50 protein-coding genes (1 of these 50 cut by a window edge) are annotated in these 57,671 nt (G+C 60.9%); 28 read left to right on the forward strand and 22 right to left on the reverse strand.

Going from position 1 to position 57,671, the window contains the following annotated elements; all coding sequences use genetic code 11:
* From INT29_RS01805 to INT29_RS01820, 4 genes are all read left to right on the forward strand, one after another.
* Nucleotides 1-1,468, forward strand: partial view of an ATP-binding cassette domain-containing protein gene (locus INT29_RS01805; protein WP_193070543.1) — the 3' portion only. It extends 914 nt beyond the left edge of the window; the window shows 1,468 of its 2,382 coding nt (coding positions 915-2,382); its start codon lies off the left edge, out of view; the stop codon is at nt 1,466-1,468.
* 239 nt (nt 1,469-1,707) lie between these two features.
* On the forward strand, nt 1,708-2,154 hold the full coding sequence (locus INT29_RS01810) for a transglycosylase family protein (protein ID WP_319020817.1): 447 nt from the start codon (nt 1,708-1,710) through the stop codon (nt 2,152-2,154).
* A gap of 279 nt (nt 2,155-2,433) precedes the next feature.
* Nucleotides 2,434-2,955 (forward strand): hotdog fold domain-containing protein, encoded by a 522-nt coding sequence (locus INT29_RS01815; protein WP_193070545.1) that lies wholly within the window; start codon nt 2,434-2,436, stop codon nt 2,953-2,955.
* A gap of 188 nt (nt 2,956-3,143) precedes the next feature.
* The gene (locus INT29_RS01820; RefSeq protein ID WP_193070546.1) at nt 3,144-4,466 is read left to right on the forward strand and encodes an MFS transporter; all 1,323 of its coding nucleotides are present in this window, start codon (nt 3,144-3,146) and stop codon (nt 4,464-4,466) included.
* On the opposite strand, the gene INT29_RS01825 is transcribed toward INT29_RS01820, so the two are convergent.
* Nucleotides 4,460-5,071, reverse strand: a complete 612-nt coding sequence (locus INT29_RS01825; protein WP_193070547.1) for a maleylpyruvate isomerase N-terminal domain-containing protein — start codon at nt 5,069-5,071, stop codon at nt 4,460-4,462. The two genes, INT29_RS01820 and INT29_RS01825, sit on opposite strands and share 7 nt — an antisense overlap.
* Nucleotides 5,072-5,293: 222 nt before the next feature.
* On the opposite strand from INT29_RS01825, the gene INT29_RS01830 reads away from it, so the two are divergent.
* The 4 genes from INT29_RS01830 (at nt 5,294) to INT29_RS01845 (ending at nt 9,540) form a co-directional block, all read left to right on the forward strand.
* The gene (locus INT29_RS01830) at nt 5,294-6,040 is read left to right on the forward strand and encodes a DUF5058 family protein (protein WP_193070548.1); all 747 of its coding nucleotides are present in this window, start codon (nt 5,294-5,296) and stop codon (nt 6,038-6,040) included.
* 10 nt (nt 6,041-6,050) lie between these two features.
* A complete protein-coding gene (locus INT29_RS01835) occupies nt 6,051-6,785 on the forward strand; it encodes a hypothetical protein (RefSeq protein WP_193070549.1) in 735 nt (244 codons plus the stop codon).
* A 66-nt stretch (nt 6,786-6,851) separates the two neighbouring features.
* The gene (locus tag INT29_RS01840) at nt 6,852-8,084 is read left to right on the forward strand and encodes an amidohydrolase (protein WP_193070550.1); all 1,233 of its coding nucleotides are present in this window, start codon (nt 6,852-6,854) and stop codon (nt 8,082-8,084) included.
* A gap of 7 nt (nt 8,085-8,091) precedes the next feature.
* A complete protein-coding gene (locus INT29_RS01845) occupies nt 8,092-9,540 on the forward strand; it encodes an amidase (RefSeq protein ID WP_193070551.1) in 1,449 nt (482 codons plus the stop codon).
* On the opposite strand, the gene INT29_RS01850 is transcribed toward INT29_RS01845, so the two are convergent.
* Complete coding sequence (locus INT29_RS01850; protein WP_193070552.1) at nt 9,516-9,797, reverse strand: 4a-hydroxytetrahydrobiopterin dehydratase; 282 nt, start codon at nt 9,795-9,797, stop codon at nt 9,516-9,518. The genes INT29_RS01845 and INT29_RS01850 overlap by 25 nt on opposite strands.
* Nucleotides 9,798-10,010: 213 nt before the next feature.
* Between INT29_RS01850 and INT29_RS01855 the strand changes: the two genes are divergently transcribed.
* On the forward strand, nt 10,011-10,526 hold the full coding sequence (locus INT29_RS01855; RefSeq protein WP_193070603.1) for a ferritin: 516 nt from the start codon (nt 10,011-10,013) through the stop codon (nt 10,524-10,526).
* Between the two features lie 146 nt (nt 10,527-10,672).
* Here INT29_RS01855 and INT29_RS01860 read toward each other — a convergent pair whose 3' ends face one another.
* Nucleotides 10,673-11,608 carry an AEC family transporter gene (locus INT29_RS01860; protein WP_193070553.1) on the reverse strand — a complete coding sequence of 312 codons (936 nt, stop codon included), beginning with the start codon at nt 11,606-11,608 and terminating at the stop codon, nt 10,673-10,675.
* Between the two features lie 83 nt (nt 11,609-11,691).
* Here INT29_RS01860 and INT29_RS01865 point away from each other — a divergent pair, with 83 nt between their 5' ends.
* The gene (locus INT29_RS01865) at nt 11,692-12,159 is read left to right on the forward strand and encodes an Hsp20/alpha crystallin family protein (protein WP_193070554.1); all 468 of its coding nucleotides are present in this window, start codon (nt 11,692-11,694) and stop codon (nt 12,157-12,159) included.
* 141 nt (nt 12,160-12,300) lie between these two features.
* On the opposite strand, the gene INT29_RS01870 is transcribed toward INT29_RS01865, so the two are convergent.
* Nucleotides 12,301-13,050 (reverse strand): class I SAM-dependent methyltransferase, encoded by a 750-nt coding sequence (locus tag INT29_RS01870; protein ID WP_193070555.1) that lies wholly within the window; start codon nt 13,048-13,050, stop codon nt 12,301-12,303.
* 121 nt (nt 13,051-13,171) lie between these two features.
* Here INT29_RS01870 and INT29_RS01875 point away from each other — a divergent pair, with 121 nt between their 5' ends.
* Nucleotides 13,172-14,431: an aminotransferase class I/II-fold pyridoxal phosphate-dependent enzyme gene (locus tag INT29_RS01875; RefSeq protein WP_193070556.1), complete on the forward strand. Its 1,260-nt coding sequence runs from the start codon at nt 13,172-13,174 to the stop codon at nt 14,429-14,431.
* Between the two features lie 123 nt (nt 14,432-14,554).
* Here INT29_RS01875 and INT29_RS01880 read toward each other — a convergent pair whose 3' ends face one another.
* Genes INT29_RS01880 through INT29_RS01890 form a run of 3 tightly spaced genes read right to left on the reverse strand, consistent with a single transcriptional unit; the run spans nt 14,555 to nt 19,350 of the window.
* Nucleotides 14,555-15,409: a 3-hydroxybutyryl-CoA dehydrogenase gene (locus tag INT29_RS01880; RefSeq protein ID WP_193070557.1), complete on the reverse strand. Its 855-nt coding sequence runs from the start codon at nt 15,407-15,409 to the stop codon at nt 14,555-14,557.
* 40 nt (nt 15,410-15,449) lie between these two features.
* Nucleotides 15,450-15,956, reverse strand: a complete 507-nt coding sequence (locus tag INT29_RS01885; protein WP_193070558.1) for a peptide deformylase — start codon at nt 15,954-15,956, stop codon at nt 15,450-15,452.
* A complete protein-coding gene (locus INT29_RS01890; RefSeq protein ID WP_193070559.1) occupies nt 15,949-19,350 on the reverse strand; it encodes a pyruvate carboxylase in 3,402 nt (1,133 codons plus the stop codon). The genes INT29_RS01885 and INT29_RS01890 overlap by 8 nt, the downstream gene beginning before the upstream one ends.
* Nucleotides 19,351-19,525: 175 nt before the next feature.
* Here INT29_RS01890 and INT29_RS01895 point away from each other — a divergent pair, with 175 nt between their 5' ends.
* Nucleotides 19,526-20,341, forward strand: a complete 816-nt coding sequence (locus INT29_RS01895; RefSeq protein ID WP_193070560.1) for a ParA family protein — start codon at nt 19,526-19,528, stop codon at nt 20,339-20,341.
* Between the two features lie 215 nt (nt 20,342-20,556).
* Here INT29_RS01895 and INT29_RS01900 read toward each other — a convergent pair whose 3' ends face one another.
* Both INT29_RS01900 and INT29_RS01905 read right to left on the reverse strand, forming a co-directional pair.
* A complete protein-coding gene (locus INT29_RS01900) occupies nt 20,557-21,138 on the reverse strand; it encodes a MerR family transcriptional regulator (RefSeq protein WP_193070561.1) in 582 nt (193 codons plus the stop codon).
* Nucleotides 21,139-21,377: 239 nt separating this feature from the next.
* Complete coding sequence (locus INT29_RS01905; RefSeq protein ID WP_193070562.1) at nt 21,378-22,157, reverse strand: lysophospholipid acyltransferase family protein; 780 nt, start codon at nt 22,155-22,157, stop codon at nt 21,378-21,380.
* Nucleotides 22,158-22,243: 86 nt separating this feature from the next.
* On the opposite strand from INT29_RS01905, the gene INT29_RS01910 reads away from it, so the two are divergent.
* From INT29_RS01910 to INT29_RS01920, 3 genes are read left to right on the forward strand one after another with little or no spacing between them, the layout of a single operon-like run.
* Nucleotides 22,244-23,035, forward strand: a complete 792-nt coding sequence (locus INT29_RS01910; protein WP_193070563.1) for an alpha/beta hydrolase — start codon at nt 22,244-22,246, stop codon at nt 23,033-23,035.
* Nucleotides 23,036-23,064: 29 nt separating this feature from the next.
* Nucleotides 23,065-23,487, forward strand: a complete 423-nt coding sequence (locus tag INT29_RS01915; protein ID WP_193070564.1) for a hypothetical protein — start codon at nt 23,065-23,067, stop codon at nt 23,485-23,487.
* 59 nt (nt 23,488-23,546) lie between these two features.
* Nucleotides 23,547-25,292, forward strand: coding sequence for a DEDD exonuclease domain-containing protein (locus INT29_RS01920; protein ID WP_193070565.1), 1,746 nt, complete (start codon nt 23,547-23,549; stop codon nt 25,290-25,292).
* On the opposite strand, the gene trpD is transcribed toward INT29_RS01920, so the two are convergent.
* Nucleotides 25,260-26,381: an anthranilate phosphoribosyltransferase gene (gene trpD, locus INT29_RS01925; protein WP_101574397.1), complete on the reverse strand. Its 1,122-nt coding sequence runs from the start codon at nt 26,379-26,381 to the stop codon at nt 25,260-25,262. The two genes, INT29_RS01920 and trpD, sit on opposite strands and share 33 nt — an antisense overlap.
* 295 nt (nt 26,382-26,676) lie before the next feature.
* On the opposite strand from trpD, the gene INT29_RS01930 reads away from it, so the two are divergent.
* Genes INT29_RS01930 through INT29_RS01945 form a run of 4 tightly spaced genes read left to right on the forward strand, consistent with a single transcriptional unit; the run spans nt 26,677 to nt 30,804 of the window.
* The gene (locus INT29_RS01930; RefSeq protein WP_101574396.1) at nt 26,677-27,246 is read left to right on the forward strand and encodes a heme-copper oxidase subunit III; all 570 of its coding nucleotides are present in this window, start codon (nt 26,677-26,679) and stop codon (nt 27,244-27,246) included.
* A 57-nt stretch (nt 27,247-27,303) separates the two neighbouring features.
* The gene (locus INT29_RS01935; protein ID WP_101574395.1) at nt 27,304-28,089 is read left to right on the forward strand and encodes a c-type cytochrome; all 786 of its coding nucleotides are present in this window, start codon (nt 27,304-27,306) and stop codon (nt 28,087-28,089) included.
* 49 nt (nt 28,090-28,138) lie between these two features.
* Complete coding sequence (locus INT29_RS01940; protein ID WP_101574394.1) at nt 28,139-29,182, forward strand: ubiquinol-cytochrome c reductase iron-sulfur subunit; 1,044 nt, start codon at nt 28,139-28,141, stop codon at nt 29,180-29,182.
* Complete coding sequence (locus INT29_RS01945; RefSeq protein WP_101574393.1) at nt 29,179-30,804, forward strand: cytochrome b; 1,626 nt, start codon at nt 29,179-29,181, stop codon at nt 30,802-30,804. Before INT29_RS01940 ends, INT29_RS01945 begins: the two co-directional genes overlap by 4 nt.
* Before the next feature lie 1,529 nt (nt 30,805-32,333).
* Here INT29_RS01945 and INT29_RS01950 read toward each other — a convergent pair.
* The 6 genes from INT29_RS01950 to INT29_RS01975 all read right to left on the reverse strand — a co-directional run bounded on the left by INT29_RS01950 (nt 32,334) and on the right by INT29_RS01975 (nt 37,925).
* A complete protein-coding gene (locus INT29_RS01950) occupies nt 32,334-32,735 on the reverse strand; it encodes a cytochrome c oxidase subunit 4 (RefSeq protein ID WP_101574836.1) in 402 nt (133 codons plus the stop codon).
* Nucleotides 32,732-34,429 (reverse strand): cytochrome c oxidase subunit I, encoded by a 1,698-nt coding sequence (gene ctaD, locus INT29_RS01955; RefSeq protein ID WP_101574835.1) that lies wholly within the window; start codon nt 34,427-34,429, stop codon nt 32,732-32,734. Before ctaD ends, INT29_RS01950 begins: the two co-directional genes overlap by 4 nt.
* Complete coding sequence (coxB, locus tag INT29_RS01960) at nt 34,426-35,298, reverse strand: cytochrome c oxidase subunit II (protein ID WP_101574834.1); 873 nt, start codon at nt 35,296-35,298, stop codon at nt 34,426-34,428. Before coxB ends, ctaD begins: the two co-directional genes overlap by 4 nt.
* Nucleotides 35,299-35,407: 109 nt before the next feature.
* Entirely contained in the window at nt 35,408-36,076 is a 669-nt protein-coding gene (gene aat / locus INT29_RS01965) for a leucyl/phenylalanyl-tRNA--protein transferase (RefSeq protein ID WP_193070566.1), read from the reverse strand.
* Nucleotides 36,077-36,112: 36 nt separating this feature from the next.
* On the reverse strand, nt 36,113-36,466 hold the full coding sequence (locus INT29_RS01970; protein ID WP_101618722.1) for a HesB/IscA family protein: 354 nt from the start codon (nt 36,464-36,466) through the stop codon (nt 36,113-36,115).
* An 85-nt stretch (nt 36,467-36,551) separates the two neighbouring features.
* Complete coding sequence (locus tag INT29_RS01975; RefSeq protein ID WP_193070567.1) at nt 36,552-37,925, reverse strand: dipeptidase; 1,374 nt, start codon at nt 37,923-37,925, stop codon at nt 36,552-36,554.
* A gap of 77 nt (nt 37,926-38,002) precedes the next feature.
* Here INT29_RS01975 and INT29_RS01980 point away from each other — a divergent pair, with 77 nt between their 5' ends.
* Entirely contained in the window at nt 38,003-38,563 is a 561-nt protein-coding gene (locus tag INT29_RS01980; RefSeq protein ID WP_257930285.1) for a DUF3043 domain-containing protein, read from the forward strand.
* Here INT29_RS01980 and INT29_RS01985 read toward each other — a convergent pair.
* Nucleotides 38,538-39,644: a quinone-dependent dihydroorotate dehydrogenase gene (locus tag INT29_RS01985; RefSeq protein ID WP_193070568.1), complete on the reverse strand. Its 1,107-nt coding sequence runs from the start codon at nt 39,642-39,644 to the stop codon at nt 38,538-38,540. The genes INT29_RS01980 and INT29_RS01985 overlap by 26 nt on opposite strands.
* A 162-nt stretch (nt 39,645-39,806) precedes the next feature.
* Here INT29_RS01985 and INT29_RS01990 point away from each other — a divergent pair, with 162 nt between their 5' ends.
* From INT29_RS01990 to sucB, 3 genes are all read left to right on the forward strand, one after another.
* Nucleotides 39,807-41,297: a leucyl aminopeptidase gene (locus tag INT29_RS01990; RefSeq protein ID WP_193070569.1), complete on the forward strand. Its 1,491-nt coding sequence runs from the start codon at nt 39,807-39,809 to the stop codon at nt 41,295-41,297.
* 152 nt (nt 41,298-41,449) lie between these two features.
* Entirely contained in the window at nt 41,450-42,838 is a 1,389-nt protein-coding gene (gene lpdA, locus INT29_RS01995; RefSeq protein WP_193070570.1) for a dihydrolipoyl dehydrogenase, read from the forward strand.
* A gap of 20 nt (nt 42,839-42,858) precedes the next feature.
* The gene (sucB, locus tag INT29_RS02000) at nt 42,859-44,706 is read left to right on the forward strand and encodes a 2-oxoglutarate dehydrogenase, E2 component, dihydrolipoamide succinyltransferase (protein WP_193070571.1); all 1,848 of its coding nucleotides are present in this window, start codon (nt 42,859-42,861) and stop codon (nt 44,704-44,706) included.
* A gap of 52 nt (nt 44,707-44,758) precedes the next feature.
* Here the strand turns inward: sucB and INT29_RS02005 are convergent, their stop codons facing one another.
* The gene (locus tag INT29_RS02005) at nt 44,759-46,225 is read right to left on the reverse strand and encodes a hypothetical protein (RefSeq protein ID WP_193070572.1); all 1,467 of its coding nucleotides are present in this window, start codon (nt 46,223-46,225) and stop codon (nt 44,759-44,761) included.
* 178 nt (nt 46,226-46,403) lie between these two features.
* On the opposite strand from INT29_RS02005, the gene lipB reads away from it, so the two are divergent.
* From lipB to INT29_RS02020, 3 genes are read left to right on the forward strand one after another with little or no spacing between them, the layout of a single operon-like run.
* On the forward strand, nt 46,404-47,042 hold the full coding sequence (gene lipB, locus INT29_RS02010) for a lipoyl(octanoyl) transferase LipB (RefSeq protein ID WP_193070573.1): 639 nt from the start codon (nt 46,404-46,406) through the stop codon (nt 47,040-47,042).
* Nucleotides 47,043-47,052: 10 nt separating this feature from the next.
* Nucleotides 47,053-48,105: a lipoyl synthase gene (lipA, locus tag INT29_RS02015; protein WP_101574823.1), complete on the forward strand. Its 1,053-nt coding sequence runs from the start codon at nt 47,053-47,055 to the stop codon at nt 48,103-48,105.
* Between the two features lie 55 nt (nt 48,106-48,160).
* Entirely contained in the window at nt 48,161-48,892 is a 732-nt protein-coding gene (locus INT29_RS02020; protein WP_101574822.1) for a DUF4191 domain-containing protein, read from the forward strand.
* A 136-nt stretch (nt 48,893-49,028) separates the two neighbouring features.
* Here INT29_RS02020 and INT29_RS20515 read toward each other — a convergent pair whose 3' ends face one another.
* Entirely contained in the window at nt 49,029-49,469 is a 441-nt protein-coding gene (locus INT29_RS20515; protein WP_101574821.1) for an RDD family protein, read from the reverse strand.
* A 143-nt stretch (nt 49,470-49,612) separates the two neighbouring features.
* On the opposite strand from INT29_RS20515, the gene glnA (INT29_RS02030) reads away from it, so the two are divergent.
* Both glnA (INT29_RS02030) and INT29_RS02035 read left to right on the forward strand, forming a co-directional pair.
* Nucleotides 49,613-51,037, forward strand: a complete 1,425-nt coding sequence (gene glnA, locus INT29_RS02030; RefSeq protein WP_101574820.1) for a type I glutamate--ammonia ligase — start codon at nt 49,613-49,615, stop codon at nt 51,035-51,037.
* Between the two features lie 157 nt (nt 51,038-51,194).
* Nucleotides 51,195-52,664, forward strand: coding sequence for a mycothione reductase (locus INT29_RS02035; protein ID WP_193070574.1), 1,470 nt, complete (start codon nt 51,195-51,197; stop codon nt 52,662-52,664).
* A 9-nt stretch (nt 52,665-52,673) separates the two neighbouring features.
* On the opposite strand, the gene INT29_RS02040 is transcribed toward INT29_RS02035, so the two are convergent.
* Genes INT29_RS02040 through INT29_RS02050 form a run of 3 tightly spaced genes read right to left on the reverse strand, consistent with a single transcriptional unit; the run spans nt 52,674 to nt 57,285 of the window.
* A complete protein-coding gene (locus INT29_RS02040) occupies nt 52,674-55,715 on the reverse strand; it encodes a bifunctional [glutamine synthetase] adenylyltransferase/[glutamine synthetase]-adenylyl-L-tyrosine phosphorylase (protein ID WP_193070575.1) in 3,042 nt (1,013 codons plus the stop codon).
* A gap of 4 nt (nt 55,716-55,719) precedes the next feature.
* Complete coding sequence (gene glnA, locus INT29_RS02045; protein ID WP_101574817.1) at nt 55,720-57,078, reverse strand: type I glutamate--ammonia ligase; 1,359 nt, start codon at nt 57,076-57,078, stop codon at nt 55,720-55,722.
* A 3-nt stretch (nt 57,079-57,081) separates the two neighbouring features.
* A complete protein-coding gene (locus INT29_RS02050; RefSeq protein WP_096160701.1) occupies nt 57,082-57,285 on the reverse strand; it encodes a hypothetical protein in 204 nt (67 codons plus the stop codon).
* Between the last annotated feature and the right edge of the window lie 386 nt (nt 57,286-57,671).

A 57,671-nucleotide genomic window follows, 5' to 3' on the forward strand; every position in this document is an offset into this window, starting at 1 on the left:
GGCCGGCCAGTCCATCGCCGAGGTGTGTGCGATGCAGATCTCTGACCTCCTTGATTGGCTGGCGCAGATCGATGACGGGGGAGTCCGTCCCCTGGTGAGATCGCTGACCAATGATGTGCAGGCCTTCGTCGACATCGGGCTCGGGTATCTCTCCCTTGACCGTTCAGCCGGCTCTTTGTCCGGAGGAGAGGCGCAGCGCATTAAGTTGGTGCGTCACCTTGGGTCCTCATTGACCGATGTCACGTATATCTTCGACGAGCCCACAATCGGGCTGCATCCGCACGACATCGCAGCGATGAACGAGCTGCTCATCGCACTGCGAGACAAAGGCAACACCGTCCTCGTCGTCGAACACAAGCCCGAGACCATCAGGATCGCTGACCACGTCGTCGACCTGGGACCGGGGGCCGGCACGAACGGCGGGCACATCTGCTTCACCGGAACCGTCGACGAACTTACATCCAGCGATACTCTCACCGGCAGACATCTCAATGACCGCACCCAGGTGAAGACGACAACCCGCGAACCCGCCGGGAAACTTCAGATCAGGGGAGCGAAGGACCACAACCTGCGCGACGTCGATGTCGATGTGCCCCTCGGCGTGATCACCGCAATCACAGGTGTCGCCGGGTCGGGAAAGAGCACACTCATCGCAGGATCGCTGCGTCAGCGCGAAGGTGTGATCATGATCGATCAGGCACCGATCAAGGGTTCACGACGCAGCAACCCAGCGACCTACACCGGCATGCTCGAACCCATCCGCAAGGTCTTCGCCAAGGTCAACGGCGTCAAACCCGCCTTGTTCAGCGCCAACTCGGAAGGCGCCTGTCCGGTCTGCAACGGCGCCGGAATCATCTATTCCGACCTCGGAATGATGGCCGGAATGTCGGCACCGTGCGATGTGTGCGAAGGCAAGGGCTTCCAGGCAGAGGTCCTCGACTACACCCTGGGCGGCAAGAACATTCGTGAGTTGCTCGATCTGTCGGTGACGGCCGCCGTCGAGTATTTTGCCACAGGGGAGTCGCGGATACCTGCAGTCAGTAAAATCATCGGCCACCTCGCCGAGGTGGGGCTTGGGTACCTGAGCCTGGGGCAACCACTGACGACATTGTCAGGTGGCGAGCGGCAGCGCCTCAAGCTGGCCACGCACCTATCGGCCAAAGCTGCAGATTCTGCATCTGTCATCATCCTCGACGAACCGACAACGGGTCTGCACCTTGCAGATGTGGAGAATCTGCTTCACATGTTGGATCGCCTCGCGGATGCCGGGCGAACAGTCATCGTCATCGAACATCACCAGGCTGTTATGGCCCACTCCGATTGGATCATCGATCTGGGGCCTGGTGCGGGTCATGACGGTGGTCGAATCGTGTTCGAAGGCACCCCGGAGCAGCTGGTCGCCGCCGCTCCCGAGCCCGACGCACCGTTGACCGCGGTCCACCTGGCGGCCTATGTCACGGGTGCCTGAGCCAGTCCGCACATGCAAATGTCCCTGTCTGCAAGGGGAGTCGAGCACAGTCAGGGGAGTCGAATTCGGGTTCTATGCGTTCAGTTCGCGTTGTGACTTCTGTGAGTCGATTCTGAGCGCTGAGGCTTGAAATCAGGTTCACACCCGACCGTCGGTCCACTACCGTGTGTAACGGCTTGGTAACGATAGAGTGGCCAAGTTACAGAACCGAAATGCACTCGTATTACGGAGATGAAACAGTGAACCTCTTGAGCACAAGCTTCCGCAAAGTCGCCCTCGTCGCAGGAGCCGGCGCGGTCGCTGCCGCCGGAATGACCGGCATGAGCGGCCCGGCCCAGGCCTCCACAGGGGCTCAGTCTTCGAATGGCGTCTGGGACAAGGTCGCCGAGTGTGAGTCCGGCGGTGACTGGCACATCAACACCGGTAATGGCTACTACGGCGGACTGCAGTTCTCTAAGCAGACTTGGCAGGCCTTCGGCGGCGACGGCATGCCACATAAGGCAAGCAAGGCCGAGCAGATCGACGTTGCGCAGAAGGCTCTCAAGAAGCAGGGTCCCGGGGCTTGGCCGGAATGCGGTAAGAAGGCCGGCCTGACGAAATCCAACGGCGCTGCAGACGAAGGCGGCGGCTCCAAGAATGATGGTGGATCCAAGGACGACGGCAAGGTCGGACTCGGCGGCAGCTGAGTCAACCGCTGAAACACGCAGTCAGCTGACATATGTTGAGCACAGTGACGGCCGCGGATAGCTGAAGGGCTATCCGCGCCCGTCACGTTTTTGTACTCTGGTTTTGTAATCTAGTGACTGACCAGTAACTGCTATGGTCGACCAGAACTGATATCCGAAACGGGCGCTGTCTCGTGGCTCAGAGCAACCATGGGCATGACGCCGATAATATACATTATGTTAAGTAAACTGATTGACCGCCACTTCTGACGCGACCGGCCCATGGCCAAAGGAGAACCCATGACCACAGAAACAGCAGGCACAGCACAGGTCATAGACACCACAGACGCCTCGGGTGCGATCTACACGATCTGGCAGAAGCTGCAGAAGGTGCCGTTCGGCAATTGGCTCTTCACACGGGCTGTGTGCTTCAAGGCCCCGTACTTCCGTACCGTTCATCCACTGATCCGCGAACTGCGTCCCGGGCTCTGCGAAGTCAGCGCCCCGAATCGTCGCGGCGTGCACAACCACCTCGGCACGTATCACGCCATTGCCTCATGCAATATGGCAGAGATCGCCGGCGGCATCATGATGGAGGCGACGATTCCATCCACGCACCGCTGGATTCCGGTCGGCATGACCGTTGAGTACAAGGCCAAGGCCACCACGGGTGTCACCTCGATCGCGCATCTTGACACGATCCCTGAGTTCGGCGACGATCCGATGGAGCTGATCGTGCCGGTCGATGTCCTCGATGCTGCCGGCGAAGTGTTCGTCTCCGCACAGATCACCATGAACGTCTCCCGAAAGAAGATGTCTTAACTGACGCCATCATGCGCAGCGTCGAGCTGTGTGCCTACACCTCTGAGTGGTGTCCTCAGGTGGACTCCCCTGATGATTTCTGTGTGCGTGAATTGACTCGCCTAACGATCGTTCAATAAGCTGAGTGAGGCTGGCCGAACTTTTCAGGGCTGGTTGTCACCGTTGTCACCACGACGCAAGGAAGCATCATGGTCTCCTCCAAGCTCACCTCTCCCCCAGCTGCAACTGTCACTCCAGGGACAGAATCTCGACGCAAAGCCTGGTCATTGACCGCGCTGCTCGTTGTCCTCTATGTCGTGAACTATGGCGACAAGGCGGCCTTCGGCATCATCGCCCAGTCCCTCAAGGACGAACTCGGCATCAGCGCCTCGCAGGTCGGGCTGGTCGGCAGCCTGTTCTTCTTCGCCTTCACCGTCGGCGGTTTCTTCGCCGGGGCGCTGAATAAGTGGCTGTCTCTGCGCACGGTCCTCATCGTCCTGGCTATTGTCTGGGCACTCGCAATGCTTCCGATGGTCTTTGCTGCCACCTTCGGAGTCCTGCTTGTCTCGCGGATGGTCCTTGGCCTTGCTGAAGGGCCGAGCTCTGCCCTCATCCACACAGCTACCTATTCCTGGCACACGCCCGGAAGGCGTGGGTTCCCTGGCGCGCTGCTCGCGAGTGCCGCGTCGATCTCCAAGATCGCGCTTGCCCCGCTGCTGGCCTATCTCTCGGTCACTCTCGGATGGCGCAGCGCGCTGGTGGCGATGGCCGTCATCGGCGTAGTCTGGTGCTTCTTCTGGACCCGGCACTGGGAGGTCGGCCCCTATATTCCTGCCAAGGCGTCCAAGGATGCGGTTGATCCCAACGAGGAGCCACGAGTTCCTTGGCACAAGATCTTGCTGACTCGGACATTCATCAGCGCAGCCTTCTTGGTCGCCAGCATCTATGCGCTCGTGACCGTTGTCCTCACCTGGCTGCCGTCCTATTTCGAAGTCGGCCTCGGGTACAGTCGCCTGCAGTCTGGATCCATGCTGGCAATTCCCTCGGTTGCAGGACTGATCAGCCTCATCGGCGGGACTCTGCTCTCCGATCGGCTGTCGGCCAGAGGATGGTCGTCACGATTCGTGCGCATCGCAGCTCCCTCGATCTGCGTGGTGATCGGCGGCGGGGTGCTCTTCTTCCTGCCCTCGATCTCCAGTTCGCCCGGAGCTGTTGCCATCGTGTCCATCGGATACGGCGTCGGTGTGGTCGTCCTGCCGTTGTGCAACGCGGCCGTCTCTGAGATCTGCCCGCCACAACAGACGGCAGGAACGCTCGGGATCTTCCTGGCACTCATGGCCATCGGCGGACTCGTCGGCCCGTATGTCACCGGTCTCATCGTCGATGCCGCCGCGACGCCTGGCCTCGGTTATGCGAAGGCGTTTCAAGCACTCGGGCTCACCTCCGCTGTCTCCGCGGTTCTGACCCTCATCTTTGCAGATCCTGAGAGAGACAAGTCCGCAGTGCGTGGCCGGGTGGCTTTGCCTCAATGACTTGGCAGCACGGCATTCGCTATTTCTCCGCGGCCGGATATGTTGAGCACTCGTTGCGCGTATGAGACTGGGGCGCCCTCGTCCGCGTGGTCGTCGGCGCTCGGAGGCGCGTATCCCCCGGTCGACCCGAGCTCGACGATGAGGCCGCTGAGTTCTGCGGACATGAATTCGGCGAGCGAGTCATCGATCGGCCACTCATCGCCGGTTCCGGCCGAGAGATCGGCAGCATGCAGGGCTAGTTCGAGGATGCGCATCTTCACGAGCTGGTGGCCGGATATCGGGCCGATCCGATGGGGTACCTCGGCGTCGAGGTCACACTCCCCCGTGGTCTTTCGGAACGCTCGTTCATGTGCCCGGAAGGACTCCAATCGATCCTCGCCGAGGTGGTTCTGCCCGCGCGTTGCCTCGACTATTGCGGGCGGAGCCTGGGCCAGAAGCTTCTCGTAGCGCAGTCCCCCGCCGATGAGGTGGTTGATCAGCTGCTCATTGGTCCACTCCCGACATCCGCTCGGCGAATCGAGGTCCGCTTCGACCACTCGTGACAGCGCGGTTTCCCAGCAGGTCTCTGCCCGGTCGAGGTACTTATCGATATCCGAAAGATCCATTGTGCAAGTCACCCTTCACTGTGATGATGTCCTCTTCACGATACTCATCGAATTCATTGATGGTCGGCATTGAGAAGTCTGTTCTCGCCAGTCGGGAAGTCTTCGCAAAGATGACCTATTGGGGTGTCTGTCGGGATAAGTTACTGACACCAGCGATGCGGGCAACAACGAGGTAGCTCGGTCGCTGTGAGCAACTCCGACAAGGAAGTGAGGAGCCCCGCTATGGTGATGGCAAGTGGATCAGCCGATTATCTCGGTCTCGTGAATGCCCCTGTTCTCTGGATTCTGGCAATGGCGGTCATGGGCGTCGTCGTCGTTCAGTCGCTGATCTATATGAACGCGGTGAAGAAGAACGCCGAATCTGCTGGAATGAGCCAACACGAGGTCAGGTCGGCGTTCAGAGCCGGCGGAGTTGCTGCAATCGGACCGTCACTGTCCGTGGTCCTCGTCGCCATTGCCCTGCTGCCCCTCTTCGGCACTCCCCCAGTCATCGTCCGCGTCGGACTCATCGGCTCAGCAGCGACAGAGGTCGCCTCGGCCTCGATTGCGGCCGGCACCATGGGCTCGAGCCTCGGCGATGAGACCTTTACCCGCGGTGTCTTCATCGTCGCGCTCATGGCCATGAGCCTCTCGGGCGCCGGCTGGATGATCTCCACCCTGATCCTGACTCCCGTGTTCAAACGCAGCTCGCACAAGCTGGAGAAGGTCAATCCTGCCCTGATGTCAATCATTCCCGGCGCGGCCCTGCTCGCAGCCTTCGCGGCGCTGACGTTCCGGGAGCTGCCGAAGTCACCGACACACGTCATCGCGATCCTTGTATCGGCAGTGGTGATGACCATCTGCCTCTTCCTCGCCAAGACCTTTAGACAGCCGTGGCTCAAGGAATGGGGCTTGGGAATCTCCCTGCTTGTGGGTCTCATCGCGTCCTACTTCGCCCACTACGCCGGTCTCGGCGCCCCCGAAGCCTGAGGAGAACATCATGTCCGACATCATCACGTCACCCTCACACGCAGCCTTCGAACGGACGACGACGAAGTGGGGTTCGCTCACACTGTTCATCGGGTTCCTCATCGCCACCTCGGTGCCCTTCTACCTCCTGTTCGTTGCCGATGCAAACGTCAATTTCGGGGAGATCCTCAAGGGGTTCCTAGCGGTCTTCGCTGTCTACGGTGTCTTCTACATCGTTGAGCCGCTGACCTACTTCCCGATCCTGGGACCAGCAGGCATGTACCAGGCATTCCTGATTGGCAACATCTCGAACAAGCTGCTGCCCTCGGCGATCGTCGCCCAGGACACGCTCGGAGTGAAGCCGGGCACACGCAAGGGCGAATACGCGGCCACCATGGCTATCTGCGGTGCGGCACTGATCCACGTGGCCTCCATGGTGCTCTTCGTCGGCATCCTCGGTACCTGGTTGGTCTCGATCATCCCCGAGCCGGTGACGCTCGTGGCCAAGCTCTATATCCTGCCCGCCATCCTCGGTGGAGTCACGGTCCAGCTCATCGCCTCACTCCGCCAGGTAAAATCCACACTCATCGCCTTGGGCGCGGCCGCTCTTGTCATCCTCGTCCTCATTCCGCTCGTCCCGATCCTGGCCTCCGGGGACGTCGCCATCGTCGTCATCTTGACGATTGCGATCACCTGGTTCACACGCAACAAGGCCATGACCGACAAGAAGGGGCCAGCAGACGGCGACAACGTCGGAATCAACTGACGATCGCCTGGCACATCAGTACCCAATACCTGAGATCATCGAAGACACCCACCGTGAAAGGACATCATGTCGCTCAACACCACCCTCCGGAACACGATTTCTGCGAATCTCGCGCAGACGGTTGCCGACTACAAGGACTTCCATCGCACACCTGAACTGTCGATGCAGGAGACCCAGACGGCTGCAACAATTGCGTCGAAGCTCAAAGCGCTCGGCTTGGAGACGCACACCTTCGGCGGCACAGGCATCGTCAGCGTCATCGAGAACGGCCAGGGCCCGGTTGTCGCCTACCGTGCCGACACAGACGGCCTGCCGATCACTGAGGACACCGGCTACGACTACGCATCGACCGTGGAGGGGACTCTGCCCGACGGGTCGACCACCAAGGTGATGCACGGCTGCGGCCACGACACACACATCACCGTAGGACTGTATCTGGCCCGCTACCTCGTCGAACACAAGGATCTGTGGTCGGGAAGCGTGGTGATGATCTTCCAACCCGGTGAAGAGACCGGGGAGGGCGCGCGAGCGATGCTCGACGATGGTCTCTGGGATTCGATCGTCAAGCCAGAGGTCATCTACGGTCAGCATGTGTGGCCCGGCAAGGCGGGACACATCTACGTGGCTAAGGGAACTGCCATGGCGATGTCCGATTGCATCAAAGTCACTGTCAAGGGCAAGCAGGCCCACGGTTCGCAACCCGAGAGCGCGGTCGATCCGATCGTCCTCGGTGCCTATATGATCACCAGGCTCCAGTCCATCGTGTCGCGTGAGATCTCGGGTCGCGATATGGCTGTGGTCACAGTGGGCACCTTCCACGGTGGGCTGAAGGAGAACATCATTCCCGACTCCGCGGAATTCAAACTCAACATCCGTACCTTCAACGAGGAGGTCCGCGCGGTCGTACTCGACCGTGTCGAACGGATCATCCGCGCCGAGGCTCAGGCCTCCGGAGCACCCGAACCGCTCGTCGAAGACATGTATCGCTTCCCGCGCTGCTACAACGATCCTGCCACCACGGACCAGTTCCTCGAAGCCCTCGGATCTGAGCTCGGCGAGGAGCAGGTGCACCTGGATCAAGCCGTCACAGGCAGCGAGGACTTCGGCGCCTTCGGCGACGACATCGATGTTCCCTATGTGTACTGGTTCTTCGGAGGCTACTCCCCCGCCAAATTCGACGGTGATGAACCCCCAGCAGGCAATCATTCACCGTTCTTCGCCCCCGACGATGTCGAGACCACACTGGAGACCGGTATTCGCGCGGCACTGAGCGCCGTCCTCAGTACGGTCGGGAAGTGAGGTGACGATGAGCGAGGAACTGCGCTGGCTGTCCACACGCGAACTGGCGAAGAAGATCGCGACGAAGGAGATCTCCGCCCGGGAGGCACTCAGTGATCATTTGGCGCGCATCGATGCGATCAACCCGGCGATCAACGCGGTCGTGACCCGAGACGATGAGGCCGCTGCGGCACGGGCAGATGCCGCTGACCGAGCAGTGGCCAAGGGCGAGCCGATCGGTCCTCTGCATGGGGTGCCGATGACTCACAAGGACACACACGACACCGCAGGTCTGCGCACGACTTGGGGTTCGACGATCATGGCCGATCGTATTCCGGAGTCGGATTCACTGATCATCTCCCGCCTCAAGGCTGCCGGAGTCAACACCACGGGCAAGACGAACGTGCCGGAATTCGCGGCGGGCTCACACACCTTCAACCCGGTCTTCGGCACCACTCTCAACCCCTATGACACATCCAAATCGGCTTCGGGGTCTTCCGGAGGAGTCGGTGCTGTCCTGGCATCGGGTATCCAAGCCTCCGGAGACGGTTCGGACATGGGAGGCTCGCTGCGCTCCCCCGCGTCGTTCAACAATGTGGTGGGTTTTCGCCCCTCGAACGGACGAATTCCGCATACGTTGCCGGGCAATCCGTTCGCATGGTTGGCGCAGAGTGGATTCATGGCCCGCACGGTCTCCGATGTGGCGCTGACGATGAGCGCGACGGCTGGACCGCAGCCGGGTGGCCCGCGTTCGATCGGCGAACCCGGCAGCGTCTTCGATCTCCCCGAGTTCGGTCTGGGTACCGACATCGAACCTGATCTGAACGGCGTGAAGATCGGGTTCAGCCCAGATCTCAACGGGTTGCTCCCGCTTGAAACCGAAGTCCACGAGATCGTGGCAGACACGGCGAACGTGTTCTCCTCACTGGGCGCCGATGTCCTCGACACGATCCCCAACCTCGGCGATGCCGATGAGGTCTTCAATGTCCGTCGTGCCCTTGACTTCGTCCATTCCTGGGGTCCATTGCTCGAAGAGCACTCAGACCAGATCAAGGACTCTGTGGTCTGGAACATCCAGATGGGACTGAAGCTGACCGGCACCGAAGTGGTGTCTGCTGATCGTGCGCGCGCCCGTCTCCACGGCGAGGTCGAACGCTTCTTCGGGGGGCACGATCTGCTGGTACTCACCACCTGCCAGGTTCTCCCCTTCGACGCGGGCATCGAATACCCCACGGAGATCAACGGGGTGGGACTCGAGAACTATCTCGACTGGATGCGAGCTCTGTGTCTGATCTCGGCTACTGGGTGTCCTGCCATCTCCGTGCCGGCCGGCTTCTCGCAGTCAGGCCTGCCGGTCGGTGTCCAGCTCGTCGCGAAGCCGGGTGCCGACGTGGATCTCCTGCGCATGGCACATGCCTTCGAAGCAGTGACGCAGTTCCATCGCCGCCGTCCTCAGTTGTCTGCGTCGATGCCCTGAGCCCGTGCGATCTGGGAGATCTCGGTGGCCAGATCGATGTCCTTGTCGGTGATCGACCCGGCGTCATGGGTGGTCAACGAGATGTCAACGTGCGGGAATCGCAGGTCCACATCCGGGTGGTGCCCTGCGGCTTCCGCGGCGTCGGCAATAGCGTTGATGAAGGTCACTCCACTGACGAAGGATCCAGTCAGGAACCGTGCGTGGAGAGCATCGTCAGCTGATTGCCATTGTGTGAGTTCGTCGATTCGATCCTGCATGGATCCAGCTTGGCACCGCTGACCGCGCGGTGTCCATAGTCATGGGATCGGCAAACTCGCCGAATCGGCTGGGTCAGGTAAACCTAGGTCAGGTATGCCATGCCTCAGCATTGTTTGCCGAGCCTTCCCACACTGGAACCATTCTAGAAAAGGTGTCAGGCTATGGAACATAAAGACGGAACCAATCCGTCTCGTATCGCGAAGGAGAAACATATGCAGTTGAGCCCCGCAATGCAGAAGGTACTCGGCGAGCAAGTCACCCTCGAACTCGAGGCGTCGATGGTCTACCTGCAGCTGTCCATCCAGCTTGATGATCACGACCTCCCCGGAATGACACGCTGGATGCGTGCGCAGGCCGAAGAGGAACAGGTCCACGCCGCGAAGTTCATCCAGCACTGCCAGGATCGCGACTTCGCTCCGCAGATCGGTGACATCGCTGCGCCGAAGGTCTCGGGCTCGCAGCCCATTGACTACTTCAAGGCAGCCTTGGCCCATGAGGAGAAGGTCTCCGAATCGATCCGCAACCTCTACCGCACCGCGCAGACCGAGGGCGACCTCGACGTTCTGCCGCTGCTGCACTGGTTCATCGACGAGCAGGTCGAAGAGGAATCAACCATCTCCGAGATCATCGGCCGCCTGGATCACGTCGGCGACAGCGGATCCGGACTGCTCCGGATCGACTCCGAACTCGGATCACGTCACCCAGAAATCAAGGCTGACAACGAGTGACCAAATGATCATGAGCAGCGACGAATGACCTAAAAGTCACCGTCGCAGATACAGCGAGCGGCCGGACCCCACACGGGGTTCGGCCGCTCGCTGTTGTTCGTCCTCCCCAAGGCTCTGGAAAGTTCTGGCCAACCGAGGACATCTGCTCAGCCTCCGAGCACAGCCTGAGAGATGAGCAGCACGAAGGGAAGAGTCAGCAGCATCACGGCCGTCTGGACCGCGATGAGCGCGGCCATCAGCTCCGAGTTTCCACCGAGCTGGCGGGCCATCACATAGCCGGAGCTTGCCGTGGCGATCGACTGGAAGATCATCGCGATCAAGGCAGGCGTGGAGGGAACGTCGAGCAGAACCAGGACGAGCAAGGTCACCGCAGGCAGGACGATGAGCTTGGCGACGGTGGAATTGATCATTGCAGCCAGATGAGTCCGCAGCGGGAACCGTCGCAGGCCCGCGCCGACGCACAGCAGGCCGATCGGCAGGGCCGCGGCCGCCAGCGGCGACAGGATCGAATCGACGACGTCGGGCACCTGCGCCCCGGTGAGATTGAACAGTCCTCCAGCAGCACAGCCGATGACCAGGGGATTCGTCACGACGACGCGCACGATCCCTACAGCTGAGCTGGACCCGGTACGCAGAAATTCGAAACCGAGGCTGGACACGATGTTCACCGTGGGCACCAGGATCGCCGCCACGATGGCCGCCAGGGCGCTACCTTCGGCCCCGAACAGGCTGGCTGATATCGACAGGCCGATATACGTGTTGAAGCGGATCCCACCCTGCAGCACAGACGTGAAGGACGGCAGATCACGTGCCACGCGGCGCCGCAGCACAATGATCAGGACGGAGACGACCGCTGTCGGCGCGATAAGGCCGATCGCCAGGCGCCCAAGCGGAACATGTGCGACGCTCAGCTCTGCGACCGAGGAGAACAGCAGCACCGGCAATAGGACGAAATAGGCGAGTTTCTCTGCCCCTGACCAGAATTCGGCGTTGGTGAAACCTGGGAGTCGTTTGAGTGCGCTGCCCCCGAGGATCAGAGCAGCGACAGGAATAAGGGCGAGAAGAACCGGAACCAGACTCACGAGACTGAGAATTTCATGAGCAGGGAATCATTTCAAAGTTGAGTGTGTTTGACTCAATGTAACGACCCAACGAAAGGAAGCTCATGGCTACACGTTTTGACCCCATCCGTGACCTCGATCGATTCTTCTCGGAAGTGACTCGCACCCCGAACTCCACTTCGCTTCCCATGGATCTCTACCGCGATGGAGAGGTCTTCGTCGCACGTATCGATATGCCCGGTGTTGACCCTTCCAGCATCGATGTCGACGTCGAGGATCGCACGCTGACAGTTCGCGCTCAGCGACAGTCCGAAGTCGCGGACAAGGATGTGAAGTGGCTGACCCGGGAACGGACAACCGGCACCTATGCCCGCCAGCTCACCCTGGGCAACAGGGTCGCACTCGACCGGATCCAGGCTGACTACCAGGACGGCGTGCTGTCGCTGACCATCCCCGTGGCTGAGGAAGCTCGGCCACGCAAGATCACCGTCTCACACTCAAACCCGACGACCAAAGTCACCGAGGTTGTCGAAACCTCGCCAGCACAGGATGAGGATCCGGCCAAAGCCTGATCAGAAGGCATAGCCATTTCGGGTGACTCAACCTGTAGAAGCGGGCCGTACCATGGGGTGCGGCCCGCTTCTCGTTGGTAGGCACGCAGGTCTTGTGGTTGGACGCGCAGACACGGCAGACGCCCCGATGATTGCCCTGGCTCAGCCAGCCACCTGAAGAACATATGCCAGGCACATGTACGGAAGTTCCAGCTCCCCATCTACGGGATGTTCGAGAGTGAAGTATTCACGCAGATTCGACTCGACCCGGTCCCTGGTCGCCTGATTCGACCTCAGCCAATAGGAGCGTGTCCGAGCCAGATCGATGATGCCGTCGACGGTCAGTGGTGTGGTGAACTCAACCAGTTCATGGTTGATGAGATCGAAACCTGCGGGACTCGGACGGTATGCGGGGCGGTACACGTCGCCGGCGTGCATGATCCGACTCAGACGCAGCACCCATTCGAAGCGCACATCGAGCTGGTTGATGAGGATGACCAGGTGGCCACCCGGCCGAAGGATTCGTGCAATCTCGGCGGCAGCAGATGGTTCGTCGAACCAGTGCCAGGCCTGTGCCACGCTCACTACATCGACGCTGGCTTCCGGTAGGCCCGTATCCTCGGCGCTGCCGACGAGACCGCGCGCAGGATTGTTCGCCAGGGCCGCCTCGTCGGGATCGACGGCGGTGACATTCGCGCCGCGCTCTAGCAGTGAATTGCTGAGGATGCCGGTTCCCGCGCCCAGGTCACAGACGTCGAGACCCATCCAGCTCGTGGTCGCCAGGTCGATGGCAAGAGCGGGGTAATGTGGACGCACCTCGTCGTAGAGGCCCGCCAGCTGACCGAAGCTGCGCCCATGAGCTGCCTGCGCACGTGGTCTCACAGTTCGCCCATCCTGACTCGTGAAGTTCATTGATCGTGGTCAACTCTAACTCGTCCCCAACCACCCTCTGGTGCGCGGTCCCGGGCCGCACAGATGTCAGGAAGTGACTAAGATGGTTCTACCGGTCAAACAACAGTGACAAGGAGCATCGATGTCCCCCACGTCCGAGCTGCAGGCAGAGCTGGAGAGCGCTTCTCGCGCCTATGAACAATTCGCTTCGCGCGGGTTGAAACTCGATATCACCCGAGGCAAGCCGGCAAGCGCGCAACTCGATCTGTCGGCAGATCTTCTGAACGCAGTGACCGGGGATGACGTCATGACTCCAGGGGGCGTCGATACCCGCAACTACGGCGGCCTGGACGGAATCATCGAGCTGCGCGAACTCTTCTCTCCCCTGCTCAAGGTACCCTCGGATCAGCTGTTAGCAGGCGGCAATGCATCCCTGACTCTTATGGCGCAGGCGCTGACCTCTGCCCTGCTGCACGGAACCGTCGGAGACTCACGTCCCTGGGGTCAGAGCCCGCACAAACTCATCTGCCCGGTCCCCGGCTATGACCGTCATTTCACCCTGGCCGAGTCTCTGGGATTCGAACTCCTCAGCATTCCCATGGACGCCGAAGGCCCGGTCGTCGCAGAGGCACAGCGTCTGGCCGAAGACGAGACGGTCAAAGGCATGTGGCTGGTGCCCATGTACTCGAACCCGACAGGCATCACCATCACGGAGAAGCGAGCGCGTGAACTGGCCGCCATGCCGGCAGCGGCACCCGACTTCACCCTGCTGTGGGACAACGCCTACGGGCTCCACCACCTGCGCGAGCAGCATCCCGAGGTCCTCGACATCCTCAGCATCTGCGCCGAAGCCGGGCACCCGGAACGCCCATGGATCTTCGCATCCACGTCGAAGATCACACATGCCGGAGCCGGAGTCTCCTTCTTCGGCGCCGGGCCGGAAACCAGCGACTGGATCCGGGCGAATCTCGGAAAGATCTCGATCGGCCCCGATAAGGTCAACCAGCTGCGCCATCTGCGCTTCTTCTCAGACCCTGCTGGAGTCGAGGAGCACATGCGTCAGCACGCGAAGATCATCGCGCCGAAGTTCGACGCTGTCCTGGACACTTTGGAACGGGAGCTGGGTGGGAAGGATCTGGCTCAGTGGACTCAGCCGGACGGCGGATACTTCATCACTCTGACCACGTTGGAGGGCACCGCGGATCGGATCGTGAAATTGGCCGCCGAGGCGGGGGTCAAGCTGACTCCTGCCGGTGCCACACACCCCTATGGTTTGGATCCGCACAACAATGTCATCCGCATCGCTCCGACCATGCCCACCGCCGAGGACGTCGAATTGGCGGCACAGGGTCTCGTCGCCTGTGTGAAGCTCGCCAGCTACGAGAAGCTCCTGGCAGGCTGAGGCCAACTGCCAATGCAACAAAAGAACTCCTGGTCGGTTTCAATAACCGACCAGGAGTTCTCTCGCGCTGTCAGAGCTCAGGCTGTGCTGTCAGCGTTTTTGCTGTGCTGTACGAGCCGCGCCTCAGTACTCGTAGAAGCCGCGACCGGATTTCACGCCCAGCAGGCCGGCATCGACCATGCGTGAGAGCAGCACCGGTGGTTTGGCAGCAGGATCGCCGGTCTCGGAGTAGATGCTCTCTGCTGCGTACAGGCAGGTGTCGAGTCCGACCAGGTCGACCAGTTTGATCGGGCCCATCGGGTGTGCGCAACCTCCCACCATTCCCGCATCGATGTCCTCCTTCGTTGCGAACCCGGACTCGAGCATGCGAATCGCGCTGCACAGGTATGGGATGAGCAGCGCGTTGACGATGAATCCGGGACGATCCTGTGCGTGGACCGGGTTTTTGCCCAGCACCTCGGCGACGAACTCCGTGACCGTGTCACGAACCGAATCGGAGGTGAGGACGGAGGACACGACCTCAACGAGTGGCTGAACCGGGGCCGGGTTGAAGAAGTGAACCCCGAGCACTCGCTCCGGACGTGAGGTCGACTGTGCGAACCGGATGATCGGCATCGATGACGTGTTCGAGGCGAGGATCGCGTCCGGATCGGTCACGACTTTGTCGAGCTCGGCGAAGATCGACTTCTTGATGTCCTCATTCTCACTCGCGGCTTCGATGACCAGCTGCCGATCAGCGAGTTCGCCGATGTCAGTGGTGAATCGCAGTCGGCCCAAGGCCGCATCACGAGCCTCGGCGTCGAGCTTTCCCTTGTCGACGGCGCGAGTCAGGGACTTCTCGATACGAGCACGGCCCGCGGCCGATGCTTCGTCGTTGATCTCGCGGACGATGACGTCGAGACCTGACTTCGCGAGCACCTCGGCGATGCCGGCTCCCATGAGTCCGCTTCCGATGACGGCGGTACGTTGAATGCTCATCTGCTGCTCCTTCTGTTGAGGTGTCTGTTCGTCATTTGCATCACGGCTGTCTGGCGAGGAACCAGTCTGAGCCGCGGATGGCCTTCATGGCCTCTCGTCGACGTTCCTTGGGCAGGGTCTGAACGTAGACCTGACCATCGAGGTGAGCGACCTCGTGTTGGAGCATCTGTGCGAAGACCTCTGTACCCGAGATCTCCACCGGTGAGTTCTCCGCGTCCACACCGCGCACACGAGCGAACTCGTAGCGCGGTGTGGGGAAGAAGAGGCCCGGAACTGAGAGGCAGCCTTCCTCGATGTCACGCAGCTCTCCACCGACCTCGACGACCTCGGGGTTGATGACATACCCCGTTCGGCCGTCGAGGTCATAGCCGAATGCCCGCACGCCCACGCCGATCTGCGGTGCCGCCACAGCGGCCCGGCCCTCCGGAAGAGACGTGTCGACGAGGTCTTGGGCCAGTGCCTTGAGTCCTTCGTCGAAGACGGTCACCGGTGCACACATACTGCGCAGCACCGGGTCGCCCCACAAGCGGATGTCGCGCTCAGCCACCAATGACCACGACGAGGTCGCCGCCTTCGAGCTGCTGAACGTCGCCGATGGCGATGCGCGAGACCGTGCCGGCCATCTGTGTGGTGATGGAGGCTTCCATCTTCATGGCCTCGATCGTGGCAACGGTCGCGCCGGCCTCGACCTGATCACCCTCTGATACTTGGAGAGTGACAACGCCTGCGAACGGGCTGGCGACATGACCTGAGTTTGCCGGATCGGCCTTCTCAGCTGCCTTGACGTCACTTTCGACCGCATGATCGCGAACCTGTAGCGGACGCAGCTGACCGTTGAGGGTGAACATCACCGATCGCATCCCGCGCTCGTCGGTGCCGCTGATGGCCTGTACTCCGATCAGGAGATCCTTGCCCTTCGACAGCTCAACCGCGTGCTCCTCGCCAGCAGTCAGGCCGTAGAGGTATTCCGAGGTCTCGACGACGGACAGGTCGCCATAGTTGGCGCGCATCGCTTCGAATTCCTTGGTAGGCCCAGGGAACAGGAGCGAATTGAGCTTGGCCTGACGTTCGCTGCCCGGCGTCTCCAAAGCTGCCGCATCCTCGGGTGCGAGGTCTTCGGACACAGCTTTGTGTGTGCGCCCTGCCAGAGCCTTCGTACGGAACGGCTCTGGCCAACCGCCTGGAGGATCACCGAGGTCGCCGCTGAGGAAGCCGATCACCGAATCCGGAATGTCGAACCTGTCGGGATTCTCTGCGAATTCCTGAGGATCGACGCCGGCACCGACGAGGTGGAGTGCGAGGTCTCCGACGACCTTGGACGAGGGTGTGACCTTGACGAGGTGGCCAAGGATCGAATCCGCTGCCGCGTACATGCGTTCGATCTCCTCGAACCGCTCCCCCAAGCCCAGCGCTACGGCCTGCTGGCGCAGGTTGGACAGCTGCCCGCCCGGAATCTCGTGCCGGTAGACGCGACCGGTGGGTCCTGCCAGTCCGGATTCGAAGGGTGCATAGACCTTACGGACAGACTCCCAGTACGGTTCGAGATCGCTGACGGCGTTGAGACTGATCTGGGTGTCGCGTTCGGTGTTCTCGAACGCTGCCACCAGAGCGGAGAGGCTGGGCTGACTGGTGGTCCCGGCCATGGCGGCAGAGGCTGCATCGACTGCGTCGGCTCCGGCTGCCGCGGCAGCGCAGAGTGTGGCCAGCTGACCACCCGCAGTGTCATGGGTGTGGACATGGACAGGCAGGTCGAAGTTCTCCCGCAGCGCTGTGACGAGCTTCGTCGCAGCAGCAGGGCGAAGGAGACCGGCCATATCCTTGATCGCGAGCACGTGGGCCCCGGCCTCGACGATCTCTTCGGCGAGTTTCAGGTAGTAGTCGAGCGTGTAAAGCTCTTCCCGCGGATCGAGGATGTCGGAGGTGTAGCACAGGGCAACCTCGGCGACGGTGGTGTTCGTGGCGCGGACCGCTTCGATGGCCGGACGCATCTGTTCGACGTCGTTGAGGGCGTCGAAGATGCGGAAGATGTCGATGCCGGTACGAGCTGCCTCGTCGACGAAGGCGTCGGTGACCTGGGTCGGGTACGGGGTGTAACCGACGGTGTTGCGACCGCGCAGCAGCATCTGAAGGTTGATGTTGGGCACAGCAGAGCGCAGTGCGGCCAATCGTTCCCAGGGGTCCTCGCCGAGGAAGCGCAGTGCCACATCGTAGGTGGCTCCGCCCCAGGCTTCGATGCTCAGCAGCTCCGGTGTCATCCGGGAGACATGTCCGGCGACGGCCAGCAGGTCACGGGTACGCACGCGGGTGGCGAGCAGAGACTGGTGAGCGTCGCGGAAGGTCGTGTCCGTGACCGCCAACGGAGTCTGGTTCCGCAGCGCCTGTGCGAACCCGACAGGACCGACGTCGAGGAGTCGGTCACGACTTCCTGGTGTCGGGTCTGTGCTGAGGTCGATGTCGGGAAGCTTCTCCCCTGGACGGATGCGCACATCGGGCTCGCCGTGGGGACGGTTGACGGTGACGCCGGCCAAGTAGTCGAGGATCTTCGAACCCCGATCGGCGCTGACGCGAGCGTCGAGCAGATGTGGGCGTTCTTCGATGAATGAGGTGGCGAGGTCGCCTGCTATGAAGGACTCATCTTCCAGGACGGCGCGCAGGAACCCGATGTTCGACGAAACGCCGCGGATTCGGAACTCTGCTAGGGCACGTCGTGCACGAGAGATCGCCTGCTCGAAGTCACGTCCACGGCAGGTGAGCTTGACCAGCATCGAGTCGAAGTGTGCGCTGACTGCGGCACCGGCGTGGACGGTTCCACCGTCGAGGCGGACACCGGCACCGCCGGCAGAGCGGTAGGCAGTGATGATTCCGGTGTCGGGTCGGAAGGCGTTGGCCGGATCCTCGGTGGTGATGCGGCATTGGAGGGCTGCGCCCTTGATCCGCATGTCTTCCTGGGCCAGGCCGATCTCGGCCAGAGTCTCACCGGAGGCGACACGCATCTGAGAGGCGACCAGGTCGATGTCCGTGATCTCCTCGGTGACCGTGTGTTCGACCTGGATGCGCGGGTTCATCTCGATGAAGACGTGCTGACCCTTGCGTGGACCATCGGTCTCGAGGAGGAACTCGACGGTTCCTGCGTTCTGGTACCCCAAGGCCTCGGCGAACTTCAGCGCATCTGTGTGCAGTGAGTCGGCAATGGCCGGGTCCAGGTTGGGAGCCGGTGCAATCTCGACGACTTTCTGGTGGCGACGCTGAACGGAGCAGTCACGCTCGAAGAGGTGAATCGCATTCGAGTCATTGTCGGCAAGGATCTGAACCTCGATGTGACGCGGGCGCTGCACGGCCTGTTCGATGAAGACCGTGGGATCCCCGAAAGCTCCCTCAGCCTCGCGCATTGCGGCTTTGAGCGCGTCCTCCAGCTGTGAAGATTGCCCAACGCGGCGCATTCCGCGCCCGCCGCCACCGGCAACAGCCTTGACGAAGAGCGGGTACTCCATGGATTCCGCATCGGCCAGCAATTGGGCGATGTCGGCTGAGGGGCGAGTCGAATCAAGTACGGGAATCCCGGCATTGCGTGCGGCCGTCAGAGCCTGCACCTTATTGCCGGCGAGTTCGAGCACATCGGCCTTGGGACCGATGAAGGTGATTCCTGCCTCATGGCAAGCTCGCGCCAGGTCCGGATTCTCCGACAGGAAGCCGTAGCCGGGGTAGATGGCGTCGGCGCCGGATTCCTTCGCGACGCGCAGCATCTCTTCGACGCTGAGGTAGGCACGAACTGGGTGCCCTTCCTCTCCGATCATGTAGGCCTCGTCGGCCTTCATTCGGTGTTCGGAGTTCCGATCCTCATATGGGAAAACAGCGACAGTGGAGGCACCGAGTTCGTACGCTGCACGGAACGCGCGAACGGCAATCTCTCCACGATTTGCCACAAGAACTTTAGAGAACATCTGTGTCTCTCACTTCTGTATCGATCGCTCTATGGCGATGTTCGACGGGCTGTCGAGCAACTACTCTACTCAGTGACCTAGACCACTCGAATACAGGGGGTCCCATTTTCACTCGACTGCCACACCCGGCGTGGTCGTGACTGCTCAGCGCGGCCGGATACGTTAACGTAGGAGAGTGCTTGTCCTAAGTATCAGCAGCCTCAAAGGCGGAGTCGGTAAGACGTCCGTGACACTCGGTCTTGCCTCGGCCGCATACAACCGGGGGATTCCGACCTTGGTCGTCGACATGGATCCGCAAGCGGACTCCTCGACTGGCCTCGATGTTCCGACGTCGACGCGTGTCGACATCGCCGATGTACTCGCTGCTCCTAAGTCCCAGAAGATCCTCTCCGAGGCGATCATCCCCTCCGGGTGGGTGGGCGATAAGCTCGGACACCTCGATGTGATCTCCGGCTCGCCCAGAGCCGCAGAGTTCGATCGACCCTCGTTGTCAGAGAGGTACCTCCGACGCCTTGAAGATGCGCTGAGTCGCGTCGCCCAGGGTTATCGGCTCGTACTCATCGACTGTCCGCCCAGCCTCAATGGGCTCACACGCACAGCGTGGACGGCCAGCAATCGGGTGGCCGTCGTGACCGAGCCCAGCCTGTTCTCTGTGGCGGCCGCGGATCGCGCGCTTCGAGCTGCCGACGAGCTGCGTCAACGTGGAACCTCGGACATTCAGCCTCTGGGGCTAGTGGTCAACCGGGTTCGCGCGGGTTCGAACGAGCATGACTACCGCATCAGCGAGATGCGGGAGATGTTCGGTCCCCTGGTGCTCAATCCGCCTTTGGCCGAACGTGCTGTGATGCAGCAGGCCCAGGGCTCTGCCCGCCCGATCCACTCGTGGCCCGGGAAGCCAGCAGAAGAAGTCGCGACATCATTCGACTCACTGCTGGAACGTGCTCTGCGCTCGGAGAACATCCGCTCGCGCAAGGCATCTAATAATCAGTAGGTTTCCAGTCATCCGCCCAGTCTCATCGGGCTAGAATGTGCCACGGCAAGACGTGCTTGCCGTGGCACATTGCCGTACAGGCGTGTTGCAGTGCCCTAGAGATCCTGATGCTGTTGATGAATATGAGTGTGGCCCGTCATTTCGGACGGGCCACACTCATCATTCCCCCATGGTGTCCCGTTCAGGGACTGCCCGTTATTCGGGCAACATGCTTTTCAGCCGAGTTTCTGAGCTCTTCGCTGTGCGAGTTCATCCATTTCGATGCTGACGGAATCGTCTTCGGGAAGACGTTCGCTCGGCAGTTCCGAGAGGCTGCCTTCGACTTCGTTCCAGACACGTCCAACGGCGATGCCGAAGACACCCTGTCCGCCTTGCAGGAGGTCGACGACCTCATCGGGCGAGGTGCATTCGAAGACGCTCGCACCGTCCGACATCAGGGTGATCTGTGAGAGGTCTCGGACGCCGCGCGAACGCAGGTGGTCGACTGCGGTACGGATCGACTGCAGTCCGACGCCGGTGTCGAGGAGACGCTTGACGATCTTGAGTACGAGGATGTCACGGAAGCTGTAGAGCCGCTGGCTGCCCGATCCCGTTGCATTGCGGATCGATGGGGTCACCAGATCGGTGCGCGCCCAGTAATCGAGGCGGCGGTAGCTGATGCCGACTACCTTGCACACCGTTGGACCACGGTAGCCAGCCTCTTCGTCGAGGACCGGCAGATCGTCGTCGAACAACAGTCCTTGGGCGGCTGGTGGTATTGGCGTCGGCTCGACGCTTTCATGACTTGAGCGGTTCACACCGACTCCTCCTTATAGTCCCTGGGGGAAGCGAGGTCGCTTTGAAGGGCAGAGAACATATCCATTCTAGCTCTCTTCTCAGCGAACCTACAGTGGGATTCAACATCTCCAAGCTATTCTCCCGGGTCTTCCAGGACAAACACCTCAAGGTAACAATTTCTGCGTGTCGCCGTTATCGCAGTATTCGAACACCTGATTCATGGTCGAGCGCGGGTTTCGGAACCTGGTTGGCGACGCGCTCAGTCAGTCTCAGGCTGTGCTGAGCCGCCCGTGTCACCAGTGGGCCCCTGGGGCTTTTCATCCGCCGGCTTCCGTTCCTCTGCCTTCTTTGCCTTGGAACTGGTGAGGAGCTTGGTTTTGACGCTCGATGCGTATTTGTCGACGTACTCCTGCCCCGACAGGCGCATGATCTCGTACATGATCTCGTCGGTGACCGAGCGCAGAAGGAACCTGTCGTTCGGAAGCCCCTCATATTTGGAGAAGTCCATGGAGGACCCGAATACTATGCCCACGCGCCGGAACTTCGGGATCAGGCGACCAGGGGGCTGAATCTTGTCGGTGCCGATGATCGCGACTGGAATGACCGGGGCGCCAGACTCGAGGACCAGGCGTGCGACGCCGGTGCGGCCCCGGTAGAGCTTGCCGTCCGGTGACCGCGTGCCCTCCGGATAGATGCCCAGGGAGTTACCCTCCCGCAGGACCTTGAGACCGGACTCCAGGGATGCCTGGGACCCGGATCCCCCTGCCCTGTCCATCGGCAGCTGATTATTGAGTTTGAAGAACCAGCGGGTGACGGCTCCTTTGAGCCCGCGTCCCGTGAAATAGTCCTTCTTCGCCAGGTAGACGACCGGTCGTGGTGCCAGCAGAGGCACGAAGATCGAATCCATGAAGTGGTTGTGGTTTCCCGCGATGATCGCAGGCCCATCGGACGGGAGATTGTCCAGCCCACGTACCCAAGGGCGGAAGAGAATCCGCAGAATGGGTCCGGCCACGACTCGCTTGAGAAACCAGTAGAACACGAGCACCCTTCCCTGTCACGACTCTTTGTCGTCCTCGGACATCATATATCGACACCATCACCGCATATTCATGCCATGCTGAAGCTATGGAGATCGACTACTCACCACAATCGGTGCCGACTGCACCTTACCGGCAGATTGTTCCGGACTCTTCGTCTGCGGTGCTCTTTCTCCATGGAATCACGGGTTCTGCTGCCGCGTGGTTCCCGATCGCACGGAGTATAAGTCAGTACGGAATCAGTGTCAGCGTGCCATTGCTTCCTGGTCACGGTACGCGTTGGCAGGACCTCAATGCCACGACCTGGTCCGATTGGCTCGACGCAGCGAGGGCAGAGCTGAAAGCACTGTCCCAGACTCATTCCCGGGTGGTGGTAGCCGGATTGTCAATGGGCGGTGCACTGGCATTGGCGCTGGGGGCCGGCGATTCCCCTCCCGACGAACTCGTCCTCATCAATCCGGCGCTCTACATCGATTCCCCACTGACACCGTTGCTGCCGGCCCTCAAACACTTCGTCGCCTCGGTGCCGGCGATCGCCGGAGACATCGAGCATCCGGACCGCTGTGAATATGCCTACGACCGTACACCTGTCGCCGCCATCGCTTCGTTCGCATCTGCACAGAAGACTCTGCGCGAAGATCTCTGGCGGATCGAGTGCCCAGTCACTCTCTTCGTCTCCGGCCGTGACGCCGTGGTCGGGCCACGTACTCTCCGGAGCTTGAGGTCGCGCCTGCCTCAGCGACCGACGATCCTCTCGCTGCGTCGGTCCAAGCACGTTGCCACCTTGGACAACGATGCCCACACCATCGCCGAGGTGATCGGGCAGAAGGTTGCATCCTCCGACCGTGCATCGACAGACACCCCCGGAATCGGGGAATAGAGACACCGAGAAGATTGCTGATAGACAACATGGACGACGAGAAGAACGAGGACTGGCGCGACGAGGTTCCGGAATCGGAGCGACTCGACGATTCCTCGCGCATCAGTGACAGTCACTGGGAAGATCTCGTCAATCAGATTGCCGAACCCAGCGCTTTCATGGGCGATATGCCCGTCGAAGAAGTAAGGGAGCGGCTCGAAGAGGAAGAAGGGTGGGAACCCGGACCGGCCGAGCCCATCGGCTGGCGCACCGCCTCGCCGACTCTGGTGCTCTCTGTGATTGCGACGTTCGGGGCTGTCCTGCTGCTGGTCCTCGGCGCGATCTTCTTCCGACCGCTGCCCGGGTGGTTTCTGCTGATCGGCATCGCCGTCTGCCTCGGCGGAGCAGTCGGACTCTTCTTTCATCTCCCGACGAGCCGAACCTCTGACGGAGACAACGGCGCGTCGGTCTGATGCCGCCGTCGAATCCCGGACGTCCTTCTGTGTCAGGAGCGAGTGGAAGACTGGGGAGCATGTCCACCCCGTTTGACCGTACGCCGACAGCCATCGAGTCCTCGCAGCTGTCGTTCGAGAATCTTGGCACACCTCTCCACGAGGTCACCTTCGTCATCGTCGACCTGGAGACCACCGGCACAACCGCCGGAAAGTCGGAGATCACGGAGATCGGGGCGGTCAAGACCCGCAGCGGTGAAGTCCTCGGCGAGTTCCAATCTTTGGTCAAGCCTGAGGAATCGGTCATCAGCCCGTTTGTGGCACGCCTGACCGGAATTACACATGCGATGGTCGACGATGCACCTTCCATCCGTTCAGTGCTGCCCAGCTTCCTCGAGTTCTCCGCCGGCGCAGTTCTCGTTGCACACAATGCCCCCTTCGACATCGGCTTCCTCCGATCAGCCTGCGAGAAGCTCGACTATCACTGGCCCCAGCCGAGAGTCCTAGATACCGTCACCCTGTCGCGGCGAGTGGTCAGTCGCGATGAGGTCCGCAACCACAAGCTCTCAACTCTCGCCGCACACTTCGGGACCGAAGTCTCTCCCGACCACCGGGCACTCTCCGACGCCAAGGCCACTGGGGAAGTTCTGCATCGAGTGCTCGAACGATTCGGCGGCTACGGCATCACGACTCTCGAAGAATTGGCGACGGTGCGTCAGGCAGGGTGGGCCAAGCGCCAAGCCAAATCGCATCTGGCCAAGGGAGTTCCGTCAGAACCGGGCGTCTACATGTTCCTCGATGGAACTCGCCGGGTCCTCTATATCGGCAAGTCGGGCAATATGGCTCGCCGAGTCCGCGGGTACTTCAATGCTTCGGAAAATCGCGGCCGGATGGCCGAGATGATCACAGCAGCGCAAGAAGTCAGCTGCCTTCCGTGCGTGCACGCGCTTGAGGCCGAGGTCAGAGAGATTCGACTGATCGGAGAGCTCGCCCCGCCTTATAACCGTCGTTCGAAGAACCCCGAACGCAATTCCTGGATCGTGCTCAGCGACGAGGCCTACCCCCGACTCTCAGTTGTCCGGTCGAACACGGCGTTGGAGAAGTCACCGGCAACTCCCCTGGGTCCGTTCCGGTCACGAAAAACGGCTCAAGCGGTGAAGGAGCTCCTCGATACCCTGTACCCGGTCAAAAGGTGCACGGCGAAGATCACAGCCGCCAACATTGCATCTCACCGTCCGTGTGTAAGTTCTCAAGTCGGCCAATGCGGAGGCCCCTGCGCCGGGGTGACCGACAAACAGGCCTACCTCGCCGACATCACGGAGCTGTTCGCTGCCATGGACGGCGACTTCTCATCGCTGCGCAGTCTGTGTACACAGCGCATGGCGAGACTGGCCACCGAAGCCAGATACGAAACAGCCGCCGAGGTCCGTGATGCCATGCGTGCGGCACTCTCAAATGCCGCACGGGCCGAGTCTGTTCGTGCGTTGCGTGACCTGCCTGAGGTTCTCGCCTACCGCCCAGGAGCCGAAGGCGGGTTCGATCTCGCTGTCATCCGACATGGGAAGCTGGCGGCAGCCGCACACACTCGAGGTACGCGGGGCATAGATGAGAGCTTCACCGCCATCCGTGCGACCGCGGAATGGGTTCAGGCCCCAGGGAGACTTCCGGTAGTATCCGACCCTCTGCCAGAAGAGACCCGGCTCCTGGCCCAATGGCTGCAGTCCGCGACCTCGACCTCGATGGAGGGAGCCTGGTCGCTCCCCCGCACCGGGGCCAACTTCCACGCGCAGGAGTCAGGAACGGTTCGTCTCGGCGACCCGGTGTGAGACCTCGATCAGCTGATCGAGCTTCTTCGCACCGAGACCGGCATCGACCGTTTCCTCTGCAATGGTGACCTTCGCCGCCATCCGCTCGGTCAGACTCCCCACCGCTGACTCATCGGCTGCGACGAGCGCCGCTGCCGTATTGATGAGGACGATGTCACGTACCGCCGACTTCTCCCCGTTGAGTACGGACCGAGTGATATCGGCATTCTGCTCGGGCCCGCCACCGCGCAGATCGTTTTTGGTGACGCGTTCAAAGCCCAGGTCCAAGGCATCGAACGTCATATGTTCGACCTCGCCGTGTCGAATCTCCCACACATCGTTGACGTCGGTGTTGCTCAGTTCGTCCAGACCGTCGCGTGATCGGAATACGAGCGCCTGGTGCCCCCGCTTGGCTAAGGTACCGACGACTAGGGGAGCCATCTGGGCATCAGCGACGCCGATCGCGGTGTGACGGGCACGCGCCGGATTCGTCAGTGGTCCCAGGATGTTGAAGGCGGTCGGCACACTGATCTGACGACGTACTGCCGCCACGAATTGCATCGAGGGATGGAAGACGTTGGCGAAGCAGAACGCCAGACCGACTTCCTTTGCGATGATTCCTGTCTGTTCCGGCGTGATGTCGAAGCGAACTCCGAGAGCTTCGAGCACATCGGCAGAGCCGGAGGCAGACGACGTCGCGCGGTTACCGTGCTTGACGACGCGCTGACCGCTGGCAGAGATGATCATCGCCGCGGTTGAGGAGATGTTGGCGGTCTTCGCCCGATCACCGCCTGTGCCGACGATGTCGACGGAGTCCTCGAGACCTGGCAACCGCACCGCGTGCTCCATCATGGCGGAGACCAAGCCGGCTATTTCGGCGACAGTCTCACCTTTCGTATGGTGGGCCGCGAGAAATGCGGCCATTGTCACATCGGGAGTCTGACCCGACATGATCTGGTCCATCGCCCATGCAGCAGCTGTCTCATCGAGATCCTGCTGGTGCATGAGTGCCATAAGGAGATCGGGCCAGCTGTACGTCGCGCCCTGAAATGCGGATCGGAACCCGGAATCCAGTGTTTCCGTGGCTGTCGTACGCGGTGTCTCCGTCATCCGAATGAACTCTCCTTAAGGGACTTCCACCACCTCTGACTACGAGTGACTACGAGGTGGAACTTACCTGCGGCATCTTATCCTGTCTTCGACACGCGGGGGCCAGCCGGTCCGAATACGAGATTCCGGCATCAAATCAAGGGTTTCGCTACATCGTGTAGAAAAATATTCACCGAATGCTGGGTAAAAGATGAAAACTTACCCCGAGACGAGTAATAATGGGGTTGTGTCAACTGCCACTGCATCTCAAACAGCGCCAGCACATCCGGTTGTCAATCGTCCGAATGTGACCACGGTGGGCTTCATCGTGTTCCTCGCGAGCGACCTGATGTTCTTTGCCGCGCTCTTCGCCATGTACTTCACCATTCGATCCGTCGTGCCGGAATTATGGGAGACCCAGACTGAGGTCCTCGATATTCCATATGCGCTCGGCAACACGCTCATCTTGGTGTCGTCTTCATTTACCTGCCAGCTGGGCGTCTTCGCAGCAGAGAAGTTCCGGCCGCGCCGGACGGGATCTCTGTTAAACATCGCCAAATGGGGGATGGTCGAGTGGTTCTACCTCACCTTCCTCCTTGGTGCGATCTTCGTCTCCGGTCAGGTAATGGAATACGCCACCCTGGTCAGCGAGGGCATCGCCATCAACACTGATGGCTATGGCTCTGTCTTCTACCTGACCACCGGGTTCCACGGTATCCACGTGACCATCGGACTCATCTGCTTCCTGCTCGTGATCGGACGAGCATACGGAGCAAAGAAGTTCGGTCATCATGAGGCCACATTCGCGATTTGCGTGTCCTACTACTGGCACTTCGTCGACGTCGTCTGGGTCGGTCTCTTCGGAGTCATCTACCTCCTCCAGTAGTCGGCTCGAGATGCTCGGCCATTCGGACTCACAACATATTAAGCAAAGGACGATCACGTGAAGCTTTTAGCAGATCGCCGCAGGCATCCAATGGCACTGGTTGTGCTGCTCTTGGTGGCCCTGCTGATGACTGGCGGAGCCTACGCACTCTTCACCCAGACCTCGAGCGCCAAGGCAGATACAGCCAGCGCATCGGACGTCGACGAAGGCAAGAAGCTCTTTGCCGCGAACTGTGCAACATGCCACGGGCTCAGCGGCGAGGGCTCGAAATCCGGACCGGGCCTCATCGGAGTCGGCGCAGCAGCTGTCGACTTCCAGGTCGGAACCGGACGCATGCCGCTGCAGGCGAATGGACCGCAGGCACGTGTCAAGGAACCTCAGTTCGATGAGGAGCAGACGGCTCAGCTCGCTGCCTACGTTGCGTCGCTTGGCCCTGGCCCTGCGGTACCTGAGGGCGAGGACCTCGACGCGTCGAAGGGCGATCCTGCCGTCGGCGGCAGTCTCTTCCGCACCAACTGCGCCATGTGCCACAACGTGGTCGGCGCCGGTGGTGCCCTGACCCGAGGCAAGTACGCTCCAAACCTGTCGGATGTATCCGAGAAGCATATGTACGAAGCCATGCAGACCGGTCCGCAGAACATGCCAATCTTCAACGACGCAAACCTGACTCCCGACGATAAGCGCGACGTGATCGCCTATGTCAAAGAGGTCTCGGATACTCCCTCACCCGGTGGCTTCAAGCTGGGATCACTGGGACCTGTGGCTGAAGGCCTCTTCATCTGGTTCTTCGGACTCAGCGCAGTCATCGGACTGACAGTATGGCTGTCATCCAGGGCAAAGTGAGTCAGTCAATGTCGTTCAGTAACCACCACGAGAAAAGACGGGGAATTCAATGACCTCGAAAGACCACTTCGGCGGCGGCAGCCAGCTCGAGGAGTTGAATGGGTTCACGAACCCGGGGCTGCCGGAACACAAGCCCCGGCTCGCTGACCGTGATCCGAAAGCCGCGAAGGTCGCCGAACGCCAGGTTGCGTTGTGGTTCGTCCTGTCGATGGTCGGAACCATCTGGTTCATCGTCGCCTACTTCCTGTTCACCCCTGGCGAGACCATGCAGAGCATTCGACTCCACAACACCTCCATCGGCCTCGGCGCCGCGGTAGCGATGTTCTCCATCGGTGTCGGTGCTGTGCTGTGGGCGAAGAACCTCATGAGTGATCATGAGGGCATCGACGAGCGCCACGACATCGGCGGCAGCGAAGAAGATCAGGCTGTCGCCCTGGAGATTCTTCACCAGGCGAAGGAAGAGTCCGGGATCGCCCGACGCCCTCTCCTGCGCAATACGCTGATCGCCGCATTGGCCATCGCTCCCCTGCCTGCAGTTCTCGTCTTCCGTGACCTGGGCCCACTGCCCGGTGACAAGATGTTCAACACGCTCTGGGGCAAAGGCGTTCGCCTGATCCAGGATCCGGGCGGCATTCCATCGGTAGAATCTGAACGACCGATCAAGGCAGACGACATCACCATCGGCTCGGCGTACCATGTGCTGCCAGCCGGCATCGGCGACGAAGAGAATGCCGAGCACCCTCTTGAGGAGAAGGCGAAGGCTGCTGTTCTGCTCATGCGCATCGATCCTAAGGAACTCAAAGAGGATCCGGATCGCAAGGAGTGGTCGCACGACGGCATCGTCGCGTATTCCAAGATCTGCACCCATGTCGGTTGCCCCGTTGCACTCTATGAGCACCAGACGCACCACCTGCTCTGCCCGTGCCACCAGTCGACGTTCGATGTGACCGAACACTGCAAGGTCATCTTCGGCCCGGCCAAGCGTCCACTGCCGCAGCTGCCGATCTCGGTCGACAGCGACGGCTACCTGGTCGCGCAGTCAGACTTCCCTGAGCCCGTCGGTCCTACGTTCTGGGAGATCAATCACCCATGAGTACTACACAACCCACAACCACCATCGGGAAGGCCGCGAACTTCGCCGAGACTCGAGTCGGGGCTTCGGTCCTCGTGCGCGAGTTCGGACGGAAGATCTTTCCTTCCCACTGGTCGTTCATGCTCGGTGAGGTCGCTCTCTACAGCTTCGTCATCGTTATCCTCTCCGGAACGTTCCTGACCTTCTTCTTCACCCCCGCAATGGGAGAGATGCACTACGAAGGTCCTTGGGCTCCACTGCGCGGCATCGAGATCTCAGAGGCGTACAACTCGACCTTGGCGATCTCCTTCGAGATCCGCGGCGGTCTGTTCATCCGCCAGATGCACCACTGGGGTGCGCTGCTCTTTGTTGCCGCACTCAGCATTCACATGCTGCGCGTGTTCTTCACCGGTGCGTTCCGTCGCCCTCGCGAGCTCAACTGGATCGTCGGTGTGCTCCTGGTCATCATGGGTATGGCGGCTGGCTTCACCGGCTACTCGCTGCCCGATGATCTCCTGTCAGGTAACGGTCTGCGAATCATTGACGGCATCGTCAAGTCACTGCCTTTGGTCGGAACGTATATGTCGTTCTTCATCTTCGGCGGTGAGTTCCCCGGCAATGACATTGTGGCCCGGCTCTATTCGCTCCACATTATGATCGTGCCCGCACTGCTGATCGCTCTGATCGGTATCCACTTGGTGTTCGTGGTCGTGCATAAGCACACGCAGTACCCCGGTGCAGGCAACACCGAGAAGAATGTGGTCGGCGAGCCTGTTCTGCCGACATTCGCAGCGAAGGGAGGAGGATTCTTCTTCCTCATCTTCGGCCTGGTGGCACTGATCTCGGCACTGTTCACGATCAACCCGATCTGGAACTACGGCCCGTATGATCCATCACCAGTGTCTGCAGGCACCCAGCCTGACTGGTATATCGGTTGGGCCGACGGATTCCTGCGCATTGTTCCCGGTTGGCTCGAGTTCTACATTGCCGGTTGGCCGATCTCGTTGAATATCAACAGCGCGGTCGTTGTCATGGGCGGTGTCTTCGGCGCCATGTTCATCTATCCGTTCTTCGAGTCCTGGTTGATGAAGGACAAGCGCGAGCACCACATCTTGGATCGTCCACGCAACAACCCGACGCGTACAGCCATCGGTGTTGCAGGCATCATCTTCTACTGCAACATGTGGGCTGCAGCTTCGGGCGATATTGTTGCTGTGTTCTTCCAGATGTCACTGAACGACATGATCTACATTTTCCGAATTCTGTTCTTCCTTGGACCGATCTTCGGCTACATGATCACGAAACGTGTGTGCATCGGCCTGCAGCGCAAGGATCGCGAGATTGCACTGCACGGGCGGGAGACGGCCAACATCATCCGACTCCCCCACGGCGAGTTCCTTGAGCGGCACGAGGCTCTGCCTCCACACAAACTGTGGAAGCTGACAGGATTTGAATCGCCTATGTACACGCCTGCGGAGCCGAACGCGGAGGGTAAGATCACCGGACTCGAGAAGTTCCGTGCGAAGCTTTCCAAGTTCTTCTTCGAAGACCGTGTCGCTCCGGTGACGAAGCAGGAGCTCGAAGCCTCGCATCACCACCATGATTCGGTTGAATCAGACACTCACAACCAGATCGGTCACTGATCGAGCCAGAGTTCCAATCTCGGCGCCCTGAGAAAGCGGGCGATTGATCGAGGGGTCCAGCATCAATGCTGGACCCCTCTTTCGTACCCACGGGGCTCTCCCTCCCATCAGTTCCGCTCGGCGGCCAAAGAGAATTTCCAATACGCCATGAAGCCATGCCCGTACGGTGCCCGGTCTGTCTGAGAATGCGGGCGCACAAACAGGGTGCAGCTGGCGGAAGAGTGGATCACCTGTGAACAGTGCCGTCGCAGAGTGCGGTCCGATTCAGCCACGTCACGATGCCACCTCATGCCTCCAGGAGGGCCGCGCTGCATTGCGTTGGACTGAGGTGCACTCCGTTGGACTCGGCTGCGCTGCATCGGGCTCCGCCTATTCTGCACAGCGAACTGCCTCAGCGCCCCGCTGCTCGAGTGACCCCTGTGCCTTAGAGAATTCACCGCGTAATGAGTGGGTTAGACTCTGCCATCTCGGACGGCGGCCGATTGCGGGTACTCATCCCCTTGGTGCTAGATTCCGTCTGCATCTGCCCACCCGCTGAGACTGCCGGCTGTCGAGAATTCTCCTGCCAGCTTCGTGCCTGGGCCGGTGAGCTCGTTGTGCATGGTGGTCACGACCAATCACGAGGAGTGGATGGGCAGAAATCGTGGCCGCCCGTGGGCAGTTCTCTTGGCCACTGGTGGGCAATTCTCGTGACCCCCTATGGGCATTTCCTACCGACTGTTGACAGCTGACGACCGCTGGGCGAATGCCGCTGAAGAAGATGACGGACGTTCCATAGACCCTGAAGTGCCGTCTCCTCGCGCTCTGAGCAACAGGAAGCGCCCCCTATTGGGCTTTGGGCTGTAGGCCGCGCCTGCATCCGCTGGGATGATCGTCAGGTGCTGCGACGGCCGTGCCTCTGACTCGACGAACGCCGAAGTAGTTGCCGACCCAAATCATGGCTGACGAGGGACCTGTACGGGGCTGGTGAAGTCGCCCCGACAGTTTCCCCAGTGCGGCGTCGTTAAGACCACCCAGCGTTGTACAAAGCGACAAGCGGGTGATCCCAGCCCGACTTCGATGTCAGCGGTCACTTCATAGTGCCCGTCGACGGCCACGAAACGATTTCTCGCGAAGATGGATGAGGCGCCGACATGCATCGAGGATGGGACGAGGGAGACGCGATCACCGGTGTCCTCTTCGCACCGATGAGACCACACGCGTCACCAGCCTCTGCAGGCCCGCCTGAGCCCTCGGACGGGCAAAGGGCGGGAACAAAGGCTTGCCGAGGCCCACAATGGCCTCGGCCGGACTGTACAAGCTACTGGTGCACCCGCCTTCGCGCGCACAGACAGAGGCAGACGAGGACTCGGACCAAAGAAGACATCGCAGTGTCCAAGGACAACTCTCACACGGCCGCAGCACACGATCGCAGCTTCGGGACAAGAGAGTCACGGATCCCCTTGCATGAGTGAATGCACTGATGGCCCGGACTCGTATGAGTCCGGGCCATCAGTACTATCTGTAATCAGTATTCGCTTTGCAGCAAATCAGTGGGCGTGATCCCCACGATCATGCTCGTACGACAGTCCGACCAGAGCGACGAGGCCGAGGACGGCGCCGAAGGGGAAGATCCACCAACCCATGGCGATTCCGTAGAAGGCCACAGCTGCCGCACCTGCACAGGCGATCGGCCACCAGCTCCAAGGGCTGAAGAAGCCGTAGTCCGCATCGGCATCGGAGATCTCTGCCTGCTCGGAGTCCTGTGGCTGGCGACCGACACGACGGTCGGTCAGCCACAGGTAGACACCGACCATGCCTGACATGCCACCGGTGAGAAGCAAAGCGGGGAAACCAACCATTTCGCCGAAGTCCGTGTAGAGGCCATAGGCAACGGCGACAATCACGAAGAACACTGCGTTGACGAGGAAAAGAGTGATCGACGACTTCACTTGACATTACCTCCGGCGAGTTGCGGTTCAGGGGTGCCGTGCCCGGCGTATTCGAGCAGTTCGGGATGGTTCACATCGAATGCCGGACGTTCCGAACGGATACGGGGCAACGAGGTGAAGTTGTGGCGTGGAGGTGGGCAGGATGTTGCCCACTCCAGTGAACCGCCGTAACCCCAAGGATCGTCGACCGTGACCTTCGGTGCATTGCGTGCGGTGATCCACACGTTCCAGAAGAACGGAACCATCGACAGACCCAGAATCATTGCGCCGACAGTGGACACCTGGTTCATCCAGGTAAAGCCATCCTGAGGGAGGTAGTCCGCGTAACGACGGGGCATTCCGTCGACACCCAACCAGTGCTGGACGAGGAAGGTGCCGTGGAAACCGATGAACAGCATCCAGAAGTGGATGAGTCCAAGCTTCTCGTTGAGCATCTTGCCTGTCCACTTCGGCCACCAGAAGTAGAATCCGGCGAACATCGCGAACACGACGGTACCGAAGACCACGTAGTGGAAGTGAGCAACCACAAAGTAGGTGTCCGAGACCTGCATATCGAGAGCAGGGCTGGCCAGGATGACGCCGGTGAGACCACCGAACAGGAAGGTAACGAGGAATCCGATGGACCAAACCATCGGGGTCTCGAAGGTGATCGACCCTCGCCACATGGTGCCAACCCAGTTGAAGAACTTCACGCCAGTCGGAATTGCGATGAGCATCGTCATGAACGCGAAGAACGGCAGCGCCACAACTCCTGTGACGTACATGTGGTGAGCCCACACGGTCACGGACAGGGCAGCAATAGCAATCGTCGCGAAGACCAGTTCCTTGTAGCCGAAGACTGGCTTGCGGCTGAAGACTGGGAAGATCTCAGTCACGATGCCGAAGAACGGCAAGGCAATCACGTAAACCTCAGGGTGTCCGAAGAACCAGAACAAGTGCTGCCAGAGGATCGGTCCCCCGTTCCCGGGGCTGAAGACATGGGATCCCAGTATTCGGTCAGCTCCCAAGACCAGCAATGCGGCCGCGAGAGGCTGGAAGGCCATGAGAACCAGAATGCCGGTGATCAGCGTGTTCCAGGTGAAGATCGGCATACGGAACATGGTCATACCAGGAGCACGCATCGTGATGACCGTGGTGATGAAGTTGACTGATCCGAGGATCGTTCCGATTCCCTGCAACGCCAGGCCGAGAACCCAGAGGTTTCCGCCGGCGCCCGGGGTGAAGGTTGTATTGCTCAGAGGCGCGTACGCAGTCCATCCAAACGAGGCTGCACCCTGAGGGGTGAGGAAGCCGGAGATGGCGATGAGGGAGCCGAAGAGATACATCCAGAAGGCGAACGCATTCAGACGCGGGAACGCCACGTCGGGTGCGCCGATCTGCAGCGGCATGATCACGTTGGCGAAACCGGAGAACAGCGGAGTCGCGAACATCAGCAGCATCAGCGTGCCGTGCATCGTGAACAGCTGGTTGTACTGTTCCTTGGTCTCGACTATCTGCATACCCGGGTCGAAGAGCTCGAGACGGATGATGAGGGCCATGACGCCGCCGACGCAGAAGAAGAGGAACGACGCGATCAGGTACATATACCCGATCGTCTTATGGTCGGTCGACGTAACCCAGTCGACGATGATCTTCCCCTTGCTCCGCGGAACAACAGGGGCGTCAAGGGCCGACTGATTCATCGTTGCGGTCATTTTTCAGCACCTTCTTTCGGGTACCAGTTGCGATCGTACTCAGGTCCGAGCTGACCCTTGTTGCCGTCGTCGGCGAGGGACTTGGTGTAGTCCTCGAACTCGTCCTTAGATACGACCTTCACATTGAAGAGCATTTCGGAGTGGTATTCACCGCACAGCTCAGCGCACTTGCCCACGTACTCGCCTTCTTTCTCGGCGCGCAGATGCAGACTCTGGTCGTGACCAGGAATCATGTCGCGCTTCTCGAGGAAAGCGGGGACCCAGAACGAGTGGATGACATCGCGTGAGCGCAACTTGATCTCAAGGTCGGTATCGACCGGGAGGTAGAGGGTCGGTGCCTTCTCCCCCGGCTTCTCCGTGCCATCGAGCGCTACCTGCGTTCCTGCGAAGTACACGTCTTGATTGACGTAGTTGAAGTCCCATGCCCATTGTTTTGCGGCGATTTCGATGACCTGGTCACCGGGTGTGGTGTCGTCGGTGGTCTTCTCCATGACCTGGACGCTCTGGAAGAAGAATCCGAGGACCAAGATGACTGGAGTGACCGTGAACAGAATTTCGATCGGCATACTGTAGCGCAGCTGCACAGGCAGTCCGCGATCGTTCTTGCGGCGGCGGTAAGCGACCATCGCCCACAGGATGAGTCCCCACACGATCAAGCCCACGATGAGCAGGGCGATCCATGCACCGTTCCACAGGGAGGTGTATGCCTCGGTGTGGTTGGTGGCGCCCTTCGATTCGGCGGGGAAGAATCCTGTGGAGATCTGCTCTTTCGTGCAGCCGGACAGCAACGCCAGTACAGCGACGGCGCCCAGAGTGCCGAGCCGCTTCGCCCAGGACCTTCCCGGTCCTGCCTGATTCGGAGAATCCACGTGCAGCCTTTCACAACCTTATTCGCCGTCCGGGTGCCCGAAAGACGAATTCTTACTATGTCAGTTACCAGAGTACCGCTACAAGCGGTAGAAATTCACATGCAAATGATCATTTGTTGAGAATAACCTGACAACGATCACCGCGGAGAGCGGAATCTAGCCGGGCAGAGTAGTCGAGACCACTGATCTCCGACACGCCGAGGCTTGCCAGGTGTGACGTCTGCCACTGCGTATCGATGAGCCATTCACCGCTGTCGTCATCAGCGTCGACCGAGGTGGGAGCTGTTGGGGACGTCGTTTTGTTGAAGAGGGACACCAGGTGCACCAGGGCGGCTTTGGAAGCATCACGCTGGGTGTGAAACATCGATTCTCCGGCGAAGAACGAGCCTATGGCGACTCCGTAGAGACCGCCGACGAGGACGCCCTCGGACCTGACCTCCACGGAGTGTGCCCACCCGGCCCTGTGGAGACCCTGATAGAGGCGGATGATGTCCTCGGTGATCCAGCTGCCGGGTCTGTTGGGGTCTGCGCAGGCTCGGATGACCTGTTCGAAATCGGTGTTGACGCTGCATTCGAATCGGCGCATCGACTTGCGCAGGCTCTTGCTGACCTTGAGGTCGCCGGGGAGCAGGACTCCGCGTCGCCGCGGAGCCCACCACCCCATGCGCCCGGTGCCGCCACCGCCGATTCCCATCGGAAAGAGTCCGGCCCGATACGAAGAGAGGACCTGGGGCTGCGTTGCCGTGTATGACACGGCGCGCAGATCCTCCAGGTCCATCTCAGTGACTTTCAGGTCTGTTTCAGCGGGCTGACATCAGTGGAATGAGTCGCCGCACGCGCAGGAACCGCCCGCGTTCGGGTTGTCGATCGTGAAGCCCTGCTTCTCGATGGTGTCCGCAAAGTCGATGGTCGAGCCGCCGAGGTATGGCACGCTCATCCGATCAACGATGACCTCGACGCCGTCGAAGTCTCGCACTGCGTCACCGTCAAGCTGACGCTCGTCGAAGTACAGCTGATAGATCAGACCAGAGCAGCCACCGGGCTGAACGGCCACACGCAGACGCAGGTCATCGCGACCTTCCTGCTGCAAAAGGCTGCGCACCTTGTCTGCTGCCGTGCTCGAGAGTTCGACCTCGTGCGTGGCCATCGCTTCGTTCGTCACAGTCATGGTTACTCCTTATTTCGATCCTGCCTGTCTCCAGGCTACACCGGCGACAACGTTCTGGGTGGTGAACCTATTCCCGAGTCGGCCTTCAGTTGGCTGCCAGTTTCTGCAGCAGGAGCGCCTCGGCGACGATCGCGGCCTTGAAATCGGGCAGATACAGCGACTCATTGGCGCTGTGGGCCCTGGCATCCGGGTCCTCGACTCCCGTGACCAGAATGGATGCTTGCGGGAACACCTCGAGGAGATCGGCGATGAACGGGATTGAACCGCCGATGCCCATGGTCACGGATTCCTGTCCCCAAGCCTCGGTGAGAGCGCGTTGTGCGGTCTGCACCACCGGGTCGTCCAGCTCGGCCTGCCACGGGCTGCCGCCCTCAGTGTCCCCGATGGTCAGTGTGGCGCCGAAGGGGAGGTTCTCGCGCAGATGCTTCTCGACTGCCTCAACAGCATTGGCCGGAGTGTCTCCGGGTGCCAGACGGATCGACAGTTTTGCCCGCAGGCTTGATTGCAGAGTGTTCGAGGAAACGTCGACGTCGGGGATGTCGAGTCCGATGACAGTGATCGACGGCTGAGTCCACAGGCGTGAGGCCAGTGAGCCGGAACCGATGAGTGAGGTCGATTCGAGAACACCGGAGTCGGCACGGATCGTCGTCTCTTCGTAGTCGATGTCACTGCTGGTCTGTGACTTAAGACCGCTGACGGCCACGGAGCCGTCCTCATCGTGGAGGGTGCCCAGCACCCGTGTCATCGCCAGCATCGCATCGGGAACGATCCCGCCGTACATTCCCGAATGCACGGCATGATCGAGCGTGGAGATCTCGAATTCGATGGCACACATACCGCGCAGGCTCGTCGTCAGTGCTGGAGTTCCGGCCGCCCAGTTGCCGGAGTCAGCGACGACGATGACGTCGGCGGCGAGCTTGTCCTGATATGTCTCAAGGAAGTTGCGGAAGCTAGGGCTGCCGGCCTCTTCCTCTCCTTCGATGAAGAGGGTCACACCCACGCCGAGGCGATCTGCCAGGAGACGCAGAGCGGTGAGGTGGACCATGATGCCGGCTTTGTCGTCGGCGGCTCCACGACCGTAGAGCCGCTCCCCCGTGCGGGTGGCAACGAAGGGCTCAGTGTTCCAGGCTTCGACCTTGCCCGGAGGCTGGACGTCGTGGTGCGCGTAGAGAAGCACGGTCGGTGCACCTGCAGGAGCCGGCACGGAAGCGACGACGGCCGGGTAGCCTTCGGAACCGTCTTCCTGTGCCGCGGTCAGGATGTCGACGTCGAGTCCCAGATCTCGGGCAAGTCCGGCCACAGCCTCGGCGCTGGTCCGAACGTTTGCGGGATCGAAGCTGGGCCAGGCGACTGACGGGATCGCCACGAGATCGGTCAGCTGGTCGATGACCTCATCGAAGATGCTGTCGAGTTCGGTATGTAATTGTGCACTGTCCAGTGCAGAAGTCGATTCGCTCATTCTCCAAAGGTAGTATTCATTAGGTGTTCGGAAGCAAAAAATCTCCTGAGGATGCGCAATCCTCCGACAATCGACCGGTGAACGATGACGGTTCACACCCTGGCGCTGCCTCGCAGCGTGAGGCTGAGCAGAAGAAAGGACGGCCGACGCCCAAACGCAGTCAGCAGGAATCGGTGCGCAAACAGCCGCTGGTTTCGAAGGATCGCAAGGTGGCGAACCAGAAGGCCAAGGAACAGACGCGCAAGGACCGCGATCGTGCCCGCATCGGCATGATGAACGGTGAGGAACAGTACCTCACGCGCCGCGACAAAGGCCCGCAGCGGCGCTATGTTCGCGACTACATCGATGCGCGCTTCTCCATCGGAGAGCTCTTCATCCCCGCTGCGATTCTGATCCTGGTGGTGGCATTCACGCAGCCGGTGGCCATTCAGCAGTACTTCACCTACGCGGTCTGGGGTCTGCTGGCGTTGGTCATCCTCGATGGCGTGATCGTCAACTACATCCTCAAGGGACGGTTGAAAGCCAAGTTCGGAACCGTCGAACGTGGACTGGCGTTCTACGCAATCATGCGCAGCGTCCAGATTCGTCCGCTGCGCATGCCCAAGCCTCAGGTCAAGCGCCGCCAGTACCCGAAGTGAGCAGAGTCCGTGAACGGGCTCCACGAATGATCCGTCCGGGCCAGAATGGTCCGGAGTAGATCATCTCTGAATAGGTTTGAACCAGATCAGCGCCCGCCGCAAGCCGGGCGCTGATGTCATTGGCATCTGATATTCCGCCGACGGAGATGATGCTGAGGTTGTCGCCGACGGTGGCCTTGACCAGACGAAGGACTTCCAGCGACCGCTGAGCCAAGGGTCGTCCCGAGATGCCCCCGGCTTGACCGCGAGCGAAGTCCGCTTCCGGGCCGTTGAGTACGTCGCGATTGATCGTGGTGTTGGTGGTGATGAGTCCATCGACTCCCGAACGCATCGCGAGGTCACAGATCTCGGCGACATCCTCGTCATTGAGATCGGGTGCGATCTTGACCAGCAGCGGCACGTGACCGAGCGTGGAACGAGGCGTCGTGACCACCTCGGCGGCGGCAGAGCGTACCGCGTCGATGATGGGTTCCAGACTCGACACGGACTGCAGGTCACGCAGACCCGGAGTGTTCGGAGAGCTGACATTGATGACGAGGTAGTCAGCCAGAGGCGCACAGAACCGCGCTGAACTCGCATAGTCCTCGACGGCGTCGGCAGCGTCGACGACCTTGGTCTTGCCGATGTTGATCCCGACTATCGGGCGCTGTGCCGCGGGCAGGGAGGCAAGGGACTTCCGCTGTTCTTCGATGTTGAAGGCGGCCTGCCGGGCACCCTGGTTGTTGAATCCCATCCGGTTGAGCAGCGCCATGTTCTTGCGCAGACGGAACAGTCGCGGCTTCTCGTTGCCGGGCTGAGCATGAGCAGTGATCGTGCCGACCTCGATGTGGCCGAAGCCCATCGTCGACAGAGCACGAATCCCCTCACCGTTCTTATCGAACCCAGCCGCCAACCCGAGGCGATTGGGAAACTTCAGGCCCAGCACTTCGACCTGATTGCGGGTACCGCGAGCCATCACGAGTCGGAGCAGGCGGCCCAGACCGGGGATGGAATCGAGGACTTTCAGTGCTGTGAACGACACATGATGTGCGCGTTCGGCGTCCATGGGGGCAAAGAAGAGTTTGAAGAAAAGTGAGTACACACCCACCAGAATATGTCAGGTGGCGATGTGACCGATGGACGGCACGGTCCAGGGCCTCCAGGAAATCATGCACTTGCCTGGTCAGAATGGTCACAGTTTATCCATCCAACGCGAAATGGCATTAGGATCGATTCAACGTTCAAAGACGATGAAAGGGAATATATGCCCAGTGCATCCACGCCCACCAGCTACTCTTCGACCACACCTGTGAAAGCCACCGCTTCGGTTCTGGTGTTGGGAGTAGCTGAGGACAAGGCCATCGGCCTCGATACTGCGAAATCCGCACGCACCGCTCTCGAAGACGTGGTTCGCGCCATCGAATTCACCGGAAAGGCCGGAGCCACTGCACGTGTTGCAGCGCCCAAGGGCTTTTCCGCATCGAGCATCCTCCTGGTCGGACTCGGCGCCTTTGACGCCACAGCGCGCGGCACCGACGCCGCAGCGAAGTCGCACGAGGTGCTCCGGCGCGCTGCAGGCAATGCGCTGCGTGCCCTGGACGGTGTGGACTCGATCGCAGTGGGACTGCCGGCGCTCACCGCCGAGGCTGTCGAAGCCATCACCATCGGTGCAGGGCTCGGTGCCTACCGCTTCATCGACTACCGCAGCCAGGATGCAGACAAGATTCCCGGCACCGTCACCATCCTCGGGCCCAAGAGCAAAGAGCACACGGCCGCGCACTCCAACGGTGCGATCATCGCCGCGGCGACGAACCGCGCCCGCGACCTCGTGAACACCCCACCCCTCGACCTCTACCCCGAATCCTTCGCCCAGCGCGTCAAAGAACAGGGCAAGGACCGCAAGCTCAAGGTGAGCGTGCTCGGCGAGAAGGAACTGGAGGCCGGTGGATACGGAGGCATCATCGGCGTCGGACAGGGCTCGACCCGCGGGCCACGCTTGGTCAAGGTCGAATACTCTCCCAAGGGTGCCGACCGCCACGTCAGCTTCGTCGGCAAGGGCATCACCTTCGATTCCGGCGGCATCTCCCTCAAACCAGCAGCGAGCATGGAGGACATGAAGTCCGATATGGCCGGTGCTGCTGCCGTCGTCCAAGCTCTGTTCGCGATCGCCGACCTAGGACTGCCCGTCCGGGCGACCGCCTGGCTGCCCTTGGCCGAAAACATGCCGGGATCATCGGCCACACGCCCCAGCGACGTTCTGCACATGCGCAGCGGCAAGACAGTGGAGGTCACCAACACCGACGCCGAGGGCCGATTGGTCCTCGCCGATGCATTGGCAGACGCCGATGCAGAGAACCCCGATCTCCTCATCGATGTGGCCACACTCACAGGTGCGCAGGTCGTTGCTCTGGGCAATCGGACCTCGGGAGTCATGGGTGCCGAAGAGGCACGCAATCTCATCACAAGCTCCGCGACCCATGCCGGGGAGGAGATGTGGGCGATGCCCATCCCCGAAGAGATGCTCTCCGGCTTCGACTCCAACGCCGCGGACCTGAAGAACTCGGGACCGCGGCCCGGCGGCATGCTCGCAGCCAGCGCCTTCCTCCGGGAATTCGTCAGCGAGGGCGCCAACTGGGCACACATCGACATCGCGGGACCGAGCTTCAACACCGGCTCCGCTTTCGGCTACACACCGGTCGCCGCCACGGGCGCGGCGGTCCGCACTCTCATCGAGGCAGCAAAGCAGGTGAACTGACAAAACAGTTTCTACACGCTGTCGATATGGACGTGATCATCCACACCTGTGTCCAAACAGACAGTTTGTGCTTTCGCCCTTGGCGAGAAAAGTGGAAAGATAGAAGGAAAGCTGCGTACGGCAGGCTTATTCACAGCTACGAGGAGTAATCCGTGAGTGACTCATTGACCTACGACCTTGTCGTTCTGGGCGGCGGAACCGGCGGCTACGCTGCCGCACTGCGCGCTGCAGAGCTCGACATGAAGGTTGCTTTGATCGAACGCGACAAGGTTGGCGGCACATGCTTGCACCGCGGTTGTGTTCCGACGAAGGCCCTTCTGCATGCTGCAGAGGTCGCCGACACGGCGAAGGAATCGTCGAACTTCGGCATTGAGGTCGAATTCAAGGGAATCGACATCGAGAAAGTTCTCGACTACAAAGACAATGTCATTTCTCGCAATTACAAGGGCCTGCAGGGGCTGGTGAAGGCACGTGGAATCGACACGTACTTCGGCACCGGCAAACTGACAGCTAAGGACACCGTCGAGGTTGACGGTGAAGACGGTAAGCACGCTGTCACCGGCGCCAACGTCCTCCTGTCCACCGGTTCGACGTCGAAGACCATCGGTCTCGACATCACCGAGCGTGTCATCACCAGCACCGAGGCTCTCGAGCTCGACAAGGTTCCTGGTTCGGCGATCGTCCTGGGCGGCGGCGTCATCGGCGTCGAGTTCGCAAGTGTGTGGTCGTCGTTCGGCGCCAAGGTCACCATCGTCGAAGGACTCAAGCACCTCGTTGCCAACGAGGACGAGACCATCTCGAAGAATCTCGAACGGGCCTTCAAGAAGCGCAAGATCGGCTTCAAGCTCGGCACCATGTTCAAGGGCGTCGAGGAGACCGCTGACGGCGTCAAGGTGACTCTCGAAGACGGTTCGGTCCTCGAGGCTGAGTACCTCCTCGTTGCCGTCGGTCGTGGTCCGGTCACCGAAGGCTTCGGCTTCGAAGACCAGGGCATCCCGATGGACCGTGGATTCGTCCTCGCCAACGAACGCCTCCACACTGGCGTCGGCAACATCTATGCCTGCGGCGATATCGTTCCCGGGCTGCAGTTGGCTCACCGCGCCTTCGGCCAGGGAATCTTCATCGCCGAGGAGATCGCAGGGTTGAACCCGGTTCCTGTTCTGGAATCAGGCATCCCTCGCGTGACCTACTGCGAACCCGAGATCTTCTCGGTCGGACTCTCGTCCAAGCAGGCCGAAGAGCAGTATGGGGCCGACAGCGTCGAATCCATCGAATACAACCTGGGCGGAAACGGTAAGTCCGTGATCCTGAACACCAGTGGTCTGATTAAGGTCATCCGTGAGAAGGACGGACCTGTTGTCGGTGTCCACGGCATCGGCGCTCGACTGAGCGAGCAGGCCGGCGAAGCCCAACTGATCGTCAACTGGGAGGCATTCCCAGAGGAAGTTGCGCAACTCATTCACGCTCACCCGACGCAGAATGAAGCACTCGGCGAGGCCCACCTGGCCCTTGCCGGCAAACCCCTGCACTTCCACTCTTAAGATCCGAGGAGACGAAAGACATGTCGAATTCCGTGCAGATGCCGGCTCTCGGTGAGTCGGTGACCGAAGGAACAGTCACCCGCTGGCTCAAAGAGGTCGGCGAAGAAATCGAAGTAGACGAGCCGTTGCTCGAGGTGTCGACTGACAAGGTCGACACAGAGATCCCCAGCCCCTACGCAGGTGTCCTAGAGAAGATCCTGGCTGACGAAGACGACGTCGTCGAAGTCGGCGGAGATCTGGCCTACATCGGCGACGGCAGCGGATCCGACTCCGCAGAGTCCGCCGACGCAGAGGGCTCCTCCGGCGAGGACATCTCTGAATCCACCGAAGAATCCGAACCCACAGCGGCCGAAGAGACCGAGGAAGCGTCCTCGGACTCAGCCGACGAATCAGAAGCCGAAGCTCCAGCCTCATCCGGTTCCGGAGGCGAAGGCACAGAGATCACAATGCCTGCCCTCGGTGAGTCCGTGACCGAAGGTACCGTGACTCGCTGGCTGAAGGACGTCGGCGAAGATGTTGAGGTCGACGAACCGCTCCTCGAGGTGTCCACCGACAAGGTCGACACCGAGGTGCCCTCCCCCGTGGCGGGAACCGTTCAGGCACACCTGGCAGAAGAGGACGAGACCGTTGAGGTCGGTGCGCCTCTGGCTCGCGTCGGTTCCGGATCGGGCGAGGCAGAGTCTTCCGCTGCTGCAGAGGAAGCTCCGGCCGAGGAGCCTGCTGAAGAAGAGGCACCAGCTGAGGAGCCTGCCGAAGAGGAAGCTCCCGCTGAAGAGCCTGCTGAGGACAAGAAGTCTGTAGCTGCCGAAGAAGCACCGAAGCAGGAGACCCCTGCCCCGGCTGCGTCGAAGCCAGCTGAGGAGCAGTCGGGCTCGCAGGGTTCCGCATCCGCATCCGCTCCAGCGGCTGCGGACACGGTCGGTGAAAATGCCGCATACGTGACTCCTCTCGTGCGCCGATTGGCACGCGACGAAGGCGTCGACCTGAGCTCAGTGACCGGAACCGGAGTGGGCGGACGCATCCGCAAGCAGGATGTCATGGCCGCAGCCGCCAACCGTTCTTCTGCCTCGTCCGGATCTGATGCTCCGGCAGCCGGTGGTGCGAAGACACCGTTCAAGCTCGAGATTCCCGAAGAGGCTGCGAAGCTGCGCGGCACCACGGAGAAGGCTTCGCGCATCCGACAGACGATCGCCAAGCGGATGAGCGAGTCCCTCGAGGTATCGGCTCAGCTGACTCAGGTCATCGAAGTCGATATGACTCGTGTCGTGAAGCTGCGCAAGGCCAACAAGGATGCCTTCCAGTCCAAGCACGGCTCGAAGCTGACCTTCCTGCCGTTCTTCGGCAAGGCCGTCGTCGAGGCGCTCAAGCAGCACCCGAAGGTCAACGCACAGTACGATCTGGAATCCCAGGAGATCACGTACTTCGACCACGAGCACCTGGCGATCGCTGTGGACACCCCACGCGGTCTCCTCGTACCTGTGATCAAGGACGCTGGGGATCTGAGCATCGCCGGGATCTCGAAGGCCATCGACGATGTCGCGGATCGGACTCGCAACAACAAGATCATGCCTGATGAGCTCTCGGGTGGAACGTTCACCATCACCAACATCGGTTCGGTGGGTGCTCTGTTCGACACTCCGATCATCAACCAGCCGCAGATGGGCATTCTGGGCACCGGCACGATCGTGCGACGCCCGATCGTCGTCAAGACCGAGGACGGCGAGGAATCGATCGCCATCCGTGACATGGTCTACCTGCCGCTGACCTACAACCACCAGCTGGTTGACGGCGCGGATGCAGGACGCTTCCTGCAGACGATCAAGGCACGTCTCGAAGAAGGAAACTTCGAAGCGGATCTCGATCTCTGATTCGTTTCAGCTGAAAGGCCGGTCACTGATGTGGCCGGCCTTTCTCATGCCCTCAGCGGTCGATCGCAGTGACGGCCAGAACTCTCCAGGCGCCACCAAGGGGCACCAGCTCGAACTCGACATGGGCGGGCGCGAACCCTGACTCGTCTCCCTCTGTCTTCACGCTCGTCGACATCTGAGCCTCAACGACGATGTGGTGGCGTGTCTGCTCGCTGATCACCGGATCGCTCAATTCGATCGTGTAGTCATTTCCCACGAAGGTGTCGAGGTCGAGTAGTTCATCGGCTGCAGCGGCCGAAGAGTCTGGGACAGTCAGTGCGGCCAGGGCCTGATCGTCGCCGGCGCTCAATGCCTCAGAACGCTTCAGGCAGAGATCATCCAACAACGCCAAGATCTGGCTCTCCGACATCTCCTCGACATCGGCCTGGGAGTCGTCGGTGTTCGTGGAAGGAGTCTGCCTCACGCTCGGACTCGCATCTTCTGCCGAACTCACCGAGGCAGTGCTGTCCCCCGAACTCCACGATCTGACCATCACAGCACCTCCGATGATCGTCATGATCACGGCAAGGAGAACCCAAGCACGGGGCCCAGTCGTCCGTTTCCCAGGCCGCCGACCGCGTAGCGGCAACCAGCCCCGCAGGCCCTCCCCTCCCCCTGCCGCTAACGAGGACAGTCGATTCCGCAGCGACGCAGTCCCCCGGTCTCGACGAGGTCCATGACGGCGTCTGCCGCCACGTTGCCGGCTGACGCCACCTTCTCGGCTGGCGGCCCGCAGGCGGGCCGCCGCGCCGGTGCTCTCAGCCGGCCGAGCAGCCTCTGCTGGCTCGGGAGAAAGTGCGACGATGGATGGCTTGATGGCTCGCAGCCGAGCCGTCAGGGCCTGCCCCGGGTCGAGATCGCGTTCGGCGGGCAGGAGCGGGAGGGCACTTGGCGTCCCGGTTCGACGCAACGTCGCGCTCACCTCGGCGAGGATGTCGTGGAGACCGGAAGGTGGTGTCGAATCATCCAGCAGCTGTTCTACAAGTGTCAGCAGCGGCTGGGAACACCCGGGAAGGGCGATTCGCACGGGCAAGGGACTCTGGGCCCAAGGGCGACCATGCGCGGCGTGATAGATCATCTCTCCGATCGCGAATCGCGCCGAGGCAGGCGACGTCCGGCTGATGCCGGGAATGATACGCGGACGGCCTTCGGCATCGAGTCCGATGCTCTCGAGGCAGAGTCTTGATTGCGCATCGGTGCTCCCCCGCAGTTCCTCGACGATGCCGAGGAAGAGTGTGCACAATTCCCCTTCCACCAGTCCTTGGTAGGAACGGACAGCGTCGAGGACGAGTCCGCCGGCGAGTGGTTCGACGAGGAGCAGAGATGTGGAGCCGGACGGCAGATCCACGTTGGCAACTCCAAGTGCTTGCGGGTGATCTGTATCGAAGCCCTGGTGGTCGACTCCCCAGATCGTCTGGCCCTGATCGTTCACGAGTCGGTGAATGTCATCAGAGACCGGTGCTTGGAGTTCCCACGTCATTGTTCGTCATCTCCGTCGATGGATACTATAACGCCATAAGCGCTGTTTAGTAGCTCTTGTTCTTATTTAATAGTGTTTGGTGATCGAGTGTAAGTCAAGAGGCAGACGCTATTCGAAGGTGTCGAGGCTCATCTTCGATGAAATTGAACCCCTGCGACAAGAGACATAGTCTTGTGCCATGCCTCTGGTCACAGAAACGCTGGGTTTCGCACCCGCCTATTCGGATTACCTGCGAACCTGGGACTTGCAGAAGAAATATCACGAAGAAGTGCTCGCCGAGGATCGTGAATCAACGATTCTCCTGCTCGAACACCCGCCGGTCTACACTGCCGGCAAACGCACGGAAGACCATGAGCGGCCCACCGACGGCACCGAAGTCGTCGACGTCGATCGTGGCGGGAAGATCACTTGGCATGGCCCTGGGCAGCTGGTGGCCTACCTCGTGTACAAGCTCAATGACACCAAAGAGGTCAAGCTCTTCGTCTCGCAGCTCGAGGACTCGATGATCGAACTCCTCGCCGAGTACGACATCGCAGCCACCACCATCGAGGGACGCGCAGGTGTCTGGATACTCGGTGACGGCACCCGCCGCGACCGGAAGATCGGCGCGATCGGCATCCGCATCCACGAAGGTGTGACCATGCACGGTCTGGCCCTGAACTGCAGCAACGACCTCGGCGCCTACGAATCGATCATCGCCTGCGGGATCACGGACGCCGACACAACGACCATGAGTGCCGAACTCGGCCGCAGCGTGACTCCTGAAGATGTCGCTGCCCGCCTTGACGAGATCCTGCACAACCACATCACAGCCTAGGAGAATTGACGTGACGATAGCGCCAGAAGGCCGCCGCATGCTCCGTGTCGAGGCACGGAACTCAGAAACGCCGATCGAGGACAAGCCTGCTTGGATCAAAGCAAAAGCCCATATCGGCCCCGAATACACTTCCCTGAAGTCACTGGTGCGTAAGCAGGAGCTGCACACGGTCTGCGAGGAAGCCGGCTGCCCCAATATCTTCGAATGCTGGGAAGACCGCGAAGCGACCTTCCTCATCGGCGGCGAACAGTGCACGAGGCGCTGTGACTTCTGCCAGATCGACACCGGAAAGCCTGCCGACTTCGATGCCGATGAACCTCGCCGTGTGGCCGACTCTGTGCAGGACATGGGGTTGCGCTACTCGACTATCACCGGTGTGGCCCGCGACGATCTCGACGACGGCGGTGCCTGGCTCTACGCAGAGACCGTGCGTCAGATCCACAATCTCGACTACTCAGATGGCAGCGGTACAGGTGTAGAACTCCTCATCCCCGACTTCAATGCAGAGCCGGATCAGCTGGCCGAGGTCTTCTCCTCGCGTCCGGAGGTGCTGGCTCACAACGTTGAGACGGTTCCCCGCATCTTCAAGCGCATCCGTCCCGCCTTCCGCTACGAACGTTCTCTGTCCGTGATCACCCAGGCGCGCGACGCGGGCCTCATCACGAAGTCGAATCTGATGCTGGGCATGGGTGAGACCAACGACGAGATCATCGCAACACTGCGCGATCTCCACGAAGCAGGTTGCGATCTCATCACGATCAATCAGTACCTGAGGCCCTCACCGCGGCACCACCCCGTGACTCGGTGGGTCAAACCGGCCGACTTCGTGATGCTGCGTGACGCAGCGGAGGACATCGGCTTCTCGGGCGTCATGTCCGGTCCCCTGGTCCGTTCTTCCTACCGTGCCGGTCGCCTGTGGGCGACGGCCATGCGCCATCGAGGCGAGCAGATACCCACTCATCTCTCCCACCTTGACAAGCACACCCCCGCCAAGCAGGAGGCTCAGGCCGTTGTGGATACATTCGGCCCGGGCGAAGAGGTAGACTTGACTGCTGAGCAATGAGAGCGTTCGGGGCCCGGCCTCGACGTCGATACGTCATTCAAGAGCAAGTGAGAGCATGAGCGAAGAACCGCGCAAGGGACTTTTCCGCCGGAAGCCCAAGGATCCGAACAAGAAGCCGGGCCGCCTGGCGCAGATGAAGCAGGTCTACGAACTGTCGGCCAAGCACAATAAGGCCACACCGTGGCTGTTGGCTGCCGCCATTCTCGGCTGCACGTTGCTGGGCCTGTTGGCCGGGCTTCTGTTCGGCGGAGCGGTCTTCACCACGATCCTCGGCTTCATGGTGGGTCTTCTGCTGGGCATGTTCATGCTCGGCAGGTTCGCTGAGACGGCTGCCTTCGCACAGATGGAGGGACAGCCGGGAGCCTTCGGTGCCGTCCTCAACACCGCTCGCCGCGGCTACCTGATGGACGACAAGCCCATCGCCATCGACCCGAAGAGCCGCGACCTCGTCTTCCGCTCCACTGGTCGTGCCGGAGTCGTGCTCCTCAGCGAAGGTTCGAAGGGCCGCAGCGCGAAACTGCTGGCCAAGGAGAAGAAGCGCCATGAGCGCATCCTGCCCACCGTCCCGGTGCATACTTTCCAGGGCGGCAATGAGGAAGGCCAGCTGAAGATGAAACAGGTTGTTCCGGCAGTCCAGAAGCTTCCTCGCAAGCTCAACAAGACCGAAGTGCTGGCTGTACGTAATCGCCTTGCCGCTCTCGGCACCCAGGGCACCCGTCCCCCCATCCCGAAGGGCATCGATCCGAACAAGGCTCGCCCGAACCACAAAGCGATGCGCGGACGCTGATCGAAAAGTACCGCGTTGAGCTTGGCGTACAGCGTTGAGCTGGTCATACATAGAAGTGGGGCACCGACTCAAACGAGTCGGTGCCCCACTTCTATGTATCGGATCCGCCTGAACTGCGCTCAAGCGGGTCGTGGCCTCAGCGCTTGAGGATGAACGTCCCGGCAGCCAGATCGTGGAGACCACGATTGTCTCGGTTGAAGATCAGTGCGGGAATGACGAGAACGACGAGCACAGTACGGATGAGCGTCTTGACGAAGCCGGGCACATGACCGTCCAGGCGACGGACCTCGATGCCGAAGATCCTGTGGCCCACCGTGTATCCAAGAGTCGAGACGAGCAGGAAATGCTCAAGTGCGAAGAGGCCCGGAGCCAGGAATGGATTGGACGACCCGATGAGGTTCGCGATCGCCAAACACATGAACCAGTCGACTATAAGTCCCAAGAGCCTGCGCCAGGCGGGTGCCGCCGAATGCGATCCAGTCTCGGGCAGTCCCAGCCGTCTGCCTGGCCAATCGCCTTCTTCTCGCTCAATCTTGGGCCCCTCAAGCCAGGAGCCGAGGTCATCGCGATTAATCACGGACCCAGTTTACCCAAGTCGAACCTGGACGAATCCTCAGGAAACATGCCCGAAACACGGACGACATCACCGCTTCACTCGCTTGCAACTAAGATTGGGAATGGTCAAGTCGAACGACCACCGTAAACTAACTAGGAGACTAAGTGTTCTCGTCTGCTGAAGAACTCGTCAACTACATCTCGGAGAACGACGTCAAATTCGTCGATGTTCGTTTCTGCGACCTCCCCGGTGTTGTCCAGCATTTCAACCTTCCTGCAGCCTCGTACGGCACAGAAGAGATCACCGAAGGTCTGCTCTTCGACGGTTCCTCTATCACGGGTTTCCAGGGCATCCACGAATCGGACATGAAACTGCTCGCAGATGTCTCATCGGCCTATATCGACCCCTTCCGTGAGGCCAAGACCCTGGTCATCACACACTCGATCGTCGATCCATTCACCGATGAGCCCTACTCTCGCGATCCCCGTCAGGTTGCGGCCAAGGCCGAGGCCTACCTCGAGAGCACCGGAATCGCCGACACTGTATTCTTCGGCGCTGAGGCAGAGTTCTACCTCTTCGACTCGATCCGCTACGAGAACACACCGGGCAGCAGCTTCTACAAGATCGACTCCGAAGAAGCCGCCTGGAATATGGGCGAAGACGAGCCGGGCGGAAACCTGGGTTATAAGACTCCCTTCAAGGGCGGTTACTTCCCCGTCTCACCACAGGACAAGTTCGCTGACATTCGCGACCACATGTCTCTGACGTTGGAGCAGATCGGCTTCGAGATGGAGCGCGCCCACCACGAGGTCGGCACTGCAGGCCAGCAGGAGATCAACTACAAGTTCAAGACCCTACAGCATGCAGGCGATCAGCTCCTCGACTTCAAGTACATCATCAAGAACAGTGCCTACGAACTGGGCAAGTCGGCCACCTTCATGCCCAAGCCGCTCTTCGATGACAACGGCTCAGGCATGCACTGCCACCAGTCCCTGTGGAAGAACGGCGAACCCCTCTTCTATGACGAGAACGGCTATGGAGGCCTCTCCGATCTGGCTCGTTGGTACATCGGCGGTCTCATCGAACATGCCGGCGCCGTTCTGGCGTTCACCAACCCGACGATCAACTCGTACCGCCGCCTCGTGCCCGGATACGAAGCTCCCGTCAATCTCGTCTACTCAGCACGCAACCGCTCGGCCGCGATCCGTATTCCGGTCACTGGCAGCTCACCGAAGGCCAAACGTCTTGAGTTCCGCGTGCCGGACCCGTCGACCAACCCGTACCTGGCCTTCTCCGCACAGCTGATGGCCGGACTCGACGGAATCCGCAACCGCATCGAGCCTCCGGAGCCTATCGACAAGGACCTCTACGAGCTCCCACCTGAGGAAGCCAAGGACATCAAACTTGTCCCAGGCTCTCTCGATGAGGCCCTCATCGAACTCGAGAAGGACCACGACTTCCTCACCGCCGGAGACGTCTTCACCTCCGACCTGATCGAGACGTGGATTCGGATCAAGCGCGAGAACGAGATCGAGGTGGCTCGTCTGCGTCCGACCCCGACGGAGTTCGAGCTCTACTACGCACTCTGATCCAGAGTCGTAGAGTTCGCTGGCTGCCGGCACAGAGCACGTAGGCCACAGCCCTAAGGAATACAGTGGGGGCGTCACGGGTTCACCCGTGGCGCCCCTTAACGCATCTGACCAGGTCAGCCTTCGCCGGTGACCACAACTGACACAGGGATGGACAATGACGCACTTCGATCTTCTTCTGATCGGTACAGGTTCGGGGAACATGTTTCTCGACGACCGATTCTCCGGCCTCAACGTTGCGATAGCCGAGGAATGGCATTTCGGCGGCACCTGCCTCAACGTGGGCTGCATACCGACGAAGATGTTCGTCTATCCAGCCACGATCGCCGAACAGGCCGCCGATTCGAAGCGCTATAACCTCTCGACTGATTTCCACAGCGTGAATTGGCCCGCGCTGCAGAAGCGGATCTTCGACCGTGTCGACGCTATCGAAGCCGGAGGTCGGGACTATCGCAGCGGCGACCGTCAACCGAATGTGAGCGTCGTGGCCGAACACGTTCATTTCACAGGACCGAAGACGGTGAGCACCGCCTCGGGTGAGGAGCTCACAGCTGATCGCATCGTCATCGCGGCCGGGGCCTCCCCCGTCATTCCCAAGGCGGAAGGCCTCGACCCGCAGCTGGTGGATACCGACGGCTATCCCGTCTACACATCGAACTCGATCATGCGCATTCCCCAGAGACCCGAACGTCTGGTCATCATCGGCTCAGGCATCATTGCCATGGAGTTCGCCCACGTCTTCGCCGGATTCGGGGCCGAGGTGAGCGTGATCGCACGCGGCCCTCGTCTGCTCGGCAACATCGATGAGGACGTCTCGGATGAGTTCACCGAACTCTTCGAACGCACCCACACCGTTCACCGCGGTGCCGAGGTGTCCTCCTACAGTTTCGACGACGGCCAGGTCAGCGTCACTCTGAAAGCCAGCGGCCGCCTCGGCGGGGTCGATCTGCCCTCTCGGATCGACGCGGATGCGGTCCTCATCGCCACCGGGCGCACACCGAACACCGCGAGCCTGAATGTGGGCGAAGCCGGATTTGATGTTCTTGATGGAGCTCGTCTCAGCGTTGACTCACGACAGCGCGTGCTTGCTCACGGCCAGCCGGTCCCAGGAGTCTTCGCACTCGGCGACATCAGCTCTCCTTATCAGCTCAAGCACGTCGCCAATCATGAGGCCGACGTCGTGGGCGACAACCTCGCGCTCGACGTGGCAGCCGGATCCCCTGGAGGCGCCACCGAGGCGGATCTGCGCGAGGTCAATCATCACGCCGTCCCTGGTGCCGTGTTCACCTCACCCCAGGTCGCCTACGTCGGCATCACGGAAGATGAAGCGCGGCAGGCTGGTTACGACGTGAGTGTAAAGGTGCAGAAGTACTCCGACGTGGCCTACGGCTGGGCGATGGCCGATGACCCCGGGGTCGTGAAGCTCATCGCAGATAAGACGACGCGCAAGATCTTGGGCGCACACATCGTCGGTCACGAGGCCTCGATGATCGTACAGCCTTTGATCCAGGCGATGGCGTTCGATCAGCCCGCAGACGAGATGGCCAAACGTCAGTATTGGATTCATCCGGCGCTGCCTGAAGTCGTTGAGAACGCACTCTTGGGCCTCGAGTTCAACGACGACTGAGGATAGTCCTCAGAACCCGTAGAAGTACTCTTCCATGATGTTCCTGGCATGGCGGGTGGTGCGCAGGTAGTCGTCTTCGAGTTCGTGTCCGCCACCCGCCGGATATCCGAGCAGTCGAGCCGTGGCCTCAAGCTCGAAGTGCTCCTCCGGCAGTGATTCCGCTGTCCTCCCCCGATACAGCATCACTGCCGAGCGGACATCGGTGGCCAGTTGCCATGCGGCCGCGAGCTCGTCGGCATCGTCTGTGGGGATGAGCCCCACTTCGGCTGCGACTTTCAGTGCTGACAGCGTCGAGGTCGTCTGCAGACCGGGAATCCGGTGGGCGTGTTGGAGCTGCATCAGCTGAACCGTCCACTCGACGTCGGAAAGGCTCCCCCGACCCAGCTTGAGGTGGCGCCGTTTGTCCGCATTGCGAGGCAGGCGTTCATCTTCCATCCGTGCTTTGAGCGTGCGGACTTGGGTCAGGGACTTCGTCGGCATCTCCGCTGGGTACCGCAGCGGATCGATGAGGTCGGTGAAGTCCTCGATGAGGCCGGAGTCACCGGCGACCGGACGGGCCCTCAGCAGTGCTTGTGCTTCCCAAGGCTGGGACCACTTCGCATAGTAGGCCCGGTAGGACGACAGTGCCCGGACCAGAGGCCCATTCTTACCCTCCGGTCGCAGATCGGCGTCGAGGTCGACGCCCTGGGCGCCGACGCTGGCCTTGAGCCGGCTGCCGAGGCCCAGTGCCAACTTGCTCACGTGCTTGCTCAGCTTGGCCTTCTCCTCGGCATCCAGATCCTCGCTGACAGAGCGATAGACGTAGGTTACGTCAGCATCGGAGAAGTAGCCGATCTCGCTTCCACCCCAGCGCCCCATTGCGATGATCGCGAATTCGTAAGATGGAGTCTCGGGACCATCGAGGTCCAGACGAACGGCCTGCAGTGCGCTCCTGACGGTCAGATCCATCAGGGCGGAGAGGTCACCGGGGATCTCCGCCCGATCCCCGACATCCAGGACGTCGCGCAGAGCGATACGCAGAAGCTCACGGCTGTAGGTTTCGCGGATCGGTGTGATCGCTGCGCCCGCATGTCGTTTGAGGAGGCCCCCGACTTCGGCCTCCAGGGCCTTCGGATCGCGGGAAGTGAGGTTGTCGAAGTTGTCCAGCCAGGCCACCGCCGCGGGCTGGCGCAGAAGCAGTTCACTGGCATAGCCGGACAGTGAAAGGACCTCCGCCACGGACTTCGCGGCCAGACCGGAGTCACGCAGCATCTTCAGGAACCAGCCGGAGGACGACAGCGAGTCGGTGAGGCGGCGGAATGCAAGGAGCGCAGCATCGGGACTGACTCCGTCGGAGAACCAGTCCAGCAGTGCAGGCAGGACCTGCTTGATGACAAGGGCCGTGCGCGACATGCCGGAGGTCAGCGCCTTGATGTGGGTCAAAGCGCCCTGCGGATCACGGTAGCCGAAGGCTTGGAGGCGGTCCGCGGCAGCCTGCATGCTGCTGCCCTTGTTGTGCGCGTCGACGACGGCACCGTGGACACCGACTGCTGCGTCGAGGATGGGGCGATAGAAGATCTGATCATGCAGACGGGTGACCTGCTTGGCATAATCCTTGCGCGTGTCCTCCAGCCGGGCTCCGGTCCGCGAGCCCGAGGTGAAGACCGAACGGGAGAGGATGCGCAGCTTCTCATCGTCGTTGGGGATGAGCGCGTTGCGCAGCATCCGCGGAATCTGGACCCGATGCTCGACCACGCGCATGAACCGGTAGGCGGCGGAGAAGACTGCGGCATCCTCTTTTCCGATGTACCCATGCTCACCCAGCTCTTCCAGAGCCACAAGCGTGTTCGGGGTGCGGATCTCCTCGTCACTGCGACCGTGGACCAGCTGCAGCAGCTGGGCCGAGAATTCCACATCGCGTAGTCCTCCACGTCCCAGCTTGATCTGTCGGGGCGCCTCGGCGGCGGGAATGAGGTCCACGACGCGACGACGCATCGACCGGATGCCGTCGATGAACCCCTGCCTGCTGGCGGCCTCCCACACGAGCGGCAGAAGCGTCTCGACGAACTCCTCGCCCACCCCGACGTCACCGGCCACAGGCCGCGCCTTGAGAAGAGCCTGGAATTCCCAGTTCTTTGCGATGTCGGCGTAATAGCGGGTGAACTCTGACATGGTCCGCACCAGTGCTCCGGCCTTGCCCTCGGGGCGCAATGCCGTGTCGACCTCCCACAGGGCAGGCTCTGCACCGGCATCGGAGAGGATGCCGCGCATCCGTTGGGCGATCTCCGTGGCCAGATCACGCTGTTCATCACTCGTCGCTGAATCGAGCACGAAGACCACATCCACGTCGGAGACGTAGTTGAGCTCACGGGCTCCGGTCTTGCCCAAGGCGATCACAGCGATACGAACAGTGCCCTTTGGATCGAGTTCAGCCCTGGCAATCGCCAGAGCAGCATCCATGGCGGCTGCGGCCAAGTCGGAGAGCACAGCCATCACATGATCGACGATCTCCTCGGGCGCCTCGGAGACGAGATCATCGGCAACCAACCGCAGCTGTGCATTGCGATAGGTGCGGCGCAGGTCCTTGATCGCCTCCTCGCCGAGGTGATCTGCCGCGGGTGCCGGAGCATCCGGATCGGCTCCGACACTGTCGAGCAGATCCTTGCGCAGCGATACCGCCGAGGCTGCCGGGGTGGAGACCATGAGGAACGGAGACTTCTCGACCAGCTGAGGCAGAGACTCCGGATGCCGCACGAGGTGATCGACCATAGCCTCGGAGGTGCCCATGACTGCGAGCACACGCCGCAGCAGCGGACGGTCGATCTCGTCCTCGGCGAGATCCACACTGGTGTCCGAGCGGATGGCGTCAAGGAACTGCGGTGCCGACTCGGCTGCAGCCTCCAGAACCCGAAGCAGACCCAGTGCCGCTGCATGCGGATCCGGAGTCGCTTCCAGGAGATCGATGAAACGCGAATCGGTGGCCAGAGGCTGACCGAGGAGTCCATTGATCTCGTCGAGGAAGCGGGCGGCTGGCTCGGAGACGATCGAGGTACGCGAAGTGATCCGGGCCATGAGACTACATCGAGGTGAAGTGTTTGCTGAGTTCGAACGGAGTCACCTGCGCGCGGTAGTCGTTCCATTCCTGGCGTTTGTTGCGCAGGAAGAAGTCGAAGACCTCTTCGCCCAGTGTCTCCGCGACCAGATCGGACTGCTCCATGATCTCCAGCGCGTGGGACAGGCTCGTCGGCAGTGCCTGAATCCCCATGGCACGACGTTCCGTGTCCGAAAGCTCCCACACGTTGTCCTCTGCCTCTTCTGGCAGTTCGTAGTCTTCTTCGATGCCCTTCAGCCCGGCAGCGAGCAGGAGCGCATAGGACAGGTACGGGTTTGCAGACGAATCCAGCGCCCGATATTCGATGCGAGCCGAGGAGGACTTCCCGGAGTTGTACTGGGGCACCCTGACCAGGGCCGAACGGTTCCGATGTCCCCACGAGATGTAGGAAGGAGCTTCGTGACCGGTCCACAGTCGCTTGTACGAGTTCACATGCTGGTTCGTCACCGCAGTGATCTCAGCGGCATGGGTGAGGACTCCGGCGATGAACTGCTTGCCCGTCTTCGACAGCTGATACATGGCTCCGGGTTCGAAGAAGGCATTGTTCTCACCTTCGAAGAGTGAGACATGGGTGTGCATTCCGCTGCCCGGATGATCGTTGAGGGGTTTGGGCATGAACGATGCGTACACGCCCTGGGAGATCGCGACCTCTTTGATGACAGACCTGAAGGTCATGATGTTGTCGGCCATGGTCAGCGCATCGGCATAACGAAGGTCGATCTCATTCTGCCCAGGACCGGCCTCGTGGTGCGAGAATTCCACAGACAGCCCCATGGCTTCGAGCATGGTGACGGCGGAGCGCCGGAAGTCGTTGGCAGTGCCGCCGTTGACATGGTCGAAATAGCCGGCCGTATCAACGGGAATGGGGGTGGTCCCCTCAAAGATGCCGGTGCCGGGATCGAGGTTGTCCGTCTTGAACAGATAGAACTCGATCTCCGGGTGGACATAGAACGAGAAGCCCTTCTCCGCAGCCTTCGCCAACGTCCGTTTGAGAACATAGCGCGGATCGGCCTGAGCCGGTTCTCCTCCGGGCACATGGATGTCGCAGAACATCCTCCCGGTGGGTTCCTTCTCACCACGCCACGGCAGAAGCGAGAAGGTCGATGGATCGGGCTTGAGCACCATATCGGCTTCATAGACACGTGAAAGTCCCTCGACGGCTGAACCGTCGAATCCGATGCCCTCGGAGAAGGCACCTTCAAGCTCCGCCGGAACGACTGCGACCGATTTCAGTCCACCGAGGACATCGGTGAACCAGAGTCGGATGAAGCGGACTTCACGATCTTCAACGGTGCGAAGAACGAATTCTTCCTGACGCGACATTCCTCAGCCGTTCCACTTCTTCTCGTCTTCTTCCCACTCCTCATTGCGAGCCTGAGCCCGTTCGAGGGCGGCGCGAGCGACTTCTTCTGTCTCATAAGGGCCCATGCGGTGGTCCGCATCGCTGACCAGGCCGCGTTCGACCTCGTTGGTCTTGAGATTGAAGTAGTACTTCGAATCGGCGTCGTCGATATCTTTGAACAGTCCCATGTCGAGCCCTCCATCGCGGGTGTGGTGAATTCCTGACAGATTTCAGCTTACCGGTTCTCCTCGCTGCTGCCGGGACCCCGCCACGCGACTTCCCGTCTGCAGGTCGGCAGCACTCTTCCTGCAGGCCCGGAGCGCATTGCCACGGGCCCGGAGCAGCATCCTGCAAAGCCGCCGGGGCGTTGAGCCAGACTCGACGCGTTTCAATTTTCGTCTGTTTCTGTGCCCGATGAGAACAAAAAATGGTTGTTTCGCATCTTCTGCCTCGATATTCCACCGAATCCGCAGAGATTTCCACGAATCCGGGTGATAAAGGTTTGCCCTCCAGACCTTCTACGGAATACAGTGAGATGTATCCTCGGCCACATATCGAACTCAGCCACAGGTCG

It is taken from the genome of Brevibacterium sp. FME37 (assembly GCF_014897485.1).
Classification (GTDB): Bacteria; Actinomycetota; Actinomycetes; order Actinomycetales; family Brevibacteriaceae; genus Brevibacterium.

Bases quoted from the DNA above. Each gene is read 5' to 3' on its own strand.
- INT29_RS01815 (WP_193070545.1), top strand. From the start codon at position 2,434: ATGACCACAGAAACAGCAGGCACAGCACAGGTCATAGACACCACAGAC.
- INT29_RS01820 (WP_193070546.1), top strand. From the start codon at position 3,144: ATGGTCTCCTCCAAGCTCACCTCTCCCCCAGCTGCAACTGTCACTCCA.
- INT29_RS01825 (WP_193070547.1), bottom strand. From the start codon at position 5,071: ATGGATCTTTCGGATATCGATAAGTACCTCGACCGGGCAGAGACCTGC.
- INT29_RS01830 (WP_193070548.1), top strand. From the start codon at position 5,294: ATGGTGATGGCAAGTGGATCAGCCGATTATCTCGGTCTCGTGAATGCC.
- INT29_RS01835 (WP_193070549.1), top strand. From the start codon at position 6,051: ATGTCCGACATCATCACGTCACCCTCACACGCAGCCTTCGAACGGACG.
- INT29_RS01840 (WP_193070550.1), top strand. From the start codon at position 6,852: ATGTCGCTCAACACCACCCTCCGGAACACGATTTCTGCGAATCTCGCG.
- INT29_RS01845 (WP_193070551.1), top strand. From the start codon at position 8,092: ATGAGCGAGGAACTGCGCTGGCTGTCCACACGCGAACTGGCGAAGAAG.
- INT29_RS01850 (WP_193070552.1), bottom strand. From the start codon at position 9,797: ATGCAGGATCGAATCGACGAACTCACACAATGGCAATCAGCTGACGAT.
- INT29_RS01855 (WP_193070603.1), top strand. From the start codon at position 10,011: ATGCAGTTGAGCCCCGCAATGCAGAAGGTACTCGGCGAGCAAGTCACC.
- INT29_RS01865 (WP_193070554.1), top strand. From the start codon at position 11,692: ATGGCTACACGTTTTGACCCCATCCGTGACCTCGATCGATTCTTCTCG.
- INT29_RS01870 (WP_193070555.1), bottom strand. From the start codon at position 13,050: ATGAACTTCACGAGTCAGGATGGGCGAACTGTGAGACCACGTGCGCAG.
- INT29_RS01875 (WP_193070556.1), top strand. From the start codon at position 13,172: ATGTCCCCCACGTCCGAGCTGCAGGCAGAGCTGGAGAGCGCTTCTCGC.
- INT29_RS01880 (WP_193070557.1), bottom strand. From the start codon at position 15,409: ATGAGCATTCAACGTACCGCCGTCATCGGAAGCGGACTCATGGGAGCC.
- INT29_RS01890 (WP_193070559.1), bottom strand. From the start codon at position 19,350: ATGTTCTCTAAAGTTCTTGTGGCAAATCGTGGAGAGATTGCCGTTCGC.
- INT29_RS01910 (WP_193070563.1), top strand. From the start codon at position 22,244: ATGGAGATCGACTACTCACCACAATCGGTGCCGACTGCACCTTACCGG.
- INT29_RS01915 (WP_193070564.1), top strand. From the start codon at position 23,065: ATGGACGACGAGAAGAACGAGGACTGGCGCGACGAGGTTCCGGAATCG.
- INT29_RS01920 (WP_193070565.1), top strand. From the start codon at position 23,547: ATGTCCACCCCGTTTGACCGTACGCCGACAGCCATCGAGTCCTCGCAG.
- trpD (WP_101574397.1), bottom strand. From the start codon at position 26,381: ATGACGGAGACACCGCGTACGACAGCCACGGAAACACTGGATTCCGGG.
- INT29_RS01940 (WP_101574394.1), top strand. From the start codon at position 28,139: ATGACCTCGAAAGACCACTTCGGCGGCGGCAGCCAGCTCGAGGAGTTG.
- INT29_RS01945 (WP_101574393.1), top strand. From the start codon at position 29,179: ATGAGTACTACACAACCCACAACCACCATCGGGAAGGCCGCGAACTTC.
- ctaD (WP_101574835.1), bottom strand. From the start codon at position 34,429: ATGACCGCAACGATGAATCAGTCGGCCCTTGACGCCCCTGTTGTTCCG.
- aat (WP_193070566.1), bottom strand. From the start codon at position 36,076: ATGGACCTGGAGGATCTGCGCGCCGTGTCATACACGGCAACGCAGCCC.
- INT29_RS01970 (WP_101618722.1), bottom strand. From the start codon at position 36,466: ATGACTGTGACGAACGAAGCGATGGCCACGCACGAGGTCGAACTCTCG.
- INT29_RS01975 (WP_193070567.1), bottom strand. From the start codon at position 37,925: ATGAGCGAATCGACTTCTGCACTGGACAGTGCACAATTACATACCGAA.
- INT29_RS01990 (WP_193070569.1), top strand. From the start codon at position 39,807: ATGCCCAGTGCATCCACGCCCACCAGCTACTCTTCGACCACACCTGTG.
- sucB (WP_193070571.1), top strand. From the start codon at position 42,859: ATGTCGAATTCCGTGCAGATGCCGGCTCTCGGTGAGTCGGTGACCGAA.
- INT29_RS02005 (WP_193070572.1), bottom strand. From the start codon at position 46,225: ATGACGTGGGAACTCCAAGCACCGGTCTCTGATGACATTCACCGACTC.
- lipB (WP_193070573.1), top strand. From the start codon at position 46,404: ATGCCTCTGGTCACAGAAACGCTGGGTTTCGCACCCGCCTATTCGGAT.
- INT29_RS02020 (WP_101574822.1), top strand. From the start codon at position 48,161: ATGAGCGAAGAACCGCGCAAGGGACTTTTCCGCCGGAAGCCCAAGGAT.
- INT29_RS02035 (WP_193070574.1), top strand. From the start codon at position 51,195: ATGACGCACTTCGATCTTCTTCTGATCGGTACAGGTTCGGGGAACATG.
- INT29_RS02040 (WP_193070575.1), bottom strand. From the start codon at position 55,715: ATGGCCCGGATCACTTCGCGTACCTCGATCGTCTCCGAGCCAGCCGCC.
- glnA (WP_101574817.1), bottom strand. From the start codon at position 57,078: ATGTCGCGTCAGGAAGAATTCGTTCTTCGCACCGTTGAAGATCGTGAA.
- INT29_RS02050 (WP_096160701.1), bottom strand. From the start codon at position 57,285: ATGGGACTGTTCAAAGATATCGACGACGCCGATTCGAAGTACTACTTC.